This window comes from Kitasatospora sp. NPDC093806, from assembly GCF_040683335.1.
Lineage (GTDB): Bacteria > Actinomycetota > Actinomycetes > Streptomycetales > Streptomycetaceae > Kitasatospora.
This window is the reverse complement of record NZ_JBFBDO010000015.1, coordinates 57,672-107,028: the sequence shown is the minus strand read 5'-3', so window position 1 is coordinate 107,028 and position 49,357 is coordinate 57,672. Positions and strand designations below refer to the sequence as shown.

At 75.2% G+C, this 49,357-nt stretch carries 33 protein-coding genes and 1 tRNA gene (1 of these 34 running past the window's edge); 21 read left to right on the top strand and 13 right to left on the bottom strand.

Going from position 1 to position 49,357, the window contains the following annotated elements; translation table 11 throughout:
- Positions 1-267 precede the first annotated feature (267 nt).
- Positions 268-3,768 (bottom strand): tetratricopeptide repeat protein, encoded by a 3,501-nt coding sequence (locus AB0N76_RS11430; protein ID WP_363555673.1) that lies wholly within the window; start codon positions 3,766-3,768, stop codon positions 268-270.
- Between the two features lie 243 nt (positions 3,769-4,011).
- Between AB0N76_RS11430 and AB0N76_RS11425 the strand changes: the two genes are divergently transcribed.
- Positions 4,012-4,398 carry a hypothetical protein gene (locus AB0N76_RS11425; protein WP_363555671.1) on the top strand — a complete coding sequence of 129 codons (387 nt, stop codon included), beginning with the start codon at positions 4,012-4,014 and terminating at the stop codon, positions 4,396-4,398.
- A 25-nt stretch (positions 4,399-4,423) separates the two neighbouring features.
- On the opposite strand, the gene AB0N76_RS11420 is transcribed toward AB0N76_RS11425, so the two are convergent.
- Positions 4,424-5,350 (bottom strand): LysR family transcriptional regulator, encoded by a 927-nt coding sequence (locus AB0N76_RS11420; protein ID WP_363555669.1) that lies wholly within the window; start codon positions 5,348-5,350, stop codon positions 4,424-4,426.
- Positions 5,351-5,650: 300 nt separating this feature from the next.
- On the opposite strand from AB0N76_RS11420, the gene AB0N76_RS11415 reads away from it, so the two are divergent.
- The gene (locus AB0N76_RS11415) at positions 5,651-6,775 is read left to right on the top strand and encodes an MFS transporter (RefSeq protein ID WP_363555667.1); all 1,125 of its coding nucleotides are present in this window, start codon (positions 5,651-5,653) and stop codon (positions 6,773-6,775) included.
- Between the two features lie 286 nt (positions 6,776-7,061).
- Positions 7,062-7,274, top strand: a complete 213-nt coding sequence (locus tag AB0N76_RS11410; protein ID WP_363555665.1) for a hypothetical protein — start codon at positions 7,062-7,064, stop codon at positions 7,272-7,274.
- A 72-nt stretch (positions 7,275-7,346) separates the two neighbouring features.
- Here AB0N76_RS11410 and AB0N76_RS11405 read toward each other — a convergent pair whose 3' ends face one another.
- Positions 7,347-7,775: an ester cyclase gene (locus AB0N76_RS11405; RefSeq protein WP_363555663.1), complete on the bottom strand. Its 429-nt coding sequence runs from the start codon at positions 7,773-7,775 to the stop codon at positions 7,347-7,349.
- An 89-nt stretch (positions 7,776-7,864) separates the two neighbouring features.
- Here AB0N76_RS11405 and AB0N76_RS11400 point away from each other — a divergent pair, with 89 nt between their 5' ends.
- The 4 genes from AB0N76_RS11400 (at position 7,865) to AB0N76_RS11385 (ending at position 11,184) form a co-directional block, all read left to right on the top strand.
- On the top strand, positions 7,865-8,527 hold the full coding sequence (locus AB0N76_RS11400; RefSeq protein ID WP_363555661.1) for a TetR/AcrR family transcriptional regulator: 663 nt from the start codon (positions 7,865-7,867) through the stop codon (positions 8,525-8,527).
- Between the two features lie 115 nt (positions 8,528-8,642).
- Positions 8,643-9,863: a serine hydrolase domain-containing protein gene (locus AB0N76_RS11395; RefSeq protein ID WP_363555659.1), complete on the top strand. Its 1,221-nt coding sequence runs from the start codon at positions 8,643-8,645 to the stop codon at positions 9,861-9,863.
- A 168-nt stretch (positions 9,864-10,031) separates the two neighbouring features.
- Positions 10,032-10,286 (top strand): hypothetical protein, encoded by a 255-nt coding sequence (locus tag AB0N76_RS11390; RefSeq protein ID WP_363555657.1) that lies wholly within the window; start codon positions 10,032-10,034, stop codon positions 10,284-10,286.
- Between the two features lie 118 nt (positions 10,287-10,404).
- Complete coding sequence (locus AB0N76_RS11385; RefSeq protein WP_363555655.1) at positions 10,405-11,184, top strand: MBL fold metallo-hydrolase; 780 nt, start codon at positions 10,405-10,407, stop codon at positions 11,182-11,184.
- A gap of 80 nt (positions 11,185-11,264) precedes the next feature.
- Here the strand turns inward: AB0N76_RS11385 and AB0N76_RS11380 are convergent, their stop codons facing one another.
- The 4 genes from AB0N76_RS11380 to AB0N76_RS11365 all read right to left on the bottom strand — a co-directional run bounded on the left by AB0N76_RS11380 (position 11,265) and on the right by AB0N76_RS11365 (position 15,480).
- Entirely contained in the window at positions 11,265-12,176 is a 912-nt protein-coding gene (locus AB0N76_RS11380) for an ornithine cyclodeaminase family protein (RefSeq protein ID WP_363555653.1), read from the bottom strand.
- Positions 12,177-12,256: 80 nt separating this feature from the next.
- A tRNA-Glu gene (locus AB0N76_RS11375) sits at positions 12,257-12,328 on the bottom strand.
- Positions 12,329-12,464: 136 nt separating this feature from the next.
- A complete protein-coding gene (gene lanL / locus AB0N76_RS11370) occupies positions 12,465-15,188 on the bottom strand; it encodes a class IV lanthionine synthetase LanL (protein ID WP_363555651.1) in 2,724 nt (907 codons plus the stop codon).
- Positions 15,189-15,312: 124 nt separating this feature from the next.
- The gene (locus AB0N76_RS11365; protein ID WP_363555649.1) at positions 15,313-15,480 is read right to left on the bottom strand and encodes an SflA family class IV lanthipeptide; all 168 of its coding nucleotides are present in this window, start codon (positions 15,478-15,480) and stop codon (positions 15,313-15,315) included.
- A 207-nt stretch (positions 15,481-15,687) separates the two neighbouring features.
- On the opposite strand from AB0N76_RS11365, the gene AB0N76_RS11360 reads away from it, so the two are divergent.
- From AB0N76_RS11360 to AB0N76_RS11325, 8 genes are all read left to right on the top strand, one after another.
- The gene (locus AB0N76_RS11360; RefSeq protein ID WP_363555647.1) at positions 15,688-16,086 is read left to right on the top strand and encodes a DUF4440 domain-containing protein; all 399 of its coding nucleotides are present in this window, start codon (positions 15,688-15,690) and stop codon (positions 16,084-16,086) included.
- Positions 16,087-16,290: 204 nt separating this feature from the next.
- Positions 16,291-18,852, top strand: coding sequence for a M64 family metallopeptidase (locus AB0N76_RS11355; RefSeq protein ID WP_363555645.1), 2,562 nt, complete (start codon positions 16,291-16,293; stop codon positions 18,850-18,852).
- On the top strand, positions 18,845-23,605 hold the full coding sequence (locus AB0N76_RS11350; protein WP_363555643.1) for a DUF6603 domain-containing protein: 4,761 nt from the start codon (positions 18,845-18,847) through the stop codon (positions 23,603-23,605). The genes AB0N76_RS11355 and AB0N76_RS11350 overlap by 8 nt, the downstream gene beginning before the upstream one ends.
- A gap of 37 nt (positions 23,606-23,642) precedes the next feature.
- Positions 23,643-24,833: a kelch repeat-containing protein gene (locus AB0N76_RS11345; protein ID WP_363555641.1), complete on the top strand. Its 1,191-nt coding sequence runs from the start codon at positions 23,643-23,645 to the stop codon at positions 24,831-24,833.
- Positions 24,830-28,207, top strand: a complete 3,378-nt coding sequence (locus tag AB0N76_RS11340; RefSeq protein WP_363555639.1) for a hypothetical protein — start codon at positions 24,830-24,832, stop codon at positions 28,205-28,207. Before AB0N76_RS11345 ends, AB0N76_RS11340 begins: the two co-directional genes overlap by 4 nt.
- Positions 28,129-33,630 (top strand): hypothetical protein, encoded by a 5,502-nt coding sequence (locus tag AB0N76_RS11335; protein ID WP_363555637.1) that lies wholly within the window; start codon positions 28,129-28,131, stop codon positions 33,628-33,630. The genes AB0N76_RS11340 and AB0N76_RS11335 overlap by 79 nt, the downstream gene beginning before the upstream one ends.
- Positions 33,623-35,488, top strand: a complete 1,866-nt coding sequence (locus AB0N76_RS11330) for a hypothetical protein (protein ID WP_363555635.1) — start codon at positions 33,623-33,625, stop codon at positions 35,486-35,488. Before AB0N76_RS11335 ends, AB0N76_RS11330 begins: the two co-directional genes overlap by 8 nt.
- 21 nt (positions 35,489-35,509) lie before the next feature.
- Positions 35,510-35,983 (top strand): DUF3093 family protein, encoded by a 474-nt coding sequence (locus AB0N76_RS11325; RefSeq protein WP_363555633.1) that lies wholly within the window; start codon positions 35,510-35,512, stop codon positions 35,981-35,983.
- Between the two features lie 262 nt (positions 35,984-36,245).
- Here AB0N76_RS11325 and AB0N76_RS11320 read toward each other — a convergent pair whose 3' ends face one another.
- Positions 36,246-36,791, bottom strand: coding sequence for a YbhB/YbcL family Raf kinase inhibitor-like protein (locus tag AB0N76_RS11320; RefSeq protein ID WP_363555631.1), 546 nt, complete (start codon positions 36,789-36,791; stop codon positions 36,246-36,248).
- Positions 36,792-37,065: 274 nt separating this feature from the next.
- Here AB0N76_RS11320 and AB0N76_RS11315 point away from each other — a divergent pair, with 274 nt between their 5' ends.
- Both AB0N76_RS11315 and AB0N76_RS11310 read left to right on the top strand, forming a co-directional pair.
- On the top strand, positions 37,066-38,208 hold the full coding sequence (locus AB0N76_RS11315; protein WP_363555629.1) for an MFS transporter: 1,143 nt from the start codon (positions 37,066-37,068) through the stop codon (positions 38,206-38,208).
- Between the two features lie 132 nt (positions 38,209-38,340).
- On the top strand, positions 38,341-38,673 hold the full coding sequence (locus AB0N76_RS11310) for a hypothetical protein (RefSeq protein ID WP_363555627.1): 333 nt from the start codon (positions 38,341-38,343) through the stop codon (positions 38,671-38,673).
- A gap of 124 nt (positions 38,674-38,797) precedes the next feature.
- On the opposite strand, the gene AB0N76_RS11305 is transcribed toward AB0N76_RS11310, so the two are convergent.
- The 4 genes from AB0N76_RS11305 to AB0N76_RS11290 form a co-directional block, all read right to left on the bottom strand.
- Positions 38,798-39,682: an alpha/beta fold hydrolase gene (locus AB0N76_RS11305; RefSeq protein WP_363555625.1), complete on the bottom strand. Its 885-nt coding sequence runs from the start codon at positions 39,680-39,682 to the stop codon at positions 38,798-38,800.
- A gap of 216 nt (positions 39,683-39,898) precedes the next feature.
- Entirely contained in the window at positions 39,899-40,285 is a 387-nt protein-coding gene (locus tag AB0N76_RS11300; protein ID WP_363555623.1) for a hypothetical protein, read from the bottom strand.
- A 54-nt stretch (positions 40,286-40,339) separates the two neighbouring features.
- Positions 40,340-44,314 carry a tetratricopeptide repeat protein gene (locus AB0N76_RS11295; protein WP_363555621.1) on the bottom strand — a complete coding sequence of 1,325 codons (3,975 nt, stop codon included), beginning with the start codon at positions 44,312-44,314 and terminating at the stop codon, positions 40,340-40,342.
- A gap of 202 nt (positions 44,315-44,516) precedes the next feature.
- A complete protein-coding gene (locus tag AB0N76_RS11290; protein ID WP_363555619.1) occupies positions 44,517-44,774 on the bottom strand; it encodes a hypothetical protein in 258 nt (85 codons plus the stop codon).
- A gap of 501 nt (positions 44,775-45,275) precedes the next feature.
- Between AB0N76_RS11290 and AB0N76_RS11285 the strand changes: the two genes are divergently transcribed.
- The 4 genes from AB0N76_RS11285 (at position 45,276) to AB0N76_RS11270 (ending at position 48,750) form a co-directional block, all read left to right on the top strand.
- On the top strand, positions 45,276-45,353 hold the full coding sequence (locus tag AB0N76_RS11285; protein WP_363555679.1) for a tryptorubin family RiPP precursor: 78 nt from the start codon (positions 45,276-45,278) through the stop codon (positions 45,351-45,353).
- Between the two features lie 102 nt (positions 45,354-45,455).
- The gene (locus AB0N76_RS11280; RefSeq protein WP_363555617.1) at positions 45,456-46,505 is read left to right on the top strand and encodes a cytochrome P450; all 1,050 of its coding nucleotides are present in this window, start codon (positions 45,456-45,458) and stop codon (positions 46,503-46,505) included.
- 91 nt (positions 46,506-46,596) lie between these two features.
- Positions 46,597-47,493, top strand: a complete 897-nt coding sequence (locus tag AB0N76_RS11275; RefSeq protein ID WP_363555677.1) for a glutaminase — start codon at positions 46,597-46,599, stop codon at positions 47,491-47,493.
- A gap of 189 nt (positions 47,494-47,682) precedes the next feature.
- Positions 47,683-48,750, top strand: a complete 1,068-nt coding sequence (locus tag AB0N76_RS11270) for a phosphatidylinositol-specific phospholipase C domain-containing protein (protein WP_363555615.1) — start codon at positions 47,683-47,685, stop codon at positions 48,748-48,750.
- Between the two features lie 26 nt (positions 48,751-48,776).
- Here AB0N76_RS11270 and AB0N76_RS11265 read toward each other — a convergent pair whose 3' ends face one another.
- Positions 48,777-49,357: the 3' portion of a hypothetical protein gene (locus AB0N76_RS11265; protein WP_363555613.1), read on the bottom strand. It continues 400 nt past the right edge of the window; only the last 581 of its 981 coding nucleotides appear in the window; its start codon lies off the right edge, out of view; its stop codon occupies positions 48,777-48,779.

Here is a 49,357-nt window from a genome sequence, read left to right as displayed (position 1 = left end):
GCCGGCGTGGTCGGCGCGGCCGGGGCGGAGGAACCGGCGGTGGCGGCCTGCGCGGCCGGGGCGGTCGCGAGCGCGGCGGCCGTGGCGCCTATCGCGGTGACCAGGGTGCGCCGACTGACGGCGGGTCGGGGGTTCGGCATGGGAGTCCTGTCCAGAAGTGTGGTGATGGTCCGTAAATGTATCCACATGATCATTTCAGATCATCGGATCACGGACGATCAGTGCCCGAAGGGGCACCCACCCGGCCCGGGACGCGCCGTCCGACCGCTACCCGAGCAGCCGCAGCGCCGCCTCCGCACGCGGGCCCACCGGGGCCTCGGCGCGGGCGAGTTCGCCGAGGTACAGACAGACGTCCGCGCGCGCCGAGCGGGCACCCGGCACCGCGAGGAACGCCGCCACCAGGGCGTCCGGGGCGGCGTCCGCGGCGACCAGACCGTGCAGGAACTTGCGCACCCCCGGCTCGAACTGGTCCCCCGGATCCTCGTACGGGGACTCCAGGAACGCGTCCCAGACCGCGGCCGACGCCGACCGACCCTCCGTCAGCAGGCGCAGCACCGCCACCTCCACCAGCACCGTCGAGCTCGCCGCGGCCGCCTCCGGCACCTCGTCCAGCAGCGCCCGGGCCGCCTCGAACCGGCCGTCGTGCCGGTACGCCGCGGCGAGCGCGCAGCGCACCGCGACGTCCGCCGGATCGCCGTCGAGCACCGCGACCAGATCGGCGACCGCCTCCGCCGGGCGCCCGGCCTGCCGGTACGCCTGGCCGCGTTCGGCGAGCGCCCAGGCGTACTCCGGGTTCCGGGCGACGGCCGCGGTCAGGTCGGCGATCGCCTCCGCCACCTGACCCGCCTGCCGCCGGGCCTGCCCGCGGGAGCCGAGCGCCCAGGCGTCGTCCGGCTCCAGCACCAGCGCGGCGCTCAGGTCGGCGATCGCCTCCTCCAGATCACCGGCCAGCCGGTGCGCCTCGCCCCGCAGCGCCAGCGCCCAGGCGTACTCGGGGTCGATCACCAGGACGGCCGTGAGGTCGGCGATCGCGTCGTCCAGCCGGCCCAGCTGCCGGTACGCCTGACCGCGCGCCCGCAGCGCCCACACGTCCGAGGGGTCGAGCGCGAGCGCGGCGCTCAGGTCGGCGATCGCCTCCGCCGGGCGGCCCGCCTGCCGGTGCGCCTCGCCCCGCTCGGCCAGCGCCCACGCGTACTCGGGGTCGAGGTCCAGCGCCGCCGTGAGGTCCTCGACCGCCTCGTCCAGCCGCCCAGCCTGCCGGTGCGCCTCGCCGCGCTCGCCGACCGCCCACGCGTACTCGGGATTGAGCGCCAGCGCGGCGGTGAAGTCCGCGACCGCCTCGTCCAGCCGGCCCGCCTGCCGGTGCGCCTGCGCCCGCGAGCCCAGCGCCCAGGCGTGCTCGGGATTGAGCGCCACGGCGGCCGTGAAGTCGGCCACCGCCTCGTCCGGGCGACCCGCCATCCGGTGCGCCTCGCCGCGTTCGGCGAGCGCCCAGGCGTTCTCCGGACCGAGCGCGAGCGACGCGGTCAGGTCGGCGACCGCCTCGTCCAGCCGGCCCGCCTGCCGGTAGGCCTGGCCCCGGGAACTCAGCGCCCAGGCGTCCGCCGGGTCCAGCGCCAGCGCGGCGGTGAAGTCCGCGACCGCCTCCGCCAGCCGGCCCGCCATCCGGTGCGCCTCGCCGCGCTGGGTGAGCGCCCACGCGTAGTCGGGGTCGAGCAGGATCGCGGCGGTCAGGTCGGCGACGGCCTCCTCCAGCCGGCCGGCCAGCCGGTGCGCCTGGCCGCGCGAACCGAGCGCCCACGCGTCCTCCGGATCCAGTGCGAGGGCGGCGGTGAAGTCGGCCATCGCCTCCTCGGCCAGCCCCGCGAGCTGGCGGGCCTCGCCGCGCCGGGAGAGCGCCCAGGCGTACTCCGGGTCGAGCGCGAGGGCGGCGGTGAAGTCGGCCAGGGCCTGCTCGTGCCGGCCGTGCCAGTTCAGCACCCGGCCCCGGTAGGCGAGCGCCTGCGGCAGGTCGGCGGCGATCGCCACGGCCTGGTCGAGGTCGGCGAGCGCCTCGTCGTCGCGGTCCTCGACGAAGTGCTGGTAGCCGCGGTGGGTGAGCGCCCAGGCCCGGACCCGGGCGGGCAGACCGGGGCCGGCCAGCACACCGAGCGTCTCCAGCGCGGGCTGCTCGCCGCCGGCGGCCGCGTGCACGCGGCGGGCCCAGCGGGTCAGCTCGGCGTCGTCGCTGTCCTGCGCGGCCTGGTTGAGCATCTCCGCCCACGCGACCAGCGCGTCGGGCGCGTCCCCGGCGGTCCGGGCGGTGTGCTCCAGGGCCGGCGCCAGGTGGGCCAGCGGGTCCGCGCAGAGCAGGTGGTAGGTCTCGTTCAGCAGGTGCCGGCGCCACCGCGGGTCCCCGCCGCGCCGGGCCGCGGGCAGGTACCGCTCGACGGCCGCCCGCGCGGCGGCGTGGTTGGCGGCGAGCCGGCCGTGCGCGGCCGTCCACTCCCGGGGCGTGTGGATCCGGCGCCGGCGCAGCATGCTGGTCCGGACCACGGCGTGGTACTGCAGGAAGTCGCCGCGCCCGGTCACGAAGGGCTGGGCGGACAGCCAGTCCCAGGCGGCCGGTTCGGCCTCCGGGACGGCACAGGCGAACAGGTCCTGGTTCAGCTGCAGCGGGAGCGCCGCCGCCAGCACGGTCTCCCGGCGCTCGGGCTCGGGGATCCACTGCAGGAACCGCACCACCGCCTGGTCGACCATGTCCGCGCCGACGTCCGCGACCGCCTCGACCGCGCCCGGGTCGGCGTGCGCGAGCAGGGCCACCAGCAGCGGCAGGCGCATCGACATCCGCAGCACCGCGTCGACCACGGCGGGGTCGGTCACGCCCCGGCCGGCCAGCAGGTCACGGGCCTCCTGCTCGGTGAACACCTCCAGCGGCACGTCGACCAGCACCGGCCGCCACGGCGCCCACTCGCGTTCGGCCAGCTCGTCGCGGCCGGCCAGGACGAAGACCACCTCCAGCGGCAGCGGGCCGAAGGCGTCGTCGAGGATCTCCCGCAGCCAGCCGTCCAGGTGGCGGCCGGTCAGCTCCCAGGTGTCCAGGAACAGCACCACCCACGGCCGCCGCCCGGGCCCGGGCCCAGGTCCGTGCCCGTGCCCGGGCCCGTGCCCGTGTCCGCGGTCCCGGTCGCGGTCGCAGAGCCGGCCGAGCTCGGCGACGAAGGCCCGGCTGAGCGCCGACTCCTCGACGTCGCCGCCCCGTCGCCGCTGGCGCACCCCCGCGATCAGGCGCTCGGCGCCCTGCGCGACGGCGTCCGGGTTCGTCATGGCGGTGACCAGACCGGCCCCCGGCAGCACCGAGGCCGCGCCGAGCGCCGCCTGGGTCGCCAGCCGGGCCGGCAGCGAGGCCCCGTCCCCGCCGGGCGGCTGCTCCGGCTCGCGGTCCGCCGCGGCCTGCAGCGCCCGCCGGTACTGCTCCATCGCCTTGTCGAACTCCCGCAGCGGGCCCGCCTGTTCGGCCAGCTGCCGGGCCAGCGAGGTGAGCGCGGTGGCGACCCCGTGCACCTCGGTCTCGTCGACCAGGGCGGTCAGCGCCCCCGCCCGCCGCGCGGCCTCGCGCCATTGGGCGAGCAGCGTCGACTTGCCGACCCCGCCCACCCCGCGCACGTGGAACAGGAAGTCCGCCGCGTCCGCGCCGGTGTCCGGATCCGGGTCCCGGGCGAGGTTGTCCACGAAGAGCGCCACCTGCGCCCTGCGGCCGATGAACTGCGCACCGGCGCGCTGCCGCACCGCCTCCGCACGTGACAGACGCCTCCGTGCCTGTGCCATGCCACCCCCTGCCGCCCCACCCGGCGGGTCGCCGATCACCTGTCCGGTGCCGCCGGGGCCAGTGTCGTGAGGACGACCGTAGTGAATCGGCCCCGGAGTTGTCGTGGTTTCGGCCACCCACCGCCGGGGAAGCGGGCGTTGACGCCCCCGGGGGACGCGGAAATGCCGGGGTCCCGGGTGGGCGGACGGCAGTAGGGTGCGGCCATGAGACGAACACGGGGGATCGGTCTCGCACTGGCGGGCGCCGTCCTGGCGGCGGGTGCCGGGTACGGGGTCGGGGTGTGGACCGGGGAATCGGCGGAGCGGCCGTCGGGAGCGCTGACGGCGTCCTGCGAGGAGGCGCGGCGGGTGGCCGCCTCTCTCATGGCGGGCTGGTGGGAGCTGGAGGCGGACGACGCGCGGCGGATGCTCAGGGCCCGGGCGGCGGCCCTCGTGGTGCTCGACAACGCCGAGTGCTACCCGCTGGAGGCACGGGCCCACGCACAGGCGGCGGAGCGGCAGTTCGGGCAGAGCGGCCTTCCGGTGCCGGTCCAGGCGGCCGCGGGGATCTCGGTGTGCCGGGCGGTCGGCCGGGAGGAGTGCACGTCATAGCGGCCGTGCGGCCGGGCCCGTGCGGTCAGGCGGGGGCCGCGGTGTGCACAGTGGCGGTGGTCGTAGTGGTGGTCGCGGCCAGGGCGTCGGCGAAGGCGCGGACCGGAGCCGTGTCGTGTCCGGTGCGCCAGACCAGCCCCAGCGCCGAGTCGGGCAGGCCGGCCACCGGCAGGTGGACGACGTCCGCCCGCCGGTGGTCCTCGGCCGTGGGCCGGCAGAGCAGCATCGCGGCCTGCCCGCCGGCCACCAGTGACAGCCCCTCCTGGAGGGTGCGGACCTCCGGCCCGGCCGGTATCGGCCGACCACCGGGCGTCCGGTTCGGCGCCTGGCTCTGCCGCCAGTAGCCGGGCGCGGGCGGCGCGAGGGCGACCAGGGGAGTGCCGGCGAGCTGCTCCGCGTCCACCGAACCGGCCCCGGACCAGGGGTGACGCCGGGCCACCGCGAGGTACTGCGGCTGCCGGGAGAACACCGGCCCCAGACAGAGGCCCTCCTCGGCGACCGGCAGGAGCACGGCGGCGGTGTCCACCTCACCCCGGCGCACCGCGCCGAACGGGTCGGCCAGCGGCAGCTCGGTGATCTCGACGGCGCAGTCCGGCCGCTGCTGCCGGAACGCGTCGACGGCGGCCAGGAAACCGGCCCCGGCGCTGCCCTGGAAGCCGACCCGAAGCCGCCCGCGCAGACCGCCGGCGGCGGCCCGGGCGTGGTCGACCGCACCGCGCAACGCGGCGTAGGCGGGGCCGAGTTCGGCCAGGAACTCCGCCCCGGCGGGGGTCAGCCGGACCCGGCGGCTGGTGCGGTCGAGCAGCCGGGTGCCGAGCCGCCGCTCCAGCGACCGGACCAGCTGGCTGACCCGGCTCTGCGAGACGAGCAGCCGTTCGCCCGCCCGGCCGAAGTGGAGCTCCTCGCTGACGGCGAGGAAGCACTCCAGCTCGCGCAGGTCCAGGCCGGTCATGATGGGACTCCTCTCGATCCGGCCGGGGCCGGGGCGGAACGATTCGCCGGTGCGGTGCGGTGCGGTGCGGCGGGGTGCGGTGCGGGCCGGTCGACCGGTCGATCGATGAGCCCTCCTCATCGAAGCGTGAATCATCCGTCCTTGTTCCCACCTGCGCGGACGCGTTGGCTGGAGGGCATGTCAGAGCACCGCGTACGACCGCTTCCGCCGACCTCCCGAGCACCCTCGCCGTCCGTTCCTCCACCCGCCGCGTCCGCCGCGCTCGTTCGTCGGGGCGGCGGGTGGCCGGCCGTCCTGGCCGTGGCCGCCGCGACCTTCGCCGTCGTCACCTCCGAGATGCTGCCGGTCGCGCTGCTCACCCCGATCGGCGGGGCGCTGCACGTCAGCGAGGGCGCGGCCGGGCTGACCCTCACGGTGACCGGCCTGGTGGCCGCCGTCTCGGCGCCGCCGCTCACCGCCGCGCTCGGCCGGTGGGACCGCCGCCGGGTGCTGTGCGGGCTGCTGGTGCTGCTGGCGGCCGCCAATCTGCTGGCCGCCCGGGCCCCGCTGTTCGGGGTGCTGCTGGCGGCCCGGGTGCTGGTCGGACTGGCCATGGGCGGCGTCTGGTCGCTCGCGGCCGGAGTGGCGGCGCGGCTGGTCCCGCCCGCCGCGGCGGGACCGGCGACCGCGACCGTCTTCAGCGGCGTCGCGCTCGCCTCGGTGCTCGGCGTACCCGCCGGCGCCTTCCTCGGCCAATCGGTGGGCTGGCGGGCGGCGTTCGCGGCCCTCGGCGGCCTGGCGCTGCTGGTCGCCGCCGCGCTCGCGCTGCTGCTGCCCGCCCTGCCCGCCGAACGCGCGCTCGGCCTGGGCGGGGTGCTGAAGCTGGCGGCCGTACCCGGGGTGCGGACCGGACTGGTGGTGGTCGCGGTGCTGGTGACCGGCCACTTCGCCGCGTACACCTATGTGCGCCCGGTCCTGGAGACGGCCTCGGGCGCCTCGGCCGGGCAGGTCGGCGTGCTGCTGCTGGTCTACGGCGCCGGGGGGATCGCGGGCAACTTCGCGGCCGGCGCCGCCGTCGGCCGGGGCGTGCGCGCCACGACGGTGGTGATCGGGGCGGCCCTCGCGGCCACCGTCCTGGCGGTGCCCCTCCTCGCCACCGGGGTGCCGTCCGCGGCGGTCCTGCTCCTGCTCTGGGGCCTGGCCTACGGCGGCGTCTCGGTGACCGCCCAGACCTGGCTGACCCGGGCCGCCCCCGGCGCGACGGAGAGCGCGTCCTCGCTGTTCGTGGCCGTGTTCAACGCGGCCATCGCGCTGGGCGCGCTGACCGGCGGCGGGGTGGTGGACCGGTTCGGCCCGGCCGCCGTGCTGTGGCTGGGCGGCGCCGTGGTGGCCTTCGCCCCGCTGCTTGCCGCCTTCGGCCCCGGCCCTGGACCGGGACGGCGGTAGCGCCGCCACCCCCGTCGAGGAGGCGCTCGCCCGGACGCTCGCGGCGTACCGCGAGGCCTGAGCGCTGACGCCCCGGCCCGTGCTGGCCCGCTGTCGGCCAGGTCGGGGCGGCCGGGGCCGGACGGGCCACCCGGGTTCACCCCCAGGGCGGAACCTGTCACCCGTTCGCCCCGTTCGGGTTGCGAAAACGCCCGACTTTCCACGTTCGTGTGCAAACGTGTGTCCGCCCGATCCTCACCGGGTCGGCCATAGCCAGCTTCTGACCATCCATCAAGGAGAACCTGAGATGTCGGTTCGTGGAAAGCTCCGCAAGTTCGCCGTGATCGCCACCGTCGCCGCCGCGGCGGCCGTGATCGCGCCGACCGCCGCGGTGGCGCACGGTGGGGGCCACGAGGCCTCGCCCTCCACCTCGTCGGGCCTCCAGGCCGGCAACGCGGCGGTCGGCCTGATCGGCCCGCGCGCCAACTGGCTGCAGTGGTTCGACCGTTCCAACGGCTGATCCGCTCCATCCGGCGCCCCGGAGCCAACCGGCTCCGGGGCGCCGCCGTGTCCGGGCCCCGGGGGTGCGACCTCAGTCGGCGGTGGGCCAGTCCCAGCCGAGCTGGAGGAAGAGGCCGAGCCGGTCGGAGACGGCGCGCAGTTCGCTGATCCGGCCGGCGGAGATGGTGAGGACGAAGATCGCCTCGACCTCGAACGCGCGCCCGGTCGGTTCGGGCATGCGGGGGTGCGGGCCGGAGTGGACGCCGGTCTGGGTGATCCGGGCGACGACCCGATCGCCCTCGGCGATCAGCTCCTCGATCTCGGCGTGGTACGGGCTGAACGCGGCGAGCTGGGCGCCGATGGCGGCGAACGCGGCGCCGGGCTCGTCCGGTTCGCCGTGAATGATCTTGTTGTGGTCGACGATGCCGGCGGCGAGGTAGTCGGTGAGGTCGTCGAGGCGGCCCTCGTTGACGGCGGCGAAGAAACCGGTGACGAGCTGCTTGTTGAGGTCGGTGGTCATCCCCGACGCCCCCCTTACGTTGTAAGACTGTCGTTGCGGGATACTCTGGCTCTTACGGCGTAAGGGTGTCAAGGGGAGCGGAGACGCGGATGAGCACGACGGGCAAGCGGGTGGGTCTCACCCGGGCGAAGGTGCTGACGGTCGCGCTGGCCGTGGCGGACCGCGACGGGATCGAGAAGCTGTCGATGCGCCGGCTGGGCGCCGAACTCGGCGTCGAGGCGATGACGCTCTACCACTACCTGCCGAACAAGGCGGCCCTGCTGGACGGTCTGGTGGAACTGGTCGTGGCGGCCGTCCGCCCCGTCGGCGCGGAGGCCGGCCCCGCGGAGGCGGCCGACGGGCCCCCGTGGCGCGCGCTGCTGCGCCGCTTCGCGGTCGCGTTCCGCGCCGAACTACTGGCCCACCCGGGCGTGATCACCCTGGTGGCGACCCGGCCGGCCCGGTCGCCCGAGGCGCTGCGCGCCGTCGAGGACGTCGCCGCCGAGCTCGGGCGGGCCGGGATTCCTCCGGTCGCGGCCCTGCGGATCGTCAACGCCGTGGCCACGCTGGTGGTCGGACACTGCCTCGCCGAGGCCGCCGGCACCCCGGGCCACGGGGACCAGGACCCGGACGCCGAACCCCTCGATCTCGACGCCTTCCCGACCCTGGCCGCCGCCGTCGCCGGTGGTCTGGGCACCCCCGCCGACCACCAGGCGCGCTTCGACCTCGCGCTGGACGCCCTGTTGTCAGGTCTGTCCGCTCCGCCCGCCTGAGGGGCTGCCGCATCCGGCGGCGAGGCCGGCCCCGGCTGGGCCCGAAGGAGGACGCCGCGGAGTGTTTCGCCGTGTGCTGCCACGGCGGGCCGGAGCCGTCCGCGCATAGTGCGTCATGACCTACACCCGCTCCGGAACGCTGGCCGCCGCCGTCCTGACGGTCGCCGCCCTGACCGCCGTCGCCCTCCCGCCCGGCCCGCCGGCCGTCGCCGACATCCCACGGTCCACGCGCGCGTGCGTCCGCTCGGACCCCGCCGCCGACCCGCGGGCCGCCGAGGTGCTCGACATCGCCCGGCAGGTCCAGGCGGAACTCGACCTGAACTCCGTCGTCCTGCGGATCACCGTGGACGGCCGCGAACTCGTCACCGGCGCCATCGGCGAGTCGATGACCGACGTCCCCGCCGAACCGGACATGCACTTCCGGGCCGGTTCGGTGGCCTTCCCGTTCTTCGGCATCATCCTGCTCCAACTCGCCGAGGAGGGCCGGATCAGCCTGGACGATCCCGTCGCCCAGTGGCTGCCCGACCTGCCCCGCGCCGACGAGATCACCCTGCGGATGCTCGGCGACAGCACCTCCGGACTCGCCGACTACGTGACCGACCCGGGATTCCTGCGCGCGATCTACGCCGACCCGTTCCGGCACTGGACCCCGGAGGAACTCGTCGCGATCTCCACCGGCTACGACCTCTGGTACCGCCCCGGCAGCAACTGGAGCTATTCGCACGCCAACTTCGTCCTGCTCGGCGCCGCCCTGGAGAAGATCACCGGCACCCGCCTGGACCACCTGCTGCACCAGCGGATCTTCGACCCGCTCGCCCTGCGGGAGACCGCCAACGGCTTCACCCCGGACATCCCCACCCCCGTCCTGCACGCCTTCACCTCCTCGCGCGGCACGTACGAGGAGTCGACCTTCTGGAACCCCTCGTGGACCACGGCGCCCGGCGCCGTCCTGACCGCCGACATCTGCGACCTGGCCGCCTCCATCGAGGCCGTCGGCACCGGGCGGCTGCTCTCCCCGGAGTCCTTCCGTACCCAGTTGGACCCCGGTACCGTCGGCCTGCCCGGACCGGTACACGGCTGCCCGAAGGACGTCTGCCTCCCGCAGACCGAGGCCCAGCACTTCGGCCTCGGCGTCATCGTCCACGACGGCTGGATCCTGTCGAACCCGTCCTTCTACGGTTACGCCGCCGTCGAGGCCTACCAGCCGGACGCGCGCCTGGCCGTCGCCGTCGCCACCACCAAGGGCTGCGCCAGCCCCGACCGCAACACCGCGCAGGACGTGGCCGCCCGCATCGTCGCCCGGCTCGCCCCGGAGCATCCGCTGAGAGTTGAGTGAGGGTTACGTGAGGGTTGAGTGATGGTTCGGTGAGTGGCATGATTCCGGCCGGGCCTGTTGTGCACCTGTCGGCCGGTCACATCGGTTGCCACGACCGGTGGTTCCGCTGACCTCGCACACGCGTGTGCCCGCTCCCGCGCCATCCATCAGGAAGAGTGGAGAACAGTCATGAGTTCGCTTCCCCGTCGCATAGCCGCCGTCACCCTCACCGCGGCCGCCCTCCTCGGTGCCGCCGGCGCCGCCACCAGCGCGTCGGCCGCCACGGTCCAGTACTTCCGGGGCGGTGGCCCCAACCCGAGCGCCGCCGTCAACCGCGCGCTGTCCGCCGCCTACGCCGCGGGGTACACCGCCGACCAGTGCAACTCGGAGGTCGACCTGGTCGTGCCCGGGTACTGGCGGGTCGTCGTCACCTGCGTGCGCTGACCGCACACCCGGTAGCCCCGGTGGTCCGGCCCCTGACCGATCAGGGGCCGGGCCGGCCGGGCCCGCCGGTGTCGTGGGCGGGCGCGGCCCGTCGCACCGGCCGTGAGAGCATCGCCCGGTGCGCGGACTGACGGTACTGGGGACATGCGGGGCCTGGCCCGAGGCGGGCCGGAGCGCCAGCGGCTTCCTGCTGGAGTACGACGGGTTCCGGCTGGTGCTGGACCTGGGCTACGCGACCTTCCCGCGGTTGCTGGAGCACTGCCCGGGCGGCCGGGTGGATGCGGTGGTGATCACCCATGAGCACCCGGACCACTGCGCCGACCTCAGCGCCCTGTGCCGGGCACGCTACTTCGCGGCGGACCGGGGCGCCCAGGTGCCGCCGCCCCGGATTCCGCTGTACTGCCCGCCCGGCGTGATCGGGCGGGTCCAGGCGATGGAGCCGACCGAGGACCTGGCGGAGGTCTTCGGGATACACCCGCTGCCGCCGACTCCGTCGAGCCACCGGGTCGGCCCGCTCCGGCTCGACACCGAGCCGCTGCCGCACCACGTGCCGCACGCGGGCGTGCGGCTGACCGCGCCGGGCCTGACCCTCGCCTACAGCGGCGACGCCGGACCGGACCCCGCGCTGGCCCGACTGGCCGCCGGGGCGGACCTGTTCATCGCCGGGGCCACCCTCCAGGGCGCCTCCGCCGAGGGCGACGACCCGCACCTGATGCGCGCCGCGGAGGCCGGCGCCTCGGCCGCCCGGGCCGGGGCCGCGCGCCTGCTGCTCACCCACTTCTGGCCCGGCGACGACCGCTCGCGCTCGACGGCCGAGGCCCGCGGCACCTTCCCGGGCGAGGTGATCGCCGCGACGGAGGACCTGGTGCTCACCTTCCCGCCCGCCGACGCCGGGTAGTGGCGTCGCCCGGGCGGACCTCCGGGGCCGCTCGCCTCACCGGCGGACCTCCGGGGCTTCTCGCCTCACCGGCGCGGTGGTCAGTGGAAGTCGAAGGAGGCGGGTGCGGTCCCGGCGCGGGCGGCGAGATAGACGGGCCAGGCGAGGGCGAGGTCCTGCCAGGGGAGGCCGATCGGGGCGAACACCGTGGGCCGGTCGCCCTGGTGGGCGGGGGCGATGCCGCGCAGGACGTCCGCGAGGGGGGTCGCGGCGGACGGGGGGAGCGCGGCACCGTGCAGGACGCCGGACGTGGCGGCGAGGGCGGCGTCGTCCACCACGAGGCGGCTCACACGGAGCAGGGCGGGGGAGAGCTCGGTCTTGCCGGGCTCGTCGAAGCCCAGGCTGGTGAGGTGGAGCCCCGGCCGCAGGACGTCGGCGTCGAGCAGCGGGTCGCGCGACCAGGTCGCGGTGATGACGATGTCCGCCGCCTCGACGGCCGCCCGGGCGCTCGGCACGGGCTCGCCGAGCGCGGCCGCCCGGGCCGGGTCGAGGTCGTACGCGACCACCTTGCCGATCGGCCGCAGGCTGCGCAGCGCCTGGAGGGTGGTCCGGCTCTGGGCGCCGGCGCCGATGACGGCGACGCTGTCGGCGCTCGGCGGTGCGAGGACGTGGGTGGCCAGGGCGGCGGCGAGTCCGGTGCGCCAAGCGGTGACCGAGGCCGAGTCGAGCAGGGCCAGCAGTTCGCCGTCGGCCAGTGAGTGCAGGCAGACGATGCCGCGCAGCGCGGGCGAGGCACCCGGGAACTTCGCGTTGACCTTCACCGTGTACGCGGGGACGTCGGGGAGCAGGCCGGGGATCAGACACACGGCCGTTCCGGGGCCGGGCAGTCGGGTGCCCACCCGCTGGGCGGCGGGGGGCCGGGCGGCGGTGCGGAACCCCGCGTCGAGGGCGGCCAGGACGGTCGGCACGTCCAGTGCCGCCTCGACATCGGCGCGGGAGAGCAGCAGGGTCATGAGGGGCTCCTCCTCCTGGCATCGGGGGTGGACGCACAACGGGGGTGGTGACCGTTTCCACGGTCACCACCCCCGAGGGATGGAGCGCCGGGCCCGAATCGAACGAACCCTTCCCGCTGAAAGCGGGCGTGCTACCACTGCACCACCGACGCCTGGCCGACCCGGCCGTCCGGCCGCTTCCGCAGCCCGCCCTGTCGACGGGGTAAAACGTACCAACGGATGATCGAAAAGCGAAATCGCCCCGAACGCCGGGCTCGTGACGGAGCGAGGGTGGCCCGGCCCGGCGGGTCAGTTCGGGAACAGCAGGGCCGGGCGCGGGCCGCCCCGGCGGTGGAGGCGGCGCAGGAAGCCGAGCACGCCGGGCGTGCCGACGGCCCAGGCGGCGGACTCGGCGGCGGGGTCGTTGCCGGGCAGCAGCGGGCGTCCGGGCGGGCCGCCCGCGCGGCTCAGGATCAACCCGGCGACCTCCTCCGCGGCGTGCCAGTGGCGTTCCTCCCCGGTTGCCACGGCCAGGTCGACCAGGAGTTCGCCGACGCCGGCGAGGCCGCAGCACTGACCGGTCATGCCCATCCTCGGCGCGAGTGCGCGGCAGGCGGCCGCGGCCTCGTCGGCGCGGGCGGTGAACACCTCCTCGCCGTAGTGGCGGCCGGCCTGGAGGAGGGTGGTGCCGAGACCGGCCAGGCCGCGGCACCAGGAACCGTAACGGCGGGTAGCGCCGGGGTGGGCGGCGGCGGCCGCGAGTCGGGGGAGCTCGGCGGCGAGTCCGTCCACGAGGCGCCGGGTGGCGGCCGCGGTCGCGTCGCCCGCGTGGCCGTCGGGCAGGGCGAGGAGGAAGTGGGCGAGGCCGGCCCGGCCGTGGGCGAAGCCCTCGATGAGCGCCGCGGTCCCCGGACCGGGCGTCTCCCGGGGGTCGGTGGGGTGGCCGTCGGTCAGTCGTCGGGCGCACGCTGCCGCTGCGGCGAGGTGCCGTTCCGCCTCCTCGGGGCGGCCGTCGGCGCGGGCCAGGCGGGCGAGCAGCAGGTGGGCGGTGCCGAGGCCGGCGGCGCCGGAGATCTGGTCGGCGTGCGAGGCGTCGGCGGATGGGCCGGCGCCGTGCGGGTGGTCGGTCGGCGGAGTGTCGGTCTGCGGGGTGTCGCCCGACAAGTCGCCCGACAAGGGGAAGCGGGTGGCCGGTGGTTCGGTGCCGAGCAGGTGGGCCGCCTGGGCGAGGAACAGGTCGACGCCGGCCCGGCCGTCGTACAGCCCGGGGCCGAGCCGGTCGAGTGCGGGGTGGGTGGCCGTCCAGCGCGCCAGCGCGGTGGCGGCCGCGCGGGCGTCCGGGCGGTCGGGGTGCTGGAGCAGTTCGAGGCCGAGGCCGGCGGCGCCGTCGTAGTAGGAGAGGAGGGCGCGCGGCTTCCCGCGCCCGGTGGCGGCGTTGACCAGGTCATGGGCCATCCGGACGCAACGGGTGAGGGTGTGGTCGACGAGCCCGGCCAGCCGGTCCCCGGTGGCCTCGGGCGGGCGGAGGGTGGCGGCGGCGGGCCGGACGGCGGTGCCGCGCCGCAGGTCCGCGGCCGTGGCGGTCCGTTCCCCGGCGTCGAGGCTCAACAGGCCCGCCACCAGCGCCACTGCCGCGGCCGTCGACGCCCGGTGTCCGGTGAGCACGCCGGCCAGGCCGGCGAGGGTGCGCGCGCGGTTGGTCACCGGGTCCGGGTCGATCACCACGGGGTCGAGGCCGGTCGCGGCGTAGTGCAGGGTGGCGCCCAGGGAGTAGTAGTCGTCGGCGGGGTGGGCGTCCGTCGTGCCGGGCAGGCCGTAGCCCCGGGTGGCGCCCTCGGGCCGCTCGCCGGCGAGGGCGCTGACGCCGAAGTCGACGAGCGAGCAGTCGCCGGAGGTGTCGATCACGACGTTGGCCGGTTTGAGGTCGCAGACGACCACGCCGCGGGCGTGCACGGTGTCCAGGACCGCCAGCAGGCCGCGGGCCAGTGCCCACCAGTCGCGGCCGGTCCCGGTCCCGCTGTTGCCGTTCCCGTTGTTGCCGTTCCCGACGCTGGCGTTCCCGCCGCGGCTTCCGGGGGCGGCGGAGGTGTCGTAGGGGCCGTCGGCGAGGACCGTGCGGCGCAGGTCGCGCGGCCCGCGGGCGGTGCTCACCAGGTACTCGTCCTCGCCGTGCCGGAAGTAGTCGACCAGGTGCGGTACGCCGGGCACGCCCGCCAGCGCGGCCAGTACCCGCCGCTCGTGCCGGAGCCGGCCGCGCGCGTCGATACCGGACGGGTCTTCGGCGACGAAGGCCCGGGCCTGTTTGACCACCAGCTCGCGCCCGGTGGCGAGTTCGACCGCGCGGTAGACGTGTCCGACCGGCGAGCGGGTGATTCCGGCGGTGATCCGGTAGCGGCCGTCGCCGATCCGGGTGGTCGCGGTCCGGCGGGGGGCGCGGGCGGCGAACGGGTCCACCGCCCAGGGCGGTTGGCGGTAGGCGCCCTCGGCGAGCCCCGGGAAGGACTCCCCGGCGGGGCCGGTCATGACGAGGTCGCGGTCGGCGGTGCCGATCCGGAACGGGCCGTAGCGGTAGTAGACCGGGGCGTCCGCCCGCAGCCGGCGGTCGCTGACCACCCGCGGTCCGGGGTGGCCGGCCAGCAGCTCGGCCAGTTCGGCGGCCAGTGGCCCGATCGCGTCGGGCGCCGGATAGACCGTGACGGCCTTGCCGACGCCCGCGGGGCCGCGGAGCCCGGAGTTGAGCGCCCGCAGCGCGGGGACGCCGGCGGCGAACTTGGCGTCGCAGGTGTGGCGGAGCAGGACGGGGACCACCAGGTCGAGCAGCTCGGGGAGCCGGTCGGGGCGGGTGGAGACGTGCAGCTTCCAGCCGTGCGGGAGGTGCGGCATCCCGGGGTCGTGCAGGTAGAGCCAGTCGTCGCCCTCGTGCACCCGGCGGTGCGCGCCCGCCGGGCCGGCCAGGTGGGCCGCGATCCGGGCCCGCAGGTCTTCGGCCGAGCCGGGGCCGGGCCCCGGGGTCGGCGGTGTCGTCCTCGTCACTGCTCCACCACTCCCTGGGGTCGCCCGGGCCGGGGCCGGGTTCGGTGCGGCCGCCGGGCGGAGCTTCCGCCCGGCGGCCACGTCCTGTCGCAACCGGCAGCGTCGGGCTACCGGTCGGTGCGGGTCAGGAGTTGAACGCGCACTCGTACTGCGTCGGAACGTAGGTGACCCAGACGTCGTCGATACACGCCACGGGGGCGAGGTCGGCGTCGAGCTCGTCCTCGAAGGCGATGATCTCGTCGTCGATGTCGAGCAGTCCGGCGTCGCGGATGTCCAGGACCTGTGCGCTCATGGCTGGTTCCTCCCATGCGGGTTGAAGGCGGTGTGCCGACGGCATGCCCATGCTAGCCATCAAGGAACATTCACAAAAGAGGTGCAAGGTCGTCACATTCATGACGCCAGGTGAAGGTTTCGGAGGGCGGAAGGTTCGGCGGGGGGTGAGGTGTCACATCGCGCCGATCGTGCCCGGCGCCGAGGCTCGCGGTGCTACGGTCGGATCATGTCCAAGAGTGAAATCGACCAGCTGACAGCGGAGTTCTTCGGCGCGTTCGACAACCGGGACGGCAACGGCGCCGACGTGGCGCGGCTCCGCCGGCTGATGCTCCCGCAGGGAGTGATCGTCAGCACCGGCCCCGAGCTCACGGTCTACTCGGTGGAGGAGTTCATCGAGCCGCGCGAGCGCCTGCTGAGCGACGGGCGGCTGGTGGACTTCTCCGAGTGGGAGACCTCGGAGCGGACCGAGATCGCGGGGGGCGTCGCCTCCCGGTTCGGCGAGTACCGCAAGTCCGGGGTGCTGAACGGCGAACCGTACGAGGGCGGCGGGACCAAGACCATCCAGTTCGTCCGGACGCCGGAGGGCTGGCGGATCGCGGCGTTCTCCTGGTCCGATCGGCTCTGACGGAGCATGCGGCCGGTTCCGGTCGGAATCCGATCGAATTCCGACAGGAACCGACGGCAATAAATCATTTCCTCGTCAAATTTGACCGGGCGAGGGAAAGGCAATAATTCACTGGCGAATTGCCGGTAATGGCCAGTACGCTCACGGAGCATCAGTTCGGGAGCTGTGACCGGGCCCCCGTGCTGTGCGGACGGGAGGTTCCTGGTGATCGATCTGCTCTTGTACCCCCACTGCGACCTGCACCTCTCCCTGAGCGGCACGCCACCGCTCAAGCCGGTGCTGCTCACCCGTGACGCACCGGCTGCCGGTGCGGTCCAGTTCGTGCTCACGCCGATTCCGCTCACCGACTGGGACATCGACTTCTTCGCCCCGCACAACACGAAGGGCTTCCGCTTCACCGGCATCCCCGTGTTCGACAGGTCGACCGGGGTGATCACCGCCACCACGCCCGGCGTCTTCCTCTTCCAGGCCCACACCAAGACGAATCACATCGTCGGCAGGCTCCAGGTGCACCGCTCGATCGTCGGCTGGTGGTTCGGCAACGACTCGATCACCACCCCGCTCGACCGCACCCTCGCGCACACCCAGCCGTCGATCTACGCGAAGTTCAGCGACGACGCCGACGTCGGCACCGACCTGATCGGCGACATCACCGGCCACGGGTACGTCCAACTCGCCCCGGCGGCAGCCGACTCGGCCCGGATCGCGGTCAGCCCGCAGGGCCGAGTCCAGGGGCTCGTGGTGAGTCCGACCGCGCCGGCCGACACCCCGTGGACGCTCACCGGTACCCTGCCGGGCCTGGGCCCGCCGCAGGACCTCAAGGTCCGGGTGATCGACTACACCGCCAAGTACCCGGTGGTCCAGCAGCAGGGCGGCGGGCTCGCCGGTCTCGACGACAAGCACAACGTGCTGTTCCTCGGGGAGGGCTTCCGCGCCCAGGACGAGGCGGTGTTCGACGAGATCGTCACCCGCGCCGTCCACGAGATGTTCGAGAAGCCTGCGCACGAGCCCTACGGCATCCTGCGCGGCAGCTTCAACGTCTTCAAGGCCTTCGCCCCCTCCCAACAGCGGGCCCTCACCTGCGGGTTCAAGATCGAGGACGGTTACGAGGAGGAGGTGAACGGCGAGGTCCTCGGAGCCGGCTTCCCCGTCCCGTTCAACGGGGACCTCGGCGCCGGGGGCTACACCGTGGAGGAGCTGGTCCAGCGGGTCGGACTGCCGATGCGCGGGGAGCACCGGGCCAACCTGCCGGACACCTGGGCCGGCCAGGACCTCAAGGACTTCAAGAAGAGCATGGTCGGCCCGGCGCTCGTCGAGCGCTGGAAGAAGCAGCAGTCGGTGGGGATCCCGCACGCCCGCGACACCTTCTTCGGCCTCCACCTGGGCGCCCGCCTCGCCGACCGGAGCTCCGGCAGCGGCCCGCCCGCGGAGAAGCCCTCCGCCACCGACCCGGTGAACGACGAGAAGGTCCGGACGTTCGTCGCCCGGCTGTACGAGTTCTACCAGAACGAGCCCACCCGCAACGTCACGCTCGACCCGCGCCGGCACCCGCCGGAGCTGTACCTCAGCGCCAGCTACGTCAACCCCGCCAACACCCTGCTGCGCTTCGTCAAGTGGCTGCGGCTCGGCGGCTCGACGATCGAGGTCGGCGAGCAGTGGCAGCCGGTCGACGGCGTGTTCCGGCCCAGCCGCGGCCTGATCGCCCTGATCGCCTACGACGACCTCGCCGGCGGGACCAACCTGAACGTCCGGACGGTCACCGCGCAGTCGGTGGGTGTCCAGACCAGCCTCGGCTACGTCTACGCCAGCGCCGCGGACCGGCGCCACCTGCGCCGTGCCACACCCGACCGGATCGAGGTGGACCACGACGACGTGGTCCAGACCGTGGCGCACGAGTTCGGCCACAGCTTCAACCTGGGCGACGAGTACGAGTACTTCGGCGGCGACGGCGGCGGCGCCGCGCAGACCACCGAGATGTCCGAGGACAACCTGGCGGCGCGCGGCTTCCTCCACGTCGCCGGCGAGCCGGACGACCACATCAACCCGGACGCGGTGAAGTGGTTCAAGCTGCCCCGCATCCGCACCGCCTCGGCCCTGCTCCAGGACTCGGTGAACGTCACCAGCCCGGTCCGCGGCGTCAAACTGGTCGTCGGCCCGCGCAATCTGGCCGAGTGGGAGCTGGCCAGGAAGGAGTTCTCCGAGGTACGGCTGCGCGCCTTCGGCCTCCTGCCCCCCTATGGCCAGCAGTTGCCGCTGCCCTCCAAGCCCCAGGACTACCTCGAAGGCCTGATCGTCGGCGCGGTCCTCCCCGGGGAGGGCGCGATCATCGTCTCGCGCGCGGGCTCCCAGCCCTTCCCGACCTTCGTCAAGGGCTCGCTCGCCTTCGTCCCGCTGAAGGACAAGCAGCACCGGGTGCTCCAGGTCGTCGAGCCGAAGGTGCTCACCTTCCTCCAGACGAGCCACCTCCCGATGAACCAGGACCGGGACACCACCAAGAAGAACGACAAGGACGACAACCCCGTCGCCATCCCGGACTTCAGCCCGCCATGCCACGCCGCCCGGCTGATCGGCGTCTACGAGGGCGGCAACCACTACGCCGAGGCCTACTACCGCCCGACCGGCCGCTGCAAGATGCGCAAGAGCTCCGTGGACTTCTGCCACGTCTGCGCCTGGCTGATCGTCAACCGGGTCGACCCCGGCTCCCACGCCCTCCTCGACAAGGACCGCTACCCCGAGTCCAAGAAGGAGGCGAAGAAGCATGAGTGAGCCGGGCACCTTCGAGCGGATCCTGGCCGAGGTCGGGCAGGCTCTGCTGCCGCTGCGCGAGGCGCTGGCGACCCCCGCCGCGTTCAGCGCCCTGCTGCGCCGGCTCGGCTGGCTCGCCGACGACATCCCGCCGCCCTTCGTCGACCTCCGCAACGGCGTCGAGGCCCTCTACGACGCCCTGCGGTCACTGCTCGGCGACGGTGGCCTCAACCTGGGCGGCAGCGCCGGTGACGGCGGCGCCGGCGCGAGCGGCTCGTTCTCGGCGGACGCCGGCAAGCGCGCGGTCGGCGCCCTGCAGAGCCTCATCAAGGCCATCCACGCGATCGCCGACGCACCGGCCTCCGCGATCCCCGCTGCCCTGCGCGCCGACAACTTCCCCGCGCTCTTCCCCGGCCAGCTCCTGGACCACCTGGTCATCGGCTACCTCCAGCGCTACCACCCGGAACTCGGCTTCGCCCTGCGCGCCCTCGGCATCGTCAAGGCCCGCTACGCCCCGGCGACCGGCGGACGCCCGCCGTACATGCACCTCTCCCTCGACCTCGGCGAGCTGCCGCAGGCGCTGGCCGACCCGGGGAAGGTGCTCCGGAACGCCTACCACTGGGGCGAGCCGGGCTTCGACCACCCCGCGCTGCTCTCCCAGCTCGACAACCTGCTGCGGGCGATCGGCGCCGACGTCGAGGTCGAGACCCTGCCCGACACCACCGCGCTCGCCGTCCGGGGCACCCCGCCGGACCCGCTCGCCCCGCCAGCCAAGGCGCTGGCCGCCGTCCTCTTCGAACGTGTCCAGCCCACCAGCCGGCTGGCCGCCGAACTCCGGCTGCTGCCACTGCCCGCCGTCGGCGAAGCCCCGCCCGGCCTCGCGCTGTTGCCCGCCTTCGCCGGCCGCCAGGGCTTCCGCTTCGAGCTCGGACCCGACATCGCCGTCACCATCCGCAGCGACCTGGACCTCCAGGGCGGGGTCGCGCTGCTGGTACGGCCCGGCCGGGGCATCGAGATGGTCCTCGGCTTCGACACCCCCGGCACCCCGACCCACGCCAAGGGCGGGATCGACGTCCGGGTCGAGCGCTCCGGTCCGGCCGGGCAGCCGACCGTCCTGTTCGGCGAGGCCGGCGGCACCCGCCTGCAGTACCGGCGGATCGCCGGCGTCGGCGGGGTCCGCCTGGTCGGCGACGCGGTCGACTTCTTCGCCGAGTTCGACCTGGAGGGCCTGGAGTTCGTCCTCTCGCCGGCCGGCGCCGACGGCTTCGTCGCCGCCGTCCTGCCCAAGGACGGCTTCACCGTCGGCGTCGACCTCGCCGTCGGCCTCTCCTACCGGCAGGGCTTCTACTTCCGCGGCACCTCCAACCTCGAACTCCACCTCCCCGCCCACCTGGAGCTCGGCCCGCTGGAGATCCAGGGCCTGACCGTCTCCGCCTCACCCACCGCCGACAAGCTGCCCATCGGCCTCGGTGCCTCCTTCCGGGTCCAGCTCGGGCCGCTCACCGCCGTCGTCGAACAGATCGGCCTGACCGCCGACCTCGCCCTGCGGCCCAGGGGCGACGGCAACCTCGGCCCGCTCGACGTCTCACTCGGCTTCAAACCGCCCAAGGGCGTGGGCCTCGCCGTCGACGCCGGGCCGGTCAAGGGCGGCGGCTACCTCTACTTCGACCCCGAGCACGGCGAGTACGCGGGCGCCCTCGACCTGGAGTTCGCCGGCCTGGTCGAACTCAAGGCCATCGGACTGATCACCACCCGGATGCCGGACGGCTCCGACGGCTTCTCGCTGCTCATCGTGATCACCACCGAGTTCGGCGGCACCGGCATCCAACTCGGCTACGGCTTCACCCTGCTCGCGGTCGGCGGGGTGATCGGGCTCAACCGCGGCATGGACCTGCGGGCCCTGGCCGAGGGCGTGCGCACCGGAGCCGTCGAGTCGGTGATGTTCCCCAAGGACGTCATCGCCAACGCCCCCCGGATCCTCTCCGACCTGCGCCGCTTCTTCCCGCCCGAGCAGGGCCGGTTCCTGATCGGACCGATGGCCAAGATCGGCTGGGGGACGCCGACCCTGGTCAGCATCTCGCTCGGCGTCATCATCGAGGTCCCGCCCGGCAACATCGCGATCCTCGGCGTGCTGAAGTGCGTCCTGCCGAACAAGGAGCTCCCGCTGCTGGCGCTCCAGGTGAACTTCGTCGGCGCCCTGGAGGTCGACAAGTCCCGGCTCTGGTTCTTCGCCGAGCTCTTCGACTCGCACGTCCTGACGATGACCATCGACGGCGGGATGGGGCTGCTCGTCGCCTGGGGCGACGACCCGGACTTCGTCCTCACCGTCGGCGGCTTCCACCCCTCCTTCAAGCCGCCGCCGCTGCCCTTCCCGGTGCCCAAGCGGCTCTCCGTGGACATCCTCAACCGGCCCGGCCAACTCATCCGGGTCTCCGGCTACTTCGCGCTCACCAGCAACACCGTCCAGTTCGGCGCGGCGGCCGAGCTCCGGCTCGGCTTCGGCGGCTTCGGCATCGAGGGTCACCTCTCCTTCGACGCGCTGTTCCACTTCTCTCCGTTCGCCTTCGTCATCTCCATCTCCGCCGGAGTCTCGCTGAAGGCCTTCGGCGTCGGCGTGTTCGGCATCGACCTGCGGTTCGAGCTGGAGGGCCCGGCGCCCTGGCGCGCCCACGGCCGCGGCTCCATCTCCCTGTTGTTCTTCGAGATCTCCGCGGACTTCGACATCACCTGGGGCGAGAGCCACCACACCACCCTGCCCCCGGTCGCCGTGCTCCCGCTGCTGGCCGGCGAGATCGGCAAGACCGAGGGCTGGCAGACCAGGCTGCCCACCGGCGGCGTCAACCCCCTGGTCACCCTCCGCCGGCTCACCGACACCGAGCACCTGGTGCTCCACCCGCTCGGCACCCTGTTCGTCCGCCAGCGCGCCATCCCGCTGGACGTGCGGCTGGACCGGATCGGCGGGCAGCGGCCCGAGGACGGCCGGCGGTTCGCCGTCGAGCCCGCCGCGGACAGCGGCCTGGTCCAGGTCTCCGTCACCGGCGAGAAGTTCGCCATGGCGCAGTTCCAGGACATGGACGACGCCGCCAAACTCTCCCGCCCCGCCTACGAGAACCAGGACGCCGGCCTGGAACTCACGGCCGCCGCCGGCACCCTGCTCTCCCGGCGGGTGGTCCGCCGCAGCGCCCGCTACGAGATGCACGTCATCGACAGCGGGGTGCCCGCCCACCCCGCCGCCGCCCGCCGGGTCGTCCCGATGGCCGCCCGCTCCGCCGCCCCGCCGCGCAAGTACCACGAGGTCAGCCCCGCCGTCTTCGCCCAGCTGCTCCAGGGCAGCAGCACCAGCCGCTCGCCCCTCTCGCAGCGCGAGACCCAGCTGAGGCGGCCGTTCACCGCCGAGGAGACGGTGCGGCTCGCCGACCGGCGGTACGTCGTCGCCAACGTCCGCAACAACGTGCGGGCCTACCCGCCCGGCGGCGGCCTCTCCACCGCGACCTTCCGCAGCCGGACGACCGCGGAGGACGCGCTCGCCGAGTGGGTCGCCCGGGACGGCGGACTGGCGGGCGCGCTGCACGTCATCCCCGCGGAGGAGGCGGTGGGGGCGGGCGTCGCCCCGGGCGGCTGGACGGGCGCCGGCGCGCCGTCGACCCCGGCATGGGGTGCCGACGCGGTCCGCCTGACCGGCGGCCGGGTCCTGCTGGCCGGCGGCGCGGACGCGCGCGGGAACGCGCTCGCCGCCACCGCCCTGTTCGACCCGGTCGCGGGCGGCTGGGCGGCCGGCCCGCCGCTCGCCACCGCCCGCCGACTGCACAGCACCACCAGGACCGGCGACGGCCGGGTCCTCGTCGCGGGCGGCCGCTCCGACGCCGGTGCCGCAGCCCCGGACGTTCCGGATGTTCCGGACGCCGGCGCGGTGGCCGGGGGAGTGGTGGCCGATCCCGGCCTGCTCGTCACCGCCGAGCTCTACGACCCCGCCACCGACGCCTGGACCACCACCGTCAACGGCCTCGCCACCGCCCGGTACGGGCACTCCGCGACCGCCCTGGACGACGGCCGGGTCCTGGTGGCCGGCGGCACCGACGCCACCGGCCGGACCCTCGCCTCGGTCGAACTCCTCGACCCGGCCACCCGCACCTGGCACTCCGATCACCCGCCGATGACCGACGCCCGCACCGGCCACCAGGCCGTGCTGCTGCGCGACGGCCGGGTCCTGGTGGTCGGCGGCGCCCTGACCACCGGCGGGCCGGCCGCCGCCCTGGCGCACTGCGAGCTGTACGACCCGGGCACCGGGGCCTGGACCCCGACCGGCAGCCTGCTCACCGCCCGCAAGGGCCACCAGGCCGTCCTGCTGGCGGACGGCCGGGTCCTGGTGACCGGCGGCGACCCGGTCGCCGGACCGGGCCGGTACGACCCCGCCGGCCTCGCCACCGCCGAGCTCTACGACCCGCGGACCGGCGGCTGGACGGCCACCGCCCCGCTGCCCGGCGGCCGCACCCGGCACCGCTGCCTCGCCCTGCGCGACGGCCGGGTCCTGGTGATCGGCGGCACCTCGGGGCCCGCCCACCGGTCCGGGCACCGCACCGTCTCGGTCCTCGACCCGGCCCGCGGCGGCTGGACCGGCACCGGCGGTCTGGCCACCGGCCGGTCCGGCTTCGCCGCCGTCGAACTCGCCGACGGCCGCGTCCTGGTCGCGGGTGGCATCGCCGCGGCCGGCCCGGCCGCCCCAGGCCCCGACCCGCTCGACCTCGCCGCCGGCGCCGAGCTGTACCTCCCCTGACCGCTGTACGTCCCCTGAGTACGGAAGGCCCGCCGCGATGACCACTCCCACCGCCCTGACCGGCCCCAGCGTGGCGGCCGCAGCGACCTGGACGCCCGCGCACGACCTCGTCCGGCCGACCGCCTGGTCCGGGCAGCACGACGGCCCGGTGGTGCTCAAGGGCACCGGCAAGGTCCTGGTCGTCGGCGGCGCCGACGCCGCCGGAGCCTCGCTCGGCCAGGCGCTGGTCTACAACCCGGCCGACGACACCTGGAAGCCCACCGCCACCCAGCCCGCCCCCCGGCGGCTGCACACCGTCACCGGCCTCGCCGACGGCCGGGTCCTCGTCACCGGGGGCATCGGCGGCCCCACCGCGCCCGGTCTGGCCACCGCCGAGCTCTACGACCCGGCGACCGACACCTGGGCGTCCGCCGGTTCGATGAGCCAGGCCCGCTGGGGCCACAGCGCCGTCCAACTCCCGAACGGCAAGGTCCTGATCGCCGGCGGCACCGCCGTCCGGTCCGGCGGGACGACCAAGGCCCTGCGCTCGGCCGAGCTGTTCGACCCGGTCGCCACCACCGACGCCGCCCGCTGGACCTCGGCCGGCGAGATGACCGACGCCCGCAGCGGCCACCCCGCCGTGCTGCTCAAGGGCGGCAAGGTCCTCCTCGTCGGCGGCACCGTCCCGGTCGGCACCGGCCAGGACGCCGCGACCGCCTTCTGCGAGCTCTACGACCAGGACCGCAACAGCTGGACACCGACCGGCAGCCTGCTGCGGCCGCGCGCACTCCACCAGGCCACCGCGCTCTCCGACAGCACGGTCCTGGTGACCGGCGGCCGGGCCCCCGCGGCGGCCGACGACGGCACCTTCGACCCGCTCGCCCGCCGCACCACCGAGCGCTACGACCTCGCCACCGGCACCTGGACGGCCGCCAAGGAGCTCTCCGCCGGTCGCGCCGCCCACCGCGCCGTCCCGCTCGGCACCGGAAAGGTCCTGGTCATCGGCGGCACCGGCAGCGACACCGACGAAGCCGGCTACCGCAGCACCGCCCGCTACGACGACGCCGCCGACAGCTGGACGGCCACCCCCGGCCTGACCACCGGGCGCTGGGCCTTCGCCGCCGCCGTGCTGCCCGGCGGCAAGGTCCTGGTCACCGGCGGCGCCGCCCGCTCCGGCCTCGCCGCGGCCGATCCGACGGCCACCGAACTCACCGCCGCCACCGAGCTCTACGACGGGAGCGGGGCATGACCGCCAACAGCTACTCCTTCCTGCCCTGGCTGCGCTCCGGCATCGCCACCCGGATCACCGGCGACCCGGGCACCGCCAGCCGGGCCACGATCCAGGTCAGGCTCAAGCTCAGCGGCGAGTCCCTGACCGGCGGCCCGCTCGCGCCCCAATTCGTCGAACGGCCGGTCCAGCTCTACGGGCCGGGCGACATCCTCGGGGTCGACAGCCGGGCGATCTCCCGGCTGGAACCGCGCCCCGGCACCACCAACGTCGAGCCCAACTACCTGGCCCACATCGAGTTCTACGACGAGGACTTCCCCTGGCGGTACAGCCCGGCCGGACCGGAGGCGGGCACCGGGCGGCTCGCGCCCTGGCTCGCGCTGATCGTGCTGGCGGCGCGGGCCGACCCGGCGGGCGGACAGGTCGAGTTCGAGGAGGGCAGCGGCGGCGGGCCGCTCCCGTTCATCACCGTCAAGGACCAGCGCGCGCTGCCGCCGGCCGCCCAGCTCGGCGCCTGGGCGCACGTCCACGTCCACGGCTCGATCGACGACCCCGTCCAGCGGGACCTCACCGGCCCCGAGGACCAGGTGCTGCACACCCTCGCCGAGATCCTGCGGACCGACCCCGACCGGGCCTGCTCCCGGCTGGTCTGCCCGCGCCACCTGAGCCACGACCGGACGTACGAGGCCTTCCTGGTCCCGGCCTTCGAGACCGGGCGGCTGGCCGGGCGCGGCTTCGAACCGGGCGCGGCACCCGGGGCGCTGTACTCCAGCTGGGGCCCGGACTACGACGGCCGCAAGGGCGCCGGAGAGCTGCCGTACTACCACCGCTGGTCCTTCACCACCGGCTCCACCGGCGACTTCGAGTACCTGGTCCGGATGCTGACGCCGCGCCGCCCCGATCCCCGGGTCGGCCGCCGAGACCTCGACGTCCACCGGTCGGCCGGTCCGGGCCTGCCGGGCATCACCAGCCCGGCCGCGATCGGCGGCGTCCTGAAGCTCGGCGGGGCGCTCCAGCTGCCCGAACAGCCCGTCGACGCGTGGGAGAACTGGGACAACTGGTACGGCGAGGACCCGCCGGCCGTACCCTACCCGCACCCCTTCCAGGAGGCGCTCGCCCGACTGGTCAACCTGGCCGAGGCGTACCAGCAGCACACCCCGGCGGCGGCCCACGCCGCGCTGCCCGCCGAGCAGGCCCAGGCGCTGTCGGCGGGCGTCGACCCGGTCATCACGCCCCCGCTGTACGGGCGCTGGCACGCCCTCACCAACCGGCTGCTGAGCGACGCCGACGGCCATCCGGTCCCCTCGCCGGCCAATCGGAACTGGGTGCACCGGCTCAACCTCGATCCGCGCTACCGGGTCGCCGCCAACTTCGGCACCCAGGTGGTCCAGGCCCGCCAGGACGAGTTCATGGACGCCGCCTGGACCCAGATCGGCGACGTGCTGAAGGCCAACGCCAGGATCCGCGAGGCCCAGTTGGCCCGCGAGGTCGGGCACCGGATCCACGCCAAGCACCTGGCGCCGCCCGCCCCGCCGACCACGCCGCCGCCCACCGGACCGATCGCGGGGCCCGCCGCCGCGACGGGTGCGGAGCCCCCGACCCCGCCGCCCCCGCCGCCCACCGGCAAGTACCTGGCCCTCACCGCCCCGGCGCACCCGCGCGTCACCGCCCCCGCCCCGGTGACCGTCCTCCGGGCGGGCCTGGCCGCCGGGACGGTCACCGAGGACCTCGCGGTCGGTTTCCGGGTCGCGGGCAGCCAGATCGCGGCGGCCCCGCTGTCGGCCCCGATGCGGCGGATCACCCGGCCCGGCTCACGGCTGATCCGCGGGCTGACCTTCCCGGCGGACAAGCCGCGCGAGGCGCTGCTGCCCCGGATGGACGCCCCCACCGGCGCGGTCACCGCCGCCCCGCCCAAGACCAGGCCCGCCGCCCTGATCACCCCGGCCCGGCTCGACCGGGAACTCCACCCGGTGATCGGCCTGGCCGATCCGGCGGATGTCGACGCGTCGGACCCCACCGACCCGGTCGGCTCGCTGCCGAAGAGCCGCGACTTCGTGATCAAGGAACTCGGCGACCCCGTCCCGCCGAGCACCGGTGGGGAGGAGGACAGCAAGGAGGCCGAGCGGTTCAAGGCCGCGCTGTCCGAGCTCCACGCGGGCTGGGCGTCGGCCGCGACCGTCGGCCGGCCCGCTCCCCGGGACCCGCTCGGCGTGACCGCCACCACCGGCGCCGTGCTGGAGCGCCTGCGCTCGGACACCACCGTGCCGAGGAGCCTGCTCGGCACCGTCGACCTGCCCGAGCGGCTGCGGCCGTTCGCCGAGCAGTTCATCGAGGCGATGGCCTATCCGGTGATCGACCTGCCGATGTACCAGTCGCTGCTCGACCTGTCGGTGGACGTTTTCGCCCCCAACCTCGGCCTGGTCCCGGCCAACTCGATCACCCTGCTCGCCAACAACCGCCGCTTCATCGAGGCCTTCCTCGTCGGCCTCAACCACGAGATGGCCCGGGAGCTGCTCTGGCGCGAGTACCCGACCGACCAGCGGGGCACCCCGTTCCGCCAGTTCTGGGACCCGCGCGCCGTCCTCTCCCGGCCCGGTGAGACGCCCGGGCAGCGGCGTGAGCGGCTCTACGACATCCAGCCGGTGCACACCTGGGGCCCGGCCGCCCTGCTCGGTCAGAACGACAACCGGCAGCGCCCGAGCACCCACCAGAAGGAGGACCTGATCCTCGTCATCCGCGGCGAGCTCCTCAAGAAGTACCCGAACGCCGCGGTCTACGCGCACCGCGCCGCCTGGCCGCTGGACGACGACGGCAACCCGGTCACCACCGGGGAGCGCGTGCCCGCGCCGCTGCCCGACGAGGACCACCCGGGCCCGGACCTGGTCAGGTTGCCGCTCTACGAGGCCAAGGTGGAGCCGGACATCTACCTGCTCGGCTTCGACCTCGACGCCGCTGAGGCCCGCGGCAAGCCGCCCGGTGACCTCGGCTGGTTCTTCGTCATCAAGGAGCGCCCCGGCGAACCGCGGTTCGGCGTCGACGAGCCCGAGGGACCGCTGCCGCCGGTCGAGGTGTGGAACGACCTCAGCTGGCAGCACGTCGACCCCGACCACCTCGGCTTCATCGAGTTCGGCGACTCCACGCACGTGCGGCTCGCCGGGTTCGACGGCTCCGAGGACGACCAGGAGAAGCAGACCCAGCGCCTGGAGGACGCCCAGCTGCCGCCCTGGGACGCCCGGCTCGGCTCGGCCGACATCGCCTACATCCTCTTCCAGGCACCGGTCCTGGTCGCCGTCCACGCACAGGAGATGCTCCCGGTATGGCCGACAACGCCACCGACCACCCCGCCGACCACGCCACCGACGACGCCGCCGACGACGCCGCCGACGACGCCGTGACCGCGCCCCCGGCGCAGGCCACCCCAGCGAAGGCCACCCCAGCGAAGGCCATCCCGGCCCAGGCGGCCGCGGCCGACGCCCCGTTGAGCGACGACTACCCGGTCCTGCTCGGCCCGGTCCGGCTGGAGACCCGGTTCACCGAGGCCGAGCTGCTGATCCGGGTCTTCCCCGACGAGTGGTCGGTCGACGCCTTCGAGCCCCGGCCGAGCGAGGCCGAGCTCGGCGCGCTCGACGCCTACTGGACGGCGCTGTGGCGCACCGGCGGCGCCGCCGTCGGCGAGCAGGCCGCCTGGCGCGAGCTGACCGGCCGGATCGCGGCGGGCCGGGCCACCTGGCTGCTCGGCGAGCACCAGCCGGAGAACCCCGCCGACCGACCGACGAACGTCCCGGCCGGCACCACCGTCCTCGTCGTCCTGAGCGCCGCCGCCCTGCCTACGGCCGACCGCCAGCCCACCGTCGACTACTGGAGCGTCGTCTGGCGGGCCCACGGCGACCGGGCCGGGCTGGGCGCGGCCGAGGTCGCGCTGCTCGCCGCCGTCGGCCCGGCCCGGGCCGCGGCGATCCGCGCCCGCCGCCCGGCCGGCATCGAGGCGGCCCCGACCACCGCCGGCACCGACGTCCGACTCGCCTTCCTGGTCGTCCCGCGCCCGCCCGCGGCCGGCATCGCCCCGCAGTCCTGGACCACCGCCGCCCGGGCCACCCTGCTGCCCGACCGGTTCCGCTTCCTCGGCTGGGCCGGCGGCCGCAAGGTCTTCGACCTGGAGGGCGAGCCCGTCCCCGTGACCCTGGCGGTCAGCCCCGACCCGAGCGCCACCGACCGCATCAAGGTCGACGAGACCACCGGTGTGCTGCACATCCTCGACGACCTGAAGTGGCTCACCGAGTTCGGGCGCGCGGTGACCGACGGGATGGGCATCCGGATCCCGCGCACCGCGGCCCTGGCCGAGGGCCTCGACCGCCTGGTGGTCCTCGGCCTGCGCCGCCGGCCCACCGCCGAACAGACCGCCACCGACCTGACCGACCTGCTCACCCGGCAGCTCCGCAGCCCCGCCGGGCTCGGCCTGCTGCCCCAGGGCACGCCCACCAACAACACCGAGCAGGCTCCGGCCGGCCCGGCCGCCGGGGCCGGGACCGCCACCGGCCCGCAGTCCGCCGCCGCCCGCCAGGCCACCCCGACTGGGGCGGGCGGGCGCACCGACGGTCAGTGGTTCGCCGAACTGCTCGGTCTCGACCCGGCCGCGCTGGTCGGCCTGGCGCACGCCGACGCCACCGACCAGCGCGAGGCCCGCGCCGCCAACACCGCCCTGTGGCCCGCCACCTGGGGCTACCACCTCCAGACCATGCTCCACCCGGTGTTCGACCGGGAGGCCGTCGAGCAGACCCGGCGGTTCTTCGTCCGGCACGTCTCCGGCCGCGGCCCGCTCCCGGCGGTCCGGATCGGCCGCCAGCCGTACGGGATCCTGCCGACCACCGCGTTCAGCCGGCTCAGCTGGCCCGACCCCAACCCCGCCACCGGCACCGGCCCCACCGGCACCGGCCCGTCGGCCGTCGCCGAGGGCCCGCCCGTCGCGCACCGCCGTGCCCTGCACCACGTGCTCACCGTGATGGCCGCGGACTGGCAGGCCGCCGCCCGCAAGGTCTCCCACCTCGGCGGCGAGGTCACCGACGCGCACCAGCACCTGCTGGACATCCTCGCCCTGCACCCCACCTCCGCCGAGTACCACCAGCGCTACGCCCAGAGCGTCGAGGACATCTTCAACCGGGAGAACCTCGGCGCCCGCGGCTCCGCCGTCCTCCCCGCCCTGGAACGCCTCGACATGCCCGGCCCGATCCGCGCCCTGCTCACCCGGCTCGGCTACCCCGACACCGGACCCGGCACCAGCCGGGACCCGGACCTCGTCCGCCGGCTGTTCACCGACGTCCAGCACCCGCTGCTGGCCCCGCTCGTCGACGACCGCCCGCTCTCCGAGACCGCGCCCGTCCGCCCCTACACCACCGCCGGCGCCGGCTACCTGCGCTGGCTCGCCGCCCACGCGCGCACCGACCTGGAGGCCGTCCGCACCGAGTCCGGCTTCCCGGCCGACGACCGGCCCGCCGCCCTGCTCTACCTGCTGCTGCGGCACGCCCTGCTGCTCGGCTGGGCCGACGCCGCCACCGAACTCGCCATCGCCCGGGGCATCGCGACCCCGGCCGAGATCGCCGCCACCGACCCGGCGTTCATCCACGTCCGGCTCCCGGCCCAGGGCCAGAGCATCCCGAGCGAGAGCCGCTTCCGACGGCTCTACTCGCCCTCTCCCGCGATCACCGGCGACCCGCGCCGACTGGTCGTCGACCACATCCCGCGGGCGCTCGCCGCCCAGCCCGCCGACCCCGCCACCGCCCGCCTCGCCGAGCAGGCCGAGGCCCTGGACACGCTCGCCGACCTGCCCACCGCCCGGCTGGAGCGCCTCCTCGCCGAACACCTCGACTGCGCCACCTACCGGCTCGACGCCTGGCGGCTCGGCCTGGCCAACGAACGCCTCGCCGAACTCCGCTACGGCCCGGCCGGCACCGCCCCCGCCAGCCGCGGCCTCCACCTCGGCGCCTACGGGCGACTGGAGGACATCCGCCCCCGCGACACCCGCAAGCTCACCACCGTCACCCCGCCCGCCCCGCTCGCCGAGGTCTTCAAGGGCACCACACCGCTGCTGCACGACGCCGACAACGGCGGCCACCTGCACGCCCCGTCACCCGCCCAGGCCCGCACGGCCGCCGTCCTGCGGGCCGGCTACCTCGCCAACGGCTCCAAGCAGAACCCCGGCTCCTTCGCCGTCAACCTCAGCTCCGCCCGGGTCCGCACCGCGCTCGGCATCCTCGACGGCATGCGCCAGGGCCAGTCCCTCGGCGCCCTGCTCGGCTACCGCCTCGAACGCGCCCTGCACGACGCCCACGAACGGGCCGAGGTCGACATCCTCATCTCCGCCCTGCGGCTGGTCTTCCCGCTGCGCGCCGGGCGGATCGCCCAGACCGTCCCGCACCAGGCCGACCGGCCCGACCCCGCGAAGCCCCTCGCCATCGAACAGATCGAGGCCCGCAACGTCGTCGACGGCCTCGCCCTCGTCCGGCACATCACCCGCACCGACGTCCCGGACACCTACCCCTTCGGCCTCGGCACCGCCCTGCCCGCCGCCGGCGACGACCAGCGGACGGTCGTCAACCGGGCCGTCCGGGGCCTGCTCGACATCCACGACGCGCTGGCCGACCTCGCCGTCGCCGAAGGCACCCACCAAGCCCTGCTCGGCAACACCGAACGCGCCTCCGCGACCCTGGACGCCTACGCCAAGGAGGGCCTGCCGCCCGAACCGGCCGTGATCCACACCCCGCGCAGCGGCACCACCCTCACCCACCGGTTCGGCCTGCGCCTCACCCCGGGCCTCAAACCCGACAACGGCGCGCCCCCGTTCAGCCACAACAACCCGCGGGCCCAGGCCGAACCCGCCGTCAACGACTGGCTGCCGAGCCTCCTCCCGCCACCCGCCTCCGTGGTCGCCCAGGTCACCTGGACCGACCCGGTCAGCGGCCGACCGCGCGCCCGCGCCGTCAGCCAGGCCGACACCGGCCTCCAGCCGATCGATCTGCTCTGGGCCCTGCGCCCGGTGGGGGAGGGCGCCATGACCGACCTCGACGACCGGATCACCGGCGTCGTCCTCGCCAAGGACGACCCCCGCCCGGACGCCGAACTCACCATCCGCTACACCGAACGGGTGGCCGGGAAGACCACCTTCTTCGAGCTCTCCCCGCTGGTCGCCGCCCTGCGCAGCCTGCTCACCACCGCCCGCCCGCTGCGCCCCAGCGACCTGGTGCCCGCCGCCGGCGCCACCCCCGTCGACCGGGCCGCCGACGCCGCCGTCTCGCTGCCCCGGGACCGCCCGGTCGCCGTCCACGACGCGCTGGACGGCCTGGGCCGCGCCCTCGCCGACTACCTCGCCGCCCTCCGCCCGCTCTACCCGCCCGGCGCCGACCCCCGCCGCGCCGACCTGCTCGCCCGGATCGACACCCTGCTCACCGGCTACGCCGGCCTGGTCACCACGGCCGCCGGCTTCGGCATGGTCCGCAGCGGCTGGGGCGAACTCGCCCAGTGGCGGCGCGGCGTCTTCACCGACGTCCTGGCCGCCGTGGCCGAGACCGCCCAGCGGATGGGCCGCGCCCTCGCCCAGGCCGACGCGCTGCTCGCCGCCTACAACGCCCTCCCCGCCGGGACCTCCGACGCCGAGCGCTTCCACCTGCTCCAGCAGGCCGAACGCCTCATCGCCACCAAGCCCACCACGCCGCTGCCCAGCCGCCCCGCCACCTTCCGGGCCGTCGTCCTGAACCGGCGCCAGGCCTTCGACGCCCGGCTGCAAGCCCTCAAGGCCGAGGCCACCACCACCCGCACCACCCTCAGCGGGCTGCTCGCCGAGGTCGCCGGCAAGCTCCCGCTCACCGACTACGACCCCACCGGCCTCGACCTCAAGCCCTACCAGGACCGGGTGATCGCCTTCGGCCGCGACCTGCTGGACCGCGCCGAGGCCCTGAGCGCCGAGATCGACAGGCGGCTCGAAACCGCCGGCCGCGCGCTGCGGGACCACGACGCCGCCGCCCCCGGCCCCGACCGGGTCGAGGCCGCGCTCGCCGTCCTCAAGGCACTCCTCGGCGAGGACGTCCTCGCCGTCCCCGAGTTCACCCCCGACGCCCAGCTCGCCGCCGACTGGAAGAAGGCCCGAGACGACAGCGCCGCCCTGGTCCGGCACCTCACCCAGCCGCCGTTCTCCCGGGACTTCCCGGTCGACGACTGGGCCCACGGCATCGCCCGGGTCCGCGAGCAGCCGCGCCGCTGGGAGCAGACCGTCCTGCTGAGCGACGCCCTGCGCGGCCCCGGCGGACTCCTCGGCGAGCTGCTCCCCGGCCGGGACCCGCAGCTCGTCCCCGTCCAGCTGCCCTACCGGCCCGAGGACCACTGGCTCGGCATGGAGTTCCGGCCCGGCACCGCCATCACCGAGGACAAACTGCTGTTCACCGCCCACTACGCGCCCGACCCGCTGCTCGGCCCCGTCACCACCCAGGCCGGCCTGCTGTTCGACGAATGGACCGAGGTCATCCCGGCCGAACGCGAGACCACCGGCATCGCCGTCCACTACGACGGGCCGGACTCCGAACCGCCCCAGACGATGCTGCTCGTCGTCCCGCCCACCCGCACCGGCGCCTGGAACACCGACGACCTGCTCGCCGCCGTCGAGGAGACCTTCGACCTCGCCAAGGCGCGGGCGGTCGAACCCGCCCACCTCGACGACACCGCCTACGCCCAACTGCTCCCGGCCACCGTCCTGTCCGCGACCCGGCAGCCGATCACCATCTCCACCGATCTCGCCGTCGCCAACCAGCGCTGGAAGGCCGCCCATGACTGAGCCCCGCATCGACGACCTCGCCAAGGCGATCGCGGACCGCGAACCCGCGGCCGTCGGGGTCTGGAACCGGCTGGAGGGCCGCCCGCGCACCACCGACTTCGACCGCGCCCTGCGCGCCGAGATCCGTGACCCGCTCTGGCTGCTCACCCGGCAGTGGCAGCTCGGCGAGTTCCGCGGCACCGACGCCGGCTCACCCGTCACCGCCACCTACTCCGTCGCCGGGGCCCCGCCCAGCCGGTTCCGGCCCGCCACCACCGGCGGCGGGGCGAAGCCGCTGCCGCCCGACCGCCCGCTGGAGGCCGTCGCCGAACGGCGCCCGCTGCCGTTCGTCCTCGGCGCCGACCCGATCGCCTTCGACCTGCGGCTGGCCATCGGCCGCCGCTGGTTCAAGCTGCTCGCCCGCGACCCCACCCTCGGCGACCTGGTCTTCGACTTCCGCGGCCAGTACCTCCGGCGCTACCCGATCGCCCTGCCCGACCCCGAACGGGACACCGACGCCCCCAGGGTGGCCCACGCCGAGGTCTGGGCCACCCTGCAGGCCGTCGCCGGCCGCCGGATGGACGGCTACCTGCTCTACCGCCACATCAAGGACGGCGGCCGGGCCTCCGACGGCATCGACGACCTGCTCCACGTCCACTACCCGGCACTGGACGGCCTCGGCGCGAAACTGGTCGCCTGGTTCGACGATCTGATCGACCAGCCGGCCGGTGACGCCACCTGGGACCCGCGCCGCCTCGAACACCGCTTCTCGGTGGCGACCACCGCCCCCGACGGCCGCGAGACCGTCCTCACCGCGCCCGAGTACCCCGGCGGCGAACTCGACTGGCACGCCTTCTCAATCGACCCCGAGAACCCCGTCGGCGGCACCGCCCCGGCCCCGCCCCCGATCAACCGCACCGTCTTCCCCGCCCCCGTCCGCTTCTCCGGCATGCCGCTGCCGCGCTGGTGGGCGATCGAGGACGGCCGCACCAACTTCGCCGCCGTCGCCCCCGACAGCACCGACCTCGCCCGGCTGGTCTTCCTGGAGTTCGCGCTGGTCTACAGCAACGACTGGTACCAGCTCCCGTGCGACCTGCCCGTCGGCACCCTCGCCACCATCCAGGGCCTCGCCGTCACCGACGTGTTCGGCCAGCGGCTGTGGATCACCCCCGCCGGCACCGGCCGGGACGAGGACTGGCAGCGCTGGTCGATGTTCACCCTCGACACCCTCGGCGACGAGGACGTGCCCGCCGACACCCGGCTGCTCCTGCCGCCGAGCGTGCCCAAGGTCGCCGACGGGCCGCTCCTGGAGGAGGTGTCCCTGATCCGCGACGAGAACGCCAACCTCGTCTGGGGCATCGAACGCACCGTCCGCCTCCCCACCGGCGACGGCCGCCGGGGCAGCGAGGTCGCCGCCGAGATCCAGGCCCGGCACCTGCAACGGCACCCGCCCGCCGCCCCCGACGGGCCGCTCGCCGCGATCGGCTACCGGGCGATGAACTCCGTCCCCGAGCACTGGATCCCGTTCATCCCCGTCCACGTCCCCGGCGACAACCGCAGCATCCAGCTCCAGCGGGCGGCGATGCCGAACGTCGTCGGCGTCCTGCCACCCGTCCAGCCCCGCACCTCGCTGCTCCGCGAGGGCCTCGACGCCGCCGTCCCACGCGGGTACTTCGTCAACGAGGAGGAGGTCCCGCAGTCCGGCACCCGGCTCTCCGTCGCCTACAACCGCACCCGCTGGCGCGATGGGAGGGTCTGCGTCTGGCTCAGCGCCGCCCGGGGCGCCGGCCGCGGCGAGGGCTCCAGCGGCCTGGCCTTCGACCTCCTCGTCGACACGCCGCCCGCCCCGCCCGGTGGCCCGGCCGCGGCGGCGGGGTGACGGCGTGACAGCATCCCCGGTGTGGTGATCTACGACGAACGACTCTCCGTCCCGCTGCGCTGGTGGCTGGCCGCCCTCGCGGCCGCCGCCGCGCTCACGGCCGCCCTGTTCCCGCTCGGCCACCTGTGCGCGGCGGCCGCCGGCGCGATGCTGCTGCTGGTGCTGGCCCCGGCGTTCCGCGGCTACGGCGCGGTCCGGATCCGGATCTGCGACGGCGTGCTGGTGGCCGGCCCGATCGTGCTGCGCGGCGAGCACACGGGCACGGTCGAGGTCCTCGACGAGCCCGCCGCCTTCGCCTGGCGCACCCGCCTGGCCGGCCCCCGCGCCCGACTCCTCATCCGCGGCTACCTGCCGCACGCCGTCCGCGTCGAGGTCGCCGAGCCCACCCTGCTCTGCCCCTACGTCTACCTCTCCACCCGCCACCCCGAATCCCTCGCCGCCGCCCTCACCGAAGCCCGCGACCACTACGCCACCCCGGCCGCGGCCGGCCACTGACCCGGGGGCGGGAGCCCGAGCCTTTCGCCGGGGGGGCTGTCTCCGCCTCGCCACCGGGACACCTTCCGGACCTGATCGGTCGCGGTCGGAAATGTCTCCCGGCCGTGGCCGGCCGCCGGCTTGGTGACGGGGAGCGTCGGCCCCCGCTCGCCGGGGGGCGTCTCGCCTCGGCTGCGGACAGCTCGCCGTGCTGTCGTCGCGCCGGCGGCCGGCTGCCGGCCCCCATCCTCCGGCCTGGTGCGGCCGGATCGGGGAGGGGCCGCTACGAGCGCGGTTCCCCGGTCGGGGCCATGACGGCTCGGGCCAGGACGTGGCCCCGGATGACGAAGTGCAGCAGCGCGAGGGTGGAGTCCTCGCCGACGCCGAGCTCGCGGACCGACTCGACGTCCAGCGCGTGTACGGCCGTGTAGTAGTGGTGCAGTCCGGTGCCGGCGGCCGGGGCGGCGCCGAGGTAGCCGACGAGGCCGGCGTCGTTCCTGAGCTGGAACGCCTCGCCGGGGAGCTCGGCCGCCGGGTCCCCGGCCCGGGTCGGCAGGGCGGTGGTGTCGGCGGGCAGGTCGACCAGGCCCCAGTGCCAGAAGCCGCTGGGGGTGGGGGCGTCGGGGTCGATGACGGTCACCGCGAAGCTCCTCGTACCGGCCGGAGCCCCGGACCAGGACAGCTGCGGCGAGGCGTCCTCCCCGCCGGGGACGCCGAACCGGCCGCTGTAGTGCCGGTCCGCGTAGGGCGCGCCGTCCGCGGTGTCCTGGCTCGCCAGGGCGAAGGACGGCAGGTCGGGGTCAAGCCGGGTGTAGGGGTCGACGGACACACCGGTCTCCAGAGGCTCGTCAGCGGGCGTCCGCGCCATCGGAACGGTTCGGCGCGCACGGGTCCGCGGCCCACGCGGCCGCGCACGCCCAGTCAGCCCCGCCGCCGTCGGCGCCGCAACCCGGCGTCGCCCAAGCGGGGCGCGGCCCGGGCCCGCAGACGTGGCTACCCGCGCGCCCCCGGCACGCCACCGCGCGCGGCGTCCGGGGCCGGTTGCGCGGCGGCGGGCGGGGAATGCTCGCGCGGATCCGACGGCTCGACGGGGGCTGGTCTCGATGGTGTGGGCGCGGGTACGGGTGCTGATCGGCTTCGGGGCGTTCGGGGTGTTCTGGGGCACCTGGGGCGCGCTGATCCCGGAGATCCGGCAGCGGGCACGGGTGGACGACGGCGAGCTCGGCCTCGCCGTGCTGATGATCGGAATCGGCGCGCTCTGCTCGATGCGACCGGCCGGCGCGGCCGTCGACCGGTTCGGCCGCTCCGCCGTCGCCGCCTGCCTGCTGCTGATGGCGGTGGCTGCGGTCCTGCCCGGCCTGGCCCGCGGCGCACCGGCGCTGATGGCCGCCCTGGCGGTGCTCGGCGCGGCCTCGGGGGCCGTCGACGTGGCCGTCAACTCGCTGGCGAGCGAGGAGGAGCAGCGCACCGGGCGGCTGATGAACGCCGCCCATGCCTGCTTCTCCGCCGCGGTGCTGCTCGGCGCCCTGGCGACGGGCCTCGCCCTCGGCCACCGACTCGCGGCGGACACCGTCCTCCTACTGGCGGCCGCACTGCTGGCCGGCGCGGCCGCGGCGATCTGCCTCCGCCGGGAGGAGGCCCACCTGGACCGCCCGGCGCAGCCCCGCCACCGCCCGGGCGTCGCGCGCCGGCCCCTCCTGCTGCTCGGGGGGCTGTGCGCGCTCGCGTTCCTGGTGGAGAACGCCTGGCAGAGCTGGAGCGCGGTGATGCTGCGCTCCGTCTTCGGACTCGGCCCCGGCCCGGCCGCCGCCGGACCGGTGGTCTTCGCGGCGTCCGCCGCAGTCGGACGGCTGGCCGGCCATGGCCTCGCGGCCCGGCTGTCGCAACGGCGCCTGCTCGTCCTGGGCGCCACGGTGGCGGCCCTCGGCACCCTGGGCGCCGCCCTGGCACCGGGCGCGGCGACGATGCTGGCGGGCCTGGTGGTCGCGGGCCTCGGCACCTCGGTCTGCGCGCCGACGATCCTCTCCCTCGCCGGAGCACGGGCCCAGCCCGGGACGCGCTCCGCCGCCGTGTCCGTGGTCGCCTCCGTGGGATACCTCGGCTTCCTGATCGGCCCGGCCGCCGTCGGCCTCACCGCCTCGGCGGCGGGCCTGCGCACCGCGCTGACCGGCGTCGCCGGAGCAGCGGTACTCCTGGCCTGCGCCGCCTCCCTCTCCCTGCCGCCCCAAGAGCCCGCCCAGCGGTAGCCGGCCGGGTCACAGGACACCAGAGACACCGCACGGGACCAGCGCGTCAAATGGCTGTCGGAGCCCTTGTTGCGAAAGTGGATCTTTCTTTGGAACGATTTTGGTCCGGAATGAGAGGAACGGCCGATCACCATGAGGCACGAATCGAAGGCGTGGTACAGCGCCAGGACCTTTTACCGATGGCTGACCTCGGAAGGCCGTCCCTATGAGGAGCGTGTCGTGCTGTTCCGGGCACGTTCCCTCGACGAGGCGATCGAACTGGCTGAGCGGGAGTCGGCCGAGTATGCCGGGGCGGGTGGCCTCGAAGTCCTGGGCATGGTGGAGGCGTACCGGATCTCCGACGGCGACGAGGCGGTGGGTGTGGGCACGGAGGTGTTCTCCAAACTGCATGCGCTCGACCTCCCGGCGGACGCGTTCCTCGACCGTTATGACTCGGGGCCGGCTCACACGCAGATCAGTGAGTGATGCCGCCGAACGATGATCATGGTGCGGCGCGCGAGGGGATGCGGCGGATCGGCAGTCTGACCGGAGTCATCGCCGCGGCGCAGGCGAGGCACCGCGGCGATGCCCGGGGCGGGATTCTGCGGGCTCAGCCGGTCGAGGTGGAGGCCGGGTGGGTGAGGTAGGGGAGGTCGGTGACGGGCTGGTCGTGGAAGTGGCGGTCGAGGATTTCGGTGAAGGCGCGGGGGCGTTGGAGGGGCATGAAGTGGTCGGTGCCGCCGACGGCGACGAACCGGCCGTGGCGGTAGGTCTCGGCGAGGCGGCGGCCGCTGTCGGGTGGGGCGACGGCGTCGTGGGCGCCGTTGAAGACCAGGACCGGGATGTCCGGGGTGGGGGCGTCCACGATCAGGGGGTTGATCCGGGTCCGGCGGCAGTTCTGGATGATGCGCAGGACGGACTGCTCGTCCGAGGCGGCCAGTTGGGTCCTGACCAGGTGGGAGACGTGCCGGGTGCGGCGGTCGGCCGCCCAGTGGTGGACGGGGGAGAGGAGGTCGACGGCCCACTCGGCGAAGCGGGCGACCTCGCCGCGCTCGATCACCGCGAGCCCGTCCGCGAGGTCCGCGAGCGGGCCGGCCGGTACCTCCGCCGCCGCGCCGCACAGGGCCAGCCGGGCCAGCCGCCCGGGTGACCGCTGGGCGAGCCGGTGGACGATCATCGCGCCGTAGGAGAGCCCGACGACGTTGAGCGCGGGGTGGCCGAGCCGGTCGACGGCGTGCTCGACGGCATCCGCGAGGAAGTCGAGCCCGTACTCGGGCGGTAGCGGGTCGGACGACCCGAGGCCCGGGGGTTCGAGGACGATCAGGGTGGCGGCGGCGGTCAGCGCGGGTTCGTGGTAACGCCAGGAGTGCACGTCCTGGAACACCCCGCCGACGATCAGGATCGGTTCGACGGACGGGCTCTCGTGGTGGACGACCCGGCAGCGGTAGCCGAAGCCGCCGTACTCGAACCCGATGATCTCTTCCCGCTGCTGCACTGGCGGTCCCCGTCCTGGTCGGCCGGTCTCGGCGTACCGGCGTTCAGCAGGGCAACGAGTCGGTCGGACGCGGGTTCGGCCGGGGGCCCACCCACCCTCCGGATGCCCGCGAACGCCGCCGGGCCGGCCGACCGGGGCGTAACCGATCGGGTGGCCCGAGCGTTGGTGATGGCCGTTCGTTCGCATCCGACCGGGGTCGGGTCGGTCGGCGGCGTGTCAGGGCTCCGGCTCGTCCTCCTCGGGGAGGGTCGCGTCGAGGGTTTCGGCCACGGTGACCTCGATGATCCGGTCCCGTTCCTCGGCGGTGAGCGGGAGGGGCGGGGTGTCCGCCCGCTCCAGCCGGATCCGGACGGTGCGGGTGACCACCTCGCGGCCGGGCTCGGGGGTCTGCCGGCGGAGGTCGCGGTAGACGCCCCAGGCGAGGGTGGCCACGCTGACCACCAGTGAGCCGAGGGCGACCGGGTCGAGGTAGCGGTCGGGGCGGGTGGACGCGCCCCGGGCGTGCAGGGCGGCCTCCACGTCGGCGGTAAGGGTGGGGGTGCGCGGGGTGGTGAGGCGCAGGGCCGCCGCGCGGGCGCCCGCCTCGATCGGGTCGGTCGTCATACGGGTTCTCCTCGGCAGGGTCGGCGGGGGCGGCAAGCCCGGAGAGGCGGGCGGTCAGCTCTGGACGTGGTCCCGGACGGCGCCTGGCAGACGGCGCCCGGTGACCGACCGCCAGGCCCGCTCCAGGGCCCGCAGCCCCAGTTCGCGCGTCAGCAGCCGGAGGTTGACGGCGCTGGGCCGGGCGAGCGGGTGCGGGAACTCCTCGAAGCAGGTGACGCTGCGGACCAGCCACTCCAGGGCCTCCCGTGGACGCCCCTGCTCCTCGGCGAGCAGCCCGAACTGCCCGAACGTCCGGGCCAGCCCGGGCCGGTCCTCGATCCGGTGCGAGACCTCCAGGGCCTTGCGGTACCAGGCCTCGGCGTCCGCCGCCCGCCCACCCGCCTGGGCCGTGACGCCGCGCTGGTGGTACGTGGTGGACAGTCCGGCCGGATCGCCCAGTTCCTCGCGGACGGTCATCGCCCGGGCGAGCCACCTCTCGGCGTCGGCGAGGTCCCCCCGCTGGAAGGCGACGAGTCCGAGCTGGTGGTGGCTGGACGCCGTGCCGTGCCGGTCGCCGATGTCCTGCCGGAGCTCCAGGGCCTTGCGGTGCCAGGCCTCCGCCTCCCGCAACCGGTCCCGCATCGAGGCCAGCATGCCGAGCTGGTGGTAGCTGCGGGCCGTGTCGGGCCGGCTGCCCAGCTCCTCGGAGATGGCCAGCGCCTCCTTGCACCACTCCTCGGCCTCCGCCAGCAGCCCGAGGTCGGTGGCGATGGTGGCGAGCTGATGGTAGATCCGTGCGGCCTTCGGCCGGTCGCCCAGTTGCTCGGCGACCGCCAGCGCGCGCCCGTACCAGTTCCCGGCCTCCTCGAACCGCCCCTGCTCCTGGGCGAGGAGGCCGAGCTGGTGGTAGGCGGGGGCGGCCCGCTGCGGGCCGCCCCGGCGTTCGTGGACCGCCAGCGCCTGCCGGGTCCAGCGTTCGGCGTCCGCCAGTCGGCCGCGGTGGTGGGCGATCACGCCCAACTGGTGGTGGGCGACGGCGGTCAGCTCCTCCCGGTCGAGCTGTTCCAGGACGGTCAGGGACCGCAGGTACCACTGCTCGGCGTCCTCCCAGTCGCCCCGGTCCACGGCGACCCGGCCGAGTGCCTGCTGGGAGTGGGCGAGGTTGGCGAGCCGTTCCGGGCCGGGCGGCTGGCGCCGGACGGCCTCGTGGATGGTGCGGAAGGACCGTTCGGCCTCGTCCGGGCGGCCCCGCAGCAGCTGCCGCTGTCCCTCGGAGCCGACCAGGAAGACCCAGAGCGCCCCGGCCGGGGTGTCCAGCCCGGGCGGGCCGCCGTCGGGGCCCTCCAGCGCGAGCCGCGCCCGGTCGACCCAGCCGCGCGCCTCCGCGTACAGGCCGCGGAGGTCCCAGTAGTCGTCGAGCGGCCGGACGATGTGCAGGGCCTGCTCCCACAGGCCGTGGTCCAGCGCGTGGCCGAGCAGGCTGCCGACGGTCCGCCGCTGGTGGTCGATCGCCGTCAGGGCGAAGTCGGTGTTCCCGCCGTTCAGTTCGCGGTGCAGCAGGGAGCAGAAGTGGGCCTGGGCGTCGACCAGGGCCAGCAGGGCGGCCGCGCGCTGCTCGGCGAAGTCGGCTTCCTCCGCGCGCCATCGGGCGGTGAGGTGCGCGGGCAGCGCCGGGTGGAGCCGGAAGGCGGCCCCGGCGGACTCGGTGAGCAGGCCGAGGCCCGCCGCGCGGCGCAGCAGGCGCTGCCACTCCTCGCCGTCGCGGTCCCGGAACCGGGCGGGGGTGAGCGGGTGCCGGGAGAGGAGCTGGAGGAGGTTGGCGTCGGCCGTCCCCTGGAACAGCGTGACGGCCGCCAGTGCCCGGCGGTCCGCCTCCGGCAGGTGGGCGAGCGAATAGGCGATGCTCGCCGCGAGCGACGCGCCCCGCGCCTCGCGCTCGTCGCCCAGCAGCCGGGCCTCACCCCGCATCAGCGCGTCGAGTACCTGCCGGGGTTCGCGGATGGCGAGGGACGGCAGGACGAGCCGCATGCTCAGCGGGTGCCCGTCCAGCCATTCCAGCAGCTCGCCGAACGCCCGCTGCTCGCGCCTGCGCGCCGTGCCGGGGTAGGGGGCCAGCACCTGCTCGGCGTACTCGACGGCCTCCTCCGGGTCGAGGCCGGCGACCTCGATCCGGAGCGGGTCCGGGCCCAGCCAGTCCTCGGGGGTGCGGCTGGTGAGGACGACCGTGCTGCGCCCGCGCCGGGCGACGCGTTCCAGGAAGGCGCGCAGTTCGGCGCGCTGGGCCTCGGCCAGCGGCGGGGTGGCGCCGGTCGGGTCGGGCATCGAGTACACCGACTCGACGTTGTCCCAGATCAGCAGCAGGCTGCGGGCGGCGAGCAGCCGTTCGACGGCCTCCTGGCGCTTGGCCGGGGGGAGGAGGTCGAAGCGTTCGTCGTCGGGGAACAGCCGGCGGCCGAGGCGGTCGATCACACCGGTCAGGCCGAACGAGGCCACACCGGGCTCGAAGGTGTGCCAGATGACCGGGTCCGGGCCGGTCACTGCGCCGGTGTCCCGGCACCAGCGGCCGAAGGCCTTGGCCAGTTCGGTCTTGCCCACGCCGCCGGAGCCGTGCAGCACCACGACGCGCCGCAGCCGGGCGCCGACGTCCAGCCTCAGCAGCAGGCCGTCCCGGCCGACGAACTCGCCGACCGGCGCCAGGCCGTCCGGGCCGCCGTCCGGGTCCTGGCCGTCCGGGGCGTCCGGATCGACGATCTCCGCCTCGACGAGGTCGAGGATCCTGCTGCCGAGGTCCTCGTCCAGGTCCTCGGCCAGGTCCTCGTCCACGTCCTCGCCGGGGCCCGCGCCCGGAGCGGTCCCGGACCGCAGGCCGGGCAACGCGACCTCGTTGCGGCTGTACAGGACCGGCACCATCCAGTCGGCCAGCGGTAACCGGCCCTTGGGCGAGGGCCGCCGGTCCTGCGCGGCGAGCTGCCGGCGGCCCGCCGTCACCGCCTCCGACACCCGGTCACCGGCGAACAGCCGCTCGTAGAAGGCGCCCATGAACTCCGCGGCGGCCACCGCGTAGACGCTGTACGCCATCGCGAGCACGGCCAGCGCGCCCTCCTGGAGCAGCCGGGTGGCCACCGCCGCCTCCACCTCGGCGGCCAGCGCGGCCGACTGGCAGGCGTTCAGGACCACCAGCGGCACCTCGGCGGCGGCCAGCACCCGGGCGACCCGCTCGGCCGGCACCAGCTCAGCGCCCCCGCCCGGCGTCTCGAACACCAGCATGCCGCGCGGCCCGGGCCCCTGGAAGGTCAGCGGGCGGCGGCCCACCCCGGGCCGGAGCGGGGCGTCGTCCCGGGTGTCCGTGCCGAAGACGCCGTGGCCGTCGAAGTGCACCAGCTGGAACGGCCGCCCGGCCGCCCGCGCCTCCTGCAGCACCTCGCTGAGCCGGGCCAGCGTCGGCGGGCGCAGCACCACCAGTTCGAGCTCGCCGCGCACCGCCTTCAGCCGGCGCAGCAGCGGCCGGGCGATCATCCGGTAGCCGACGTCGTCCGGACCGGCCGGCCGGGCGATCACCAGCAGCACCCGCAGGCACGAGCCGCTGACCCGGAACACCCGGCCGAGCTGCGCCGTCGGCAGGTTGCGGCTGACCGCCACGCCGTCCAGCGCGAGCGGTGACGGGCGGCCCGGATCGGCCATCAGTTCCCAGGGGAGGGCGAGCAGCCGGGCACTGTCCGAGCGCAGGACGAGTTCCAGCCCGCCGCCGCGGGCCCGCGCGCGGAGGTAGGCGTCCCGGGCGGGGCCGGTGCCGAACAGGGCGGCGAAGATCCGCGCCCCCCACTCCGGGAGGCGCCGGGCGATGTCGGGGCCCCGGTCGCCGTAGACGCCGAACGGGGCCCGGAGGTACTCCTCCAGGTACCAGCGCAGGTCGGCGAGGTCCCGGTCGTCGAGCGGCCAGCGGAGCTCGCCCGCGTCGACGGGGGGTGCGGGGATCGCCTCGCCCGGGGGCCACTCCATCACCGACACCCGGCCGCCGGAATGGAGGTCCAGCACCAGACGTTCGACCACAACCGCCCCCCAGCGAACCCGGGCGGCCGTGCGGCCGTCCCACTGCGGAGCACAGAGTAGCGGTGTCGGCACCGCGTGCGGGCACCCGGAAGCAAAGACGGGGTAACGATCCGCACCCGCTCGATCCTCCCGGCCGGAGCCGGGCCGGAGCCGGGCCGGAGCCGGGCCGGATCGGCGGGCCCGCTCCCGGCGGCCCCGCTGCTCAGCGCCGGTCGTCGGACTCCGGCTCGTCGTCCGCCTCGGGGCCCGGACCGACGGCCGCCGCGGCGCCGTAGAGATCGTCGTCCCCGTCGTAGTCCGTCCCGCCGTGGCGCGCCCTGCCGTGCTCCGTCCCGCCGTGGCCCGTCCCGCCGTGGTCCGCCGCGCGGACCGGGCCGGGCCCGCCGCCCGGTCGCCTCAGGCGTCCGGCGAACAGGTCGTCGGGCGCCGCTTCGCTCATCTCGGACAGGGGTTCCGTCACCCCGTCCGGCTCCTCGCCGCCGGCCATCGGTTGCTCCAACCCGCTGCTGCACTGGATAGGGCCGAGGGTACTCCCGGACCGTGGGCCGCTTCGTACGGTGCGGAGCCGCAGGGCGCCCCCGGCCTGGCCGGTCGCGGGTGCAGGCGCCGTGCCCGAAGAGGCATACCGAACGTTCCGTCGGTGCCCGGCGGGCCGCCCCCGCCTCCCGGCGGTCGGCCGACGGACGCGCCCCGTTCGTCCGGCCGCCATCGGCGATCAAGCGGCGGACCTGCGCCGCAGGGCGTCCGCCCCGCGTCGGCGCGGCCGTCCGGCCCGCCCCCGGGTGGCGCGAAACCCGCCGCCCGGCGATCCCGTCGGTGATCTGCGTCACTTGACGCTGAATTCCGGCTGGGATTCACTCTTGCGGCGTCGGGAAACGGAGCGGGAAATTCTGCGGAATTGCCGTCACGACCCGGCGGTCGGAATGTCTGCCAATACCGCGCAATCACTGGAGGTGCTGTCATGAAGCTCGTTCACTTCGTGAAGAAGGTCATGCCGGAGAAGAGCCTGAAGGCCTACGCCTGGTACCGCTGGGTCTGATCCGGTCGCTGACCGAAAGGGCCGGGCCCGGCGACATTCGCACGCGCCGGGCGCGGCCCGCCCACCCCTGCCCGCCACCCCGCCCACCCCTTGGAGTCACGGATGGCTGTGTCCAGCACCGGCCGGAGCGGCCGGGTCACCCGCTTCGCGCCGCGGATCGACGCGCTGCTGCGCGAGCACCGGGGCGCCGACCTGTTCCGCCTGGAGGCGGACACCATCGGGGTCGCCGGCCCCGAGCTGATGGACGGGCTGCTGCGCGCCAGGCCGGCCAACGCCGAGGAGCGCCCGACCTTCAAGCCCGTGCAGGGCCGGCTCGTCACCCGGGCCGACGCGTCCGCGCTCATGCAGGCCGTCTCCGCCGACGTCCGCACCGCGCTCAGGAAACCCCTCGAACCCGACGCCGACCTTTCCGGGAAATGGCCGGACGTCGCCCACGCGTACCTCCGGGACCTCGTCTTCGGGCGCGAGAGTTTCCGTTTCCGGGTCCTCGTCGACCGCCGCCTGGAACTCACCCCGAAATTGACCTGGATGGCGGTCGCGGCCGGTACCGCGATGCTCGGGAAACCGGGCACCGAAATCCCGCTGTCGAATTTGGCGGCCCGGGCGCTGGACGCCGAGGGTTATCGCGACCGCCGGTACGCCATGTACCTCTACCGACGGGTCGCGGCGCCGATCTGCTTCACCGTCTCGGCGCTCGTCACCAACGCGCTCTGGCTCGGCTCGCCGTTCGACGACGAGGAGGTGTCGAACCGGGACGTCCTGCTGGAGGCGCTGCGGCTGCTGCCGCCCTCCTGGAACATCCTGCGGGTGGCCTCGTCCGAGTTCCGGGCCGTGGACGGCCGGATCGGCGCCGGGGACGACGTGCTGATGTTCCCGCTGCTCAGCCACCGCGACCCCCGCCTGTGGGAGGACCCGGAGGAGTTCCGTCCGGCGCGCTGGCGCGACCTCGACCCCGACGACCACCCCGGCTACCTGCCGTTCGGCCACGCCGACGAACGCTGCTGGGGCCGCCACATGGTCATGCCGCTGGCCGAGCGGCTGCTCGACCTGGTCCGCCGCGACGGGCTCGTGGTGAGCCCCGACCAGACCGTCGGCCGGGTCGAACTGGACGGGCTGCTGGAGGTCGCCGACGTCCGCATGGTCCGCCGCTGAGCCCGCCCCGTCGGCCGGATGCCCCCCCGGGTCGGGGCCGCTGACCAGGCAGGACGACAATGGCGACGTGAACGATGTGGACTACCGGGAACTGGTGCGGGACTCGATGGAGGCGGCCGCGCGCTCGCCGCTGCGCGGGCGGGTCGCCGACTACATCCCGGCGCTCGCCGAGGCCGACCCGACGGCCTTCGGGATGGCGATCGCGACCGTGGACGGGGAGGTGTTCGGGGCGGGCGACTGGCGGCAGCCGTTCTCCGTCCAGTCGGTCTCCAAGCTGTTCACGCTCGCCCTGGCGCTGGCCGAGGGCGGCGACGGGCTCTGGGCCGGCGTGGGCCGCGAGCCCTCCGGCAACCCGTTCAACTCGCTCGTCCAGCTGGAGTCCGAGCACGGCATCCCGCGCAACCCGTTCATCAACGCCGGCGCCCTCGTGGTGACCGACCGGCTGCTGGAACTGACCGGCGACGCGGTCGGGTCGGTGCTGGATTTCCTGCGCGCCGAGTCCGGCAACCCGGCCGTCGCCGTGGACGGGGCGGTCGCCGCCTCCGAGGCCGGGCACGGCCACCGCAACGCCGCCATGGCGCACTTCATGGCGAGCTACGGCAACCTGCGCAACCCCGTCGAGGACGTCCTCGCGCACTACTACGCGCACTGCGCGATCGAGGCGAGCTGCCGCGACCTGGCCCTGGCCGGCCTGTTCCTCGCCCGCCACGGCGTGCGGACCGACGGCGCGCGCCTGCTGTCGCGCAGCGAGGCCAAGCGGATCAACGCGGTGCTGCTCACCTGCGGCACCTACGACGCGGCGGGCGAGTTCGCCTACCGGGTCGGCCTGCCCGGCAAGAGCGGGGTCGGCGGCGGCGTGCTGGCCGTGCTGCCGGGCCGGGGCGCGGTCTGCGCCTGGAGCCCGGGGCTGGACGCCGCGGGCAACTCGGTGCTCGGCGTGGCCGCCCTGGACGCGCTGACGACGGCCACCGGCTGGTCGATCTTCTGACGACCCCCTGATACTCCTCTGGCGGCCCCACCCTGGCCGGACCGTCACCCGACCGCCGCAGGCGGACGATCGGGTGACGGTCATTCACTTATCATGTCCCCTTCACCCAGCTGACGGCCGGTCAGGTCAGGATCGGACCTCGGCGGGGAAGCCACCGTCGCACGCGATCCGACAAAGGGGACAGACACCGTGACCGTCCGCCGCACCCTCACCGGCACCCTCGCCGCCGGCCTGCTCACCGCGGCCGCCGCCCTGCTGCCGGCCGGCCCCGCGGCGCAGGCCGCCGCGAGCACCCCGGGCGAGCTCCCGTTCGGCTCCGCCACCACCGTCGGGCTGCACAACACCTACGACCCGGCCGCGTTCGGCTACCTCGCCCAGGGCCTGGACACCGGCACCGGCATGATCGAGCTCGACGCCTGGCCGAACACCCTCACCAAGGAGTGGAAGGTCAGCCACTCGAACCCGCTCGGCAACGCCAACAACTGCGTCAGCGCGAGCACGCCCGCCCAGCTCTACACCGGCGGCGGCAACAAGAACCTGGAGACCTGCCTGGACGACGTCCGGGTCTGGCTCGGCGCCCACCCGGCCGCCGGGCCGCTGGTGATCAAGCTGGAGCTCAAGTCGGGCTACGCCGGCAACCGCGGCATGGGCCCGGCCCAGTTGGACGCCCTGATCGCCGCCCACCTCGGCCCGGCCGTCCTGAAGCCCGCCGACCTGCTCGTCAAGCCGGGCGGCGGCTCCTACCCCGACCTCGACGAGGCGGTCCGGGCCGGCAACTGGCCGACCAGGGCGGCGCTGGCCGGCCGGGTGCTGCTCTACGTCATCCCCGGCACCGTCGAGCTGGACAACCCCTTCGACACCCTGCACACCGACGTCGAGTACGGGCGGTACCTGCGCGACCTGGCCGCCGCCGGCCGGATCGGCGAGGCCCGGATGTTCCCCACGGCGCTCGGCGCGGCGGCCGGCGACCCGCGCACCAGGTACAGCGAGACCTCGATCCGCCCGTGGTTCGTGGTCTTCGACGGCGACGCCGCCACCTACCTGAACGGCATCGACACCGCCTGGTACGACGCCAACCACTACCTGCTGACGATGACCGACGCGCACAACGTCGCCCCGGCGATCAGCAACACCGACCCCACCGCCGACCAGGCCCGCGCCCGCGCCGAGCAGCTCGCCCGCGGCCACGCGACCATCGTCTCCAGCGACTGGCGCAAGCTCCCCGCCGTCCAGTCCCTGGTCCTGCCCCGCGGCTGATCCCACCGCCCCCCGCCCGCCGCGCGTCAGGCGCGGCGGGCGGCGTCGAGTTCGTCCTGCCAGGCGGGAGCGGTGAACGCGGCGCCGTAGAGCCCGGCGCAGGTGCGCAGGTGTTCGGCGTACGCGGCGCGCAGCCGCCGGGTGACGTGCGCGCACAGGGCCTCCGCCGGGGTGCCGGTGGCGTCGGCGTCGATGACGGCGGCGGCCAGGATCGCCGTCCGCAGCGCCTGGGCGGTGCCCGTGCCGCTGAGCGGGTCGTAGCGGATGGCCCCCGCCCCGACGATCAGCCGGCCGTACGGGTGGCGGTCGGTGGGGGCGATCGCCGGGGCGGGGTGCAGACGCGGGGCGGCGGGGATCGCGGTGGCGGTCCGGGGCGCCCGGCCCACCGCGCCGCCGAGGGCGGAGTCGGCGAGGACCCGGTGCAGCAGCGCGGCGGGTTCGGCGGCCGGGCCGGGCACCATGGCCTGGACCAGGCATTCCTCCGTCCCCAGCGGGGTGAGCTGGAGCCAGGCCAGCGCGGTGGTGTCCAGCAGGGCGGTGCGCGGGTCCTGGCCGGGCCGCAGCGAGGTGGTGCCGGTGAGCAGGCGCCGCCGGCCCGCCTGCCGGG

Coding starts and splice junctions, on each gene's coding strand:
- AB0N76_RS11300 (WP_363555623.1), bottom strand. CDS start 40,285: ATGACGACCGACCCGATCGAGGCGGGCGCCCGCGCGGCGGCCCTGCGC.
- AB0N76_RS11410 (WP_363555665.1), top strand. CDS start 7,062: ATGTCGGTTCGTGGAAAGCTCCGCAAGTTCGCCGTGATCGCCACCGTC.
- AB0N76_RS11365 (WP_363555649.1), bottom strand. CDS start 15,480: ATGAGCGCACAGGTCCTGGACATCCGCGACGCCGGACTGCTCGACATC.
- AB0N76_RS11400 (WP_363555661.1), top strand. CDS start 7,865: ATGAGCACGACGGGCAAGCGGGTGGGTCTCACCCGGGCGAAGGTGCTG.
- AB0N76_RS11315 (WP_363555629.1), top strand. CDS start 37,066: ATGGTGTGGGCGCGGGTACGGGTGCTGATCGGCTTCGGGGCGTTCGGG.
- AB0N76_RS11360 (WP_363555647.1), top strand. CDS start 15,688: ATGTCCAAGAGTGAAATCGACCAGCTGACAGCGGAGTTCTTCGGCGCG.
- AB0N76_RS11380 (WP_363555653.1), bottom strand. CDS start 12,176: ATGACCCTGCTGCTCTCCCGCGCCGATGTCGAGGCGGCACTGGACGTG.
- AB0N76_RS11285 (WP_363555679.1), top strand. CDS start 45,276: ATGAAGCTCGTTCACTTCGTGAAGAAGGTCATGCCGGAGAAGAGCCTG.
- AB0N76_RS11280 (WP_363555617.1), top strand. CDS start 45,456: ATGGCTGTGTCCAGCACCGGCCGGAGCGGCCGGGTCACCCGCTTCGCG.
- AB0N76_RS11350 (WP_363555643.1), top strand. CDS start 18,845: ATGAGTGAGCCGGGCACCTTCGAGCGGATCCTGGCCGAGGTCGGGCAG.
- AB0N76_RS11330 (WP_363555635.1), top strand. CDS start 33,623: ATGACTGAGCCCCGCATCGACGACCTCGCCAAGGCGATCGCGGACCGC.
- AB0N76_RS11310 (WP_363555627.1), top strand. CDS start 38,341: ATGAGGCACGAATCGAAGGCGTGGTACAGCGCCAGGACCTTTTACCGA.
- AB0N76_RS11405 (WP_363555663.1), bottom strand. CDS start 7,775: ATGACCACCGACCTCAACAAGCAGCTCGTCACCGGTTTCTTCGCCGCC.
- AB0N76_RS11390 (WP_363555657.1), top strand. CDS start 10,032: ATGAGTTCGCTTCCCCGTCGCATAGCCGCCGTCACCCTCACCGCGGCC.
- AB0N76_RS11340 (WP_363555639.1), top strand. CDS start 24,830: ATGACCGCCAACAGCTACTCCTTCCTGCCCTGGCTGCGCTCCGGCATC.
- AB0N76_RS11420 (WP_363555669.1), bottom strand. CDS start 5,350: ATGACCGGCCTGGACCTGCGCGAGCTGGAGTGCTTCCTCGCCGTCAGC.
- AB0N76_RS11345 (WP_363555641.1), top strand. CDS start 23,643: ATGACCACTCCCACCGCCCTGACCGGCCCCAGCGTGGCGGCCGCAGCG.
- AB0N76_RS11425 (WP_363555671.1), top strand. CDS start 4,012: ATGAGACGAACACGGGGGATCGGTCTCGCACTGGCGGGCGCCGTCCTG.
- AB0N76_RS11335 (WP_363555637.1), top strand. CDS start 28,129: ATGGCCGACAACGCCACCGACCACCCCGCCGACCACGCCACCGACGAC.
- AB0N76_RS11395 (WP_363555659.1), top strand. CDS start 8,643: ATGACCTACACCCGCTCCGGAACGCTGGCCGCCGCCGTCCTGACGGTC.